Annotated in this window: 51 protein-coding genes and 1 tRNA gene (2 of these 52 running past the window's edge); 34 read left to right on the top strand and 18 right to left on the bottom strand. The window is 66.6% G+C overall.

Translation table 11 applies throughout. The features are described 5' to 3' along the window. From alaS to MIC98_RS11635, 4 genes are all read left to right on the top strand, one after another. A protein-coding gene (gene alaS / locus MIC98_RS11650; protein WP_239737287.1) for an alanine--tRNA ligase crosses the window boundary here: on the top strand, positions 1 to 902 show its 3' end. 1,750 nt of this gene lie to the left of the window's left edge; the window shows 902 of its 2,652 coding nt (coding positions 1,751-2,652); the start codon falls outside the window, past its left edge; it ends in the stop codon at positions 900 to 902. A gap of 137 nt (positions 903 to 1,039) precedes the next feature. Continuing rightward, a complete protein-coding gene (gene csrA / locus MIC98_RS11645) occupies positions 1,040 to 1,243 on the top strand; it encodes a carbon storage regulator CsrA (RefSeq protein ID WP_057640525.1) in 204 nt (67 codons plus the stop codon). Between the two features lie 77 nt (positions 1,244 to 1,320). Then, positions 1,321 to 1,413, top strand: a tRNA-Ser gene (locus tag MIC98_RS11640). A gap of 361 nt (positions 1,414 to 1,774) precedes the next feature. Next, positions 1,775 to 2,422: a response regulator gene (locus tag MIC98_RS11635; RefSeq protein WP_239738158.1), complete on the top strand. Its 648-nt coding sequence runs from the start codon at positions 1,775 to 1,777 to the stop codon at positions 2,420 to 2,422. Between the two features lie 102 nt (positions 2,423 to 2,524). Here the strand turns inward: MIC98_RS11635 and MIC98_RS11630 are convergent, their stop codons facing one another. Then, a complete protein-coding gene (locus MIC98_RS11630; RefSeq protein ID WP_239737286.1) occupies positions 2,525 to 5,560 on the bottom strand; it encodes an Rne/Rng family ribonuclease in 3,036 nt (1,011 codons plus the stop codon). Between the two features lie 404 nt (positions 5,561 to 5,964). On the opposite strand from MIC98_RS11630, the gene MIC98_RS11625 reads away from it, so the two are divergent. Then, entirely contained in the window at positions 5,965 to 6,948 is a 984-nt protein-coding gene (locus MIC98_RS11625; protein ID WP_239737285.1) for an RluA family pseudouridine synthase, read from the top strand. A 150-nt stretch (positions 6,949 to 7,098) separates the two neighbouring features. Here MIC98_RS11625 and zupT read toward each other — a convergent pair whose 3' ends face one another. Genes zupT through MIC98_RS11610 form a run of 3 tightly spaced genes read right to left on the bottom strand, consistent with a single transcriptional unit; the run spans position 7,099 to position 8,702 of the window. Further along, positions 7,099 to 7,902, bottom strand: coding sequence for a zinc transporter ZupT (zupT, locus tag MIC98_RS11620; RefSeq protein WP_057640528.1), 804 nt, complete (start codon positions 7,900 to 7,902; stop codon positions 7,099 to 7,101). Between the two features lie 34 nt (positions 7,903 to 7,936). Next, positions 7,937 to 8,353 carry an energy transducer TonB gene (locus MIC98_RS11615; protein ID WP_239737284.1) on the bottom strand — a complete coding sequence of 139 codons (417 nt, stop codon included), beginning with the start codon at positions 8,351 to 8,353 and terminating at the stop codon, positions 7,937 to 7,939. A 1-nt stretch (position 8,354) separates the two neighbouring features. Further along, the gene (locus tag MIC98_RS11610) at positions 8,355 to 8,702 is read right to left on the bottom strand and encodes a 4a-hydroxytetrahydrobiopterin dehydratase (protein ID WP_239737283.1); all 348 of its coding nucleotides are present in this window, start codon (positions 8,700 to 8,702) and stop codon (positions 8,355 to 8,357) included. Positions 8,703 to 8,793: 91 nt separating this feature from the next. Here MIC98_RS11610 and MIC98_RS11605 point away from each other — a divergent pair, with 91 nt between their 5' ends. Together MIC98_RS11605 and MIC98_RS11600 are read left to right on the top strand one after the other, a co-directional pair. After that, positions 8,794 to 9,393, top strand: coding sequence for an NfuA family Fe-S biogenesis protein (locus MIC98_RS11605; RefSeq protein ID WP_057640531.1), 600 nt, complete (start codon positions 8,794 to 8,796; stop codon positions 9,391 to 9,393). A 12-nt stretch (positions 9,394 to 9,405) separates the two neighbouring features. Then, on the top strand, positions 9,406 to 11,187 hold the full coding sequence (locus MIC98_RS11600; RefSeq protein WP_239737282.1) for a hypothetical protein: 1,782 nt from the start codon (positions 9,406 to 9,408) through the stop codon (positions 11,185 to 11,187). 187 nt (positions 11,188 to 11,374) lie between these two features. Here the strand turns inward: MIC98_RS11600 and MIC98_RS11595 are convergent, their stop codons facing one another. Continuing rightward, a complete protein-coding gene (locus MIC98_RS11595) occupies positions 11,375 to 11,824 on the bottom strand; it encodes a cytochrome c (protein ID WP_057640533.1) in 450 nt (149 codons plus the stop codon). A gap of 9 nt (positions 11,825 to 11,833) precedes the next feature. Beyond that, on the bottom strand, positions 11,834 to 12,196 hold the full coding sequence (locus tag MIC98_RS11590; RefSeq protein WP_057640534.1) for a c-type cytochrome: 363 nt from the start codon (positions 12,194 to 12,196) through the stop codon (positions 11,834 to 11,836). A gap of 205 nt (positions 12,197 to 12,401) precedes the next feature. Here MIC98_RS11590 and MIC98_RS11585 point away from each other — a divergent pair, with 205 nt between their 5' ends. From MIC98_RS11585 to MIC98_RS11575, 3 genes are read left to right on the top strand one after another with little or no spacing between them, the layout of a single operon-like run. Further along, complete coding sequence (locus MIC98_RS11585) at positions 12,402 to 13,529, top strand: efflux RND transporter periplasmic adaptor subunit (protein ID WP_239737281.1); 1,128 nt, start codon at positions 12,402 to 12,404, stop codon at positions 13,527 to 13,529. After that, complete coding sequence (locus MIC98_RS11580) at positions 13,526 to 17,005, top strand: efflux RND transporter permease subunit (protein WP_239737280.1); 3,480 nt, start codon at positions 13,526 to 13,528, stop codon at positions 17,003 to 17,005. The genes MIC98_RS11585 and MIC98_RS11580 overlap by 4 nt, the downstream gene beginning before the upstream one ends. 5 nt (positions 17,006 to 17,010) lie before the next feature. Then, on the top strand, positions 17,011 to 20,097 hold the full coding sequence (locus tag MIC98_RS11575; protein WP_239737279.1) for an efflux RND transporter permease subunit: 3,087 nt from the start codon (positions 17,011 to 17,013) through the stop codon (positions 20,095 to 20,097). 148 nt (positions 20,098 to 20,245) lie between these two features. On the opposite strand, the gene MIC98_RS11570 is transcribed toward MIC98_RS11575, so the two are convergent. The 6 genes from MIC98_RS11570 to ykgO form a co-directional block, all read right to left on the bottom strand. Continuing rightward, a complete protein-coding gene (locus MIC98_RS11570) occupies positions 20,246 to 21,466 on the bottom strand; it encodes a TraB/GumN family protein (protein WP_239737278.1) in 1,221 nt (406 codons plus the stop codon). 4 nt (positions 21,467 to 21,470) lie between these two features. After that, positions 21,471 to 22,001: a GNAT family N-acetyltransferase gene (locus MIC98_RS11565; protein ID WP_239737277.1), complete on the bottom strand. Its 531-nt coding sequence runs from the start codon at positions 21,999 to 22,001 to the stop codon at positions 21,471 to 21,473. A gap of 115 nt (positions 22,002 to 22,116) precedes the next feature. After that, positions 22,117 to 23,001 carry a carbon-nitrogen hydrolase gene (locus MIC98_RS11560; protein ID WP_239737276.1) on the bottom strand — a complete coding sequence of 295 codons (885 nt, stop codon included), beginning with the start codon at positions 22,999 to 23,001 and terminating at the stop codon, positions 22,117 to 22,119. Positions 23,002 to 23,104: 103 nt separating this feature from the next. Continuing rightward, entirely contained in the window at positions 23,105 to 24,139 is a 1,035-nt protein-coding gene (locus tag MIC98_RS11555; RefSeq protein WP_239737275.1) for an agmatine deiminase family protein, read from the bottom strand. Positions 24,140 to 24,217: 78 nt separating this feature from the next. After that, entirely contained in the window at positions 24,218 to 24,487 is a 270-nt protein-coding gene (locus tag MIC98_RS11550) for a hypothetical protein (RefSeq protein ID WP_239738156.1), read from the bottom strand. Between the two features lie 261 nt (positions 24,488 to 24,748). Further along, positions 24,749 to 24,874, bottom strand: a complete 126-nt coding sequence (gene ykgO / locus MIC98_RS11545; protein WP_017355593.1) for a type B 50S ribosomal protein L36 — start codon at positions 24,872 to 24,874, stop codon at positions 24,749 to 24,751. A gap of 209 nt (positions 24,875 to 25,083) precedes the next feature. Here ykgO and cmk point away from each other — a divergent pair, with 209 nt between their 5' ends. From cmk to galU, 8 genes are all read left to right on the top strand, one after another. Next, positions 25,084 to 25,761 (top strand): (d)CMP kinase, encoded by a 678-nt coding sequence (gene cmk, locus MIC98_RS11540; protein WP_239737274.1) that lies wholly within the window; start codon positions 25,084 to 25,086, stop codon positions 25,759 to 25,761. Positions 25,762 to 25,956: 195 nt separating this feature from the next. Continuing rightward, a complete protein-coding gene (gene rpsA, locus MIC98_RS11535) occupies positions 25,957 to 27,648 on the top strand; it encodes a 30S ribosomal protein S1 (RefSeq protein ID WP_057640544.1) in 1,692 nt (563 codons plus the stop codon). Positions 27,649 to 27,738: 90 nt separating this feature from the next. Further along, positions 27,739 to 28,044, top strand: a complete 306-nt coding sequence (locus MIC98_RS11530; protein ID WP_057640545.1) for an integration host factor subunit beta — start codon at positions 27,739 to 27,741, stop codon at positions 28,042 to 28,044. A 79-nt stretch (positions 28,045 to 28,123) separates the two neighbouring features. Next, positions 28,124 to 28,408 carry a lipopolysaccharide assembly protein LapA domain-containing protein gene (locus MIC98_RS11525; protein ID WP_057640546.1) on the top strand — a complete coding sequence of 95 codons (285 nt, stop codon included), beginning with the start codon at positions 28,124 to 28,126 and terminating at the stop codon, positions 28,406 to 28,408. A gap of 6 nt (positions 28,409 to 28,414) precedes the next feature. Continuing rightward, complete coding sequence (lapB, locus tag MIC98_RS11520; protein ID WP_239737273.1) at positions 28,415 to 29,593, top strand: lipopolysaccharide assembly protein LapB; 1,179 nt, start codon at positions 28,415 to 28,417, stop codon at positions 29,591 to 29,593. 21 nt (positions 29,594 to 29,614) lie between these two features. Next, the gene (locus MIC98_RS11515) at positions 29,615 to 30,571 is read left to right on the top strand and encodes a glycosyltransferase family 4 protein (RefSeq protein WP_239737272.1); all 957 of its coding nucleotides are present in this window, start codon (positions 29,615 to 29,617) and stop codon (positions 30,569 to 30,571) included. A 16-nt stretch (positions 30,572 to 30,587) separates the two neighbouring features. Continuing rightward, positions 30,588 to 32,498 carry a nucleoside-diphosphate sugar epimerase/dehydratase gene (locus MIC98_RS11510; RefSeq protein ID WP_239737271.1) on the top strand — a complete coding sequence of 637 codons (1,911 nt, stop codon included), beginning with the start codon at positions 30,588 to 30,590 and terminating at the stop codon, positions 32,496 to 32,498. Beyond that, a complete protein-coding gene (gene galU / locus MIC98_RS11505) occupies positions 32,498 to 33,376 on the top strand; it encodes a UTP--glucose-1-phosphate uridylyltransferase GalU (RefSeq protein ID WP_239737270.1) in 879 nt (292 codons plus the stop codon). Before MIC98_RS11510 ends, galU begins: the two co-directional genes overlap by 1 nt. Before the next feature lie 94 nt (positions 33,377 to 33,470). Here galU and MIC98_RS11500 read toward each other — a convergent pair whose 3' ends face one another. The 3 genes from MIC98_RS11500 to MIC98_RS11490 all read right to left on the bottom strand — a co-directional run bounded on the left by MIC98_RS11500 (position 33,471) and on the right by MIC98_RS11490 (position 37,810). Then, positions 33,471 to 34,679, bottom strand: coding sequence for an acetyl-CoA C-acyltransferase (locus MIC98_RS11500; protein ID WP_239737269.1), 1,209 nt, complete (start codon positions 34,677 to 34,679; stop codon positions 33,471 to 33,473). An 80-nt stretch (positions 34,680 to 34,759) separates the two neighbouring features. After that, a complete protein-coding gene (locus tag MIC98_RS11495; RefSeq protein WP_239737268.1) occupies positions 34,760 to 37,132 on the bottom strand; it encodes a 3-hydroxyacyl-CoA dehydrogenase/enoyl-CoA hydratase family protein in 2,373 nt (790 codons plus the stop codon). Between the two features lie 30 nt (positions 37,133 to 37,162). Beyond that, positions 37,163 to 37,810: a TetR family transcriptional regulator gene (locus tag MIC98_RS11490; RefSeq protein WP_239737267.1), complete on the bottom strand. Its 648-nt coding sequence runs from the start codon at positions 37,808 to 37,810 to the stop codon at positions 37,163 to 37,165. 217 nt (positions 37,811 to 38,027) lie between these two features. Between MIC98_RS11490 and ndk the strand changes: the two genes are divergently transcribed. The 12 genes from ndk to MIC98_RS11430 all read left to right on the top strand — a co-directional run bounded on the left by ndk (position 38,028) and on the right by MIC98_RS11430 (position 51,745). Further along, positions 38,028 to 38,453 (top strand): nucleoside-diphosphate kinase, encoded by a 426-nt coding sequence (gene ndk, locus MIC98_RS11485; protein WP_239737266.1) that lies wholly within the window; start codon positions 38,028 to 38,030, stop codon positions 38,451 to 38,453. Positions 38,454 to 38,473: 20 nt separating this feature from the next. After that, entirely contained in the window at positions 38,474 to 39,688 is a 1,215-nt protein-coding gene (gene rlmN / locus MIC98_RS11480) for a 23S rRNA (adenine(2503)-C(2))-methyltransferase RlmN (RefSeq protein WP_239737265.1), read from the top strand. Positions 39,689 to 39,695: 7 nt separating this feature from the next. Beyond that, positions 39,696 to 40,478, top strand: coding sequence for a type IV pilus biogenesis/stability protein PilW (gene pilW, locus MIC98_RS11475; RefSeq protein ID WP_239738154.1), 783 nt, complete (start codon positions 39,696 to 39,698; stop codon positions 40,476 to 40,478). Positions 40,479 to 40,502: 24 nt separating this feature from the next. After that, a complete protein-coding gene (locus tag MIC98_RS11470; protein WP_239737264.1) occupies positions 40,503 to 41,336 on the top strand; it encodes a RodZ domain-containing protein in 834 nt (277 codons plus the stop codon). Between the two features lie 54 nt (positions 41,337 to 41,390). Next, a complete protein-coding gene (locus MIC98_RS11465; RefSeq protein ID WP_239737263.1) occupies positions 41,391 to 42,032 on the top strand; it encodes a tetratricopeptide repeat protein in 642 nt (213 codons plus the stop codon). Beyond that, the gene (gene bamB / locus MIC98_RS11460) at positions 42,032 to 43,228 is read left to right on the top strand and encodes an outer membrane protein assembly factor BamB (RefSeq protein WP_239737262.1); all 1,197 of its coding nucleotides are present in this window, start codon (positions 42,032 to 42,034) and stop codon (positions 43,226 to 43,228) included. The genes MIC98_RS11465 and bamB overlap by 1 nt, the downstream gene beginning before the upstream one ends. Positions 43,229 to 43,241: 13 nt before the next feature. Beyond that, on the top strand, positions 43,242 to 44,642 hold the full coding sequence (der, locus tag MIC98_RS11455; protein WP_239737261.1) for a ribosome biogenesis GTPase Der: 1,401 nt from the start codon (positions 43,242 to 43,244) through the stop codon (positions 44,640 to 44,642). A gap of 150 nt (positions 44,643 to 44,792) precedes the next feature. Further along, complete coding sequence (gene moeB, locus MIC98_RS11450; RefSeq protein ID WP_239737260.1) at positions 44,793 to 45,932, top strand: molybdopterin-synthase adenylyltransferase MoeB; 1,140 nt, start codon at positions 44,793 to 44,795, stop codon at positions 45,930 to 45,932. Between the two features lie 71 nt (positions 45,933 to 46,003). Beyond that, positions 46,004 to 46,888, top strand: coding sequence for a bifunctional methylenetetrahydrofolate dehydrogenase/methenyltetrahydrofolate cyclohydrolase FolD (gene folD / locus MIC98_RS11445; RefSeq protein WP_239737259.1), 885 nt, complete (start codon positions 46,004 to 46,006; stop codon positions 46,886 to 46,888). Positions 46,889 to 47,008: 120 nt separating this feature from the next. After that, positions 47,009 to 48,469, top strand: coding sequence for an IMP dehydrogenase (guaB, locus tag MIC98_RS11440; RefSeq protein WP_239737258.1), 1,461 nt, complete (start codon positions 47,009 to 47,011; stop codon positions 48,467 to 48,469). A 105-nt stretch (positions 48,470 to 48,574) separates the two neighbouring features. Then, positions 48,575 to 50,140 (top strand): glutamine-hydrolyzing GMP synthase, encoded by a 1,566-nt coding sequence (gene guaA, locus MIC98_RS11435; protein WP_239737257.1) that lies wholly within the window; start codon positions 48,575 to 48,577, stop codon positions 50,138 to 50,140. 111 nt (positions 50,141 to 50,251) lie between these two features. Next, positions 50,252 to 51,745, top strand: a complete 1,494-nt coding sequence (locus tag MIC98_RS11430) for an IS91-like element ISVsa3 family transposase (RefSeq protein ID WP_001120888.1) — start codon at positions 50,252 to 50,254, stop codon at positions 51,743 to 51,745. A gap of 175 nt (positions 51,746 to 51,920) precedes the next feature. Here MIC98_RS11430 and MIC98_RS11425 read toward each other — a convergent pair whose 3' ends face one another. The 3 genes from MIC98_RS11425 to MIC98_RS11415 all read right to left on the bottom strand — a co-directional run bounded on the left by MIC98_RS11425 (position 51,921) and on the right by MIC98_RS11415 (position 54,262). Beyond that, complete coding sequence (locus MIC98_RS11425) at positions 51,921 to 52,223, bottom strand: phosphoglucosamine mutase (RefSeq protein ID WP_000251875.1); 303 nt, start codon at positions 52,221 to 52,223, stop codon at positions 51,921 to 51,923. An 86-nt stretch (positions 52,224 to 52,309) separates the two neighbouring features. Further along, positions 52,310 to 53,125, bottom strand: coding sequence for a sulfonamide-resistant dihydropteroate synthase Sul2 (sul2, locus tag MIC98_RS11420; protein WP_001043260.1), 816 nt, complete (start codon positions 53,123 to 53,125; stop codon positions 52,310 to 52,312). A 687-nt stretch (positions 53,126 to 53,812) separates the two neighbouring features. Further along, on the bottom strand, positions 53,813 to 54,262 hold the full coding sequence (locus MIC98_RS11415) for a MarR family transcriptional regulator (RefSeq protein WP_239737256.1): 450 nt from the start codon (positions 54,260 to 54,262) through the stop codon (positions 53,813 to 53,815). 92 nt (positions 54,263 to 54,354) lie between these two features. Here MIC98_RS11415 and MIC98_RS11410 point away from each other — a divergent pair, with 92 nt between their 5' ends. The 4 genes from MIC98_RS11410 to MIC98_RS11395 all read left to right on the top strand — a co-directional run. Continuing rightward, entirely contained in the window at positions 54,355 to 55,302 is a 948-nt protein-coding gene (locus MIC98_RS11410; RefSeq protein ID WP_239737255.1) for a zinc-binding alcohol dehydrogenase family protein, read from the top strand. Between the two features lie 35 nt (positions 55,303 to 55,337). Next, complete coding sequence (locus tag MIC98_RS11405) at positions 55,338 to 55,559, top strand: DUF4405 domain-containing protein (RefSeq protein ID WP_239737254.1); 222 nt, start codon at positions 55,338 to 55,340, stop codon at positions 55,557 to 55,559. Between the two features lie 78 nt (positions 55,560 to 55,637). After that, a complete protein-coding gene (locus tag MIC98_RS11400; RefSeq protein WP_239737253.1) occupies positions 55,638 to 55,841 on the top strand; it encodes a hypothetical protein in 204 nt (67 codons plus the stop codon). 94 nt (positions 55,842 to 55,935) lie between these two features. Continuing rightward, a protein-coding gene (locus MIC98_RS11395) for a lipocalin family protein (RefSeq protein WP_239737252.1) crosses the window boundary here: on the top strand, positions 55,936 to 56,066 show its beginning. Its footprint extends 847 nt past the window's final position; the window shows 131 of its 978 coding nt (coding positions 1-131); its start codon is at positions 55,936 to 55,938; its stop codon lies off the right edge, out of view.

Here is a 56,066-nt window from a genome sequence, read left to right as displayed (position 1 = left end):
TGCTGGGCACCCATGTGCAGCAGAAGGGCTCGCTGGTCGCGCCGGACCGCCTGCGCTTCGACTTCTCGCATTTCCAGCCGATCACGGCCGAGGAACTGGCGCTCGTCGAGCGCAAGGTCAACGAGCAGGTGCGCGCCAACAACGCCGCCGAAGTGCACCACATGGGCATGCAGGAAGCGCTGGACTTCGGCGCGATGGCGCTGTTCGGCGAGAAGTACGGCGAGCACGTGCGCGTGCTGAAGATGGGCGACTACTCCACCGAGCTGTGCGGCGGTACCCATGTCTCCCGTACCGGCGACATCGGCCTGTTCAAGATCACCTCCGAAGGCGGCGTGTCCTCCGGCGTGCGCCGCATCGAAGCGGTGACCGGGCAGGGCGCGCTGGACCACGTGGACGCGGAGGAGGCGCGCTTGGCCGAGGCCGCGCACTTGTTGGGCGGCGCCGCCAGCGACGTGGTCGACAAGATCCGCCAGCTCGGCGAGCGGCAGAAGAAGCTGGAGCGCGAACTGGAAGCGCTCAAGGCCAAGCTCGCCTCCGGCGCCACCGCGGACCTTGGTGCTTCGGCCGTCGCTATCAATGGCGTGAAGGTGCTGGCCGCGCGCCTGGAGGGCTTCGACGCCAAGGCCTTGCGCGAGGCGGTGGACCGCCTGAAGCAGCAGCTGGGCGACGCGGTGGTCCTGCTGGCCGGTACGCAGGACGGCAAGGCCTCGCTGGTGGCCGGCGTGAGCGGCGCGGCGCTGGGCAGGGTCAAGGCCGGGGAACTGCTGGCCCATGTCGCCGGTCAGACCGGTGGCAAGGGCGGTGGCCGTCCCGACATGGCGCAGGGCGGCGGCGAGGATGGCCCGAAGCTGGTCGCCGCGCTCGAAGGCGTGTCGGAATGGGTCAAGCCGCACCTGGCGTGAATGCAATGTACCGGCGCGCCTTGAAGCCATCGGCGTCCTGCCAGTAACATTGGCAATCTTTCCCTTTGTCGTGGGGCGCAGGCAACAGGCGCGCCGATGCCGGTGGGGAACCCCGCCGGTTAATGGAGATTCTCAAAATGTTGATCCTGACTCGCCGCGTAGGCGAAACCCTGATGATCGGTGATTCGGTCAGCGTCACCGTGCTTGGCGTCAAGGGCAACCAGGTGCGTATCGGCATCACCGCCCCGAAGGACGTGGCGGTGCACCGCGAGGAAATCTTCCAGCGCATCCAGCGCGGTGACGAACCCGCGGCGCCGGGAAGCAAAGAAACTTCCGAATAAGGGTTTACCTTTCACCCTGTTAAACGGTATTCTTCGCGCCCTGCTTCGCGGCGCGAGGCAGGGAAAAGAAAGAAAACGGAGTGATGCCCGAGAGGCCGAAGGGGCTCCCCTGCTAAGGGAGTATAGGGTCAAAAGCTCTATCGAGGGTTCGAATCCCTCTCACTCCGCCAGAACTGAAAGCGCCTGCGATCGATGATCCGCAGGCGCTTTTGTTTTTGGCATCGTGTATGGTCGTGCATGATTCGTTTGACCCCGGAGTGGGGCTGGGCCACCTCCGGGGTATCCCTAACTGCGGGTAGGGGATGCCCTGATGCAAGGGCATCGGCAATCCGCGCATTGTGCTCAGGGTCGGCCGCATGACATCCGTGCGATGGGGGAGGGGACGATCCCCCGCGTCAGCCGGCATTTTTCTGATTGATAATACACATGGCTTTCGCCATGACGGGCGCTGGCGCTGCCATCGCCCGCCTGCCCGGACACGGGGCGTGGCGAGTCACAACTGTCACCTGTTTGCCAGGGAGAGGAGTGCGCATGACCATCAGGGTATTTCTCATCGACGACCACGCGCTGGTGCGCACCGGCATCAAGATGATTCTTTCCGGTGAGACCGACATCGAGGTGGTGGGTGAGGCGGAAAACGGCGAGACGGGGCTGCCGCAGATACGGCGCCTGCAGCCGGACGTGGTGTTGTGCGACCTGCACCTGCCGGGGTTGAGCGGGCTGGAGATCACCGAACGCATCGTCAAGGGCGACCACGGCACCCGGGTCATCGTGGTCTCGGTGTCCGAGGATGGGCCGATGCCGCGGCGGCTGCTGGAAGCCGGGGCGTCGGGATACGTGGGCAAAGGCGGCGATGCGAAGGAACTGGTGCGCGCCATCCACGACGTGGCGCTGGGCCGTCGCTACCTGTCCAGCCACATTGCGCAGAATCTGGCGTTGTCGAACCTGGAGGGGAGCGACTCGCCGTTCGACGGGCTTTCGCCGCGCGAGCTGGAAGTGGCATTGCTGCTGATGCAGGGGCGGCGGCAGGAGGAGATTGCGCGCCGGCTCAGCCTCAGCGCCAAGACCGTGAACACGCACAAGGCGCGCCTGTTCCAGAAGACCGGGGTGCACGACAACATCGCGCTGGTGCGTCTGGCGGCGCAGTACGGCGTGATGGATCCGACCAAAGCGATTTGAACTTGAACCGAAGGCCTCCTGTCCTGCGTGTGGGAAACGGGAAGCTGGGAAACGAAAAAGCGGCCATCAGGCCGCTTTTCCGTTGTTGACGACAGCGCCTGCTCAGGCGCTGCGGGGTTGGTCGTCGTCCGTCTTGGCGTCGTCCACCGCAGCGGTTTCTTCCGCCGGCAGAGCAGTCGTTTCGTCGTCAGCTGCGTTGGCGTTCGCCGACTCGGTTTTCGTTGCCGGTGCTTCGGCGAAAAGCTGGCCGTTTTCCGGCGCGGCAGGTGCCGACGGAGTGGCTGCCTGTTCGTGGATGGGGTATTCCTCCACGACCGGCGGCGCTGCCACGACCGGATCGGCCGGTTCAGCCGCGACGGGGGCCACCGGTTCCTGGACTGCTTCCGGCACCGGTTGTGCAGCTACTTCCACTACCGGCGAAGTTTCGACCGTTGCTGTTTCCACGGTTTCGGGAGCGGCCGGGTGGCTGACCTCGACCGCCTCGACCGGCGATGTGACCGCTTCCGCGCTTGCCGCGGGCGCTTCTGCTGCGACGGGTTCGAGGACCAGGTCGGTGGTGGCAGGCTCCGCCTTCACCACGGGAGCCGGCGCAGCGGTTTCCTGCACGCGAGCAGGTGCCGGGGCATCGACCGTTGCAGCAGCGGTGACCGGCTCGTCGTCGAAATCGAACTCGGGCTGGGCCGTGGCCGGGCGGGTCGCGTTGGACTCGTTGGTTTCGGTAGCCGTGTCCTCGTCGCCGTCTTCGCCAGCATCGTCATTCTGGTTCGGGTTGTCGATGGCAGTGCTGCCGTCGGCATTGCCGCGACGACGGCGGCGGCCACCGCGACGGCCGCGGCGACGGCGGCTGCCTTCACCACCGGTTTCCTCGGCTGCTGCTGCGGGGGCGGTTGCATCGTCGATGACGGCGGGAGCGGCGGCCTGCTGTTCGGTTTGAACGGCTGCAACTGCTTCCACGGTCGCGGGGGCTTCCCTCGGCAACGTTTCGATGGCGGCCGTGGCTTCCGTTGCAACCACGGTGGCTGCGGCGGCGGCCGGCGCGATTACCGGACGGGCTGCTTCGGGCTGGGGCTGGCGAGCCGGTTTTTCGGTCACCTGCTGTGCGGGCTTTTCCTTCTCGACGGCCTGCTGCGGCTTCTGCTGCTGCGGCTTGGGTTGCTTCTGCTGCCGGGGCTGTTGCTGCTCGTTGTTGCGCGGTGGCTTGTTGGCCTGCTGCTGGCCCTGTTCATTGCGCTGCTTGGGCTGCTGGCCGGCGTTCTTCTGTTCCTGCGGATTGCCGTTGCCGTTCTGGCGGCGCTGCTCGTCACGGCGGTTGCCGCGCGGCTGCGAGTTGTTGCCATTGCGGCGCTGGCCACGGTCGTTGCGGTTGCCGCGGCCGTTGTCCTGGCGTTGCGGTTGGGCCGGCTTCGCAGCGGCGGGGGTGGTTTCGCCGCCGAAGACGCGCTTGAGCCAACCCATCACGCCGCCCGCGACGGGGGCGGCCAGAGTGGCAACCGGAGCCGGGGCGGGGGCCGTTTCGGCCACTTCGCGTACCGGGGCCGGCTGGCTGTGCTTGACGTGGGTGACGGCCGGCGCCGGCGGGATATTCAGCTGCGCCTTGGTCAAGGCGTGCACCGGCAGCCTGCGCGGGGTCCCGCGCTGGTAGCTGGGCTTGCCGGATTCCTCGCCCAGCTCGTTGTCGCGCAGGCGCGTGACTTCGTAGTGCGGGGTGTGCAACTGCTCGTCGGCGACGATGATGATCGGCGCGTCGTGGCGCTGCTCGATCTCGCGCAGCGCGCCACGCTTCTCGTTGAGCAGGAAGTTGGCGATCTCCACCGGGGCCTGCACCAGCACCTGCCCGGTGTTCTCCTTCATCGCGTGTTCCTCGGCGACGCGGATGATCGACAGCGACAGCGATTCGATGCTGCGCATGCGGCCCTGGCCGTCGCAGCGTGGGCACACGATCTGGCTGGATTCGCCCAGGCTCGGGCGCAGGCGCTGGCGGCTCATCTCCATCAGGCCGAAGCGCGAGATGCGGCCCAGCTGCACGCGGGCGCGGTCGTACTTGAGCGCGTTCTGCAGGCGGTTCTCGACTTCGCGCTGGTGCTTGTTGCTGGACATGTCGATGAAGTCGATCACCACCAGCCCGCCCAGGTCGCGCAGGCGCAGCTGGCGCGCCACTTCCTCGGCGGCCTCCAGGTTGGTCTGGAACGCGGTGTCCTCGATGTCGCTGCCCTTGGTGGCGCGCGCCGAGTTGACGTCCACCGCGGTCAGCGCCTCGGTCTGGTCGACCACGATCGAGCCGCCGGAAGGCAGGCGCACGTTGCGCTCGTAGATCGCCTCGATCTGCGATTCGATCTGGAAGCGGTTGAACAGCGGGATGTCGTCCTTGTAGTGCTTGAGCTTGCGCAGGGTCTGCGGCATCACCTGCTGCATGAACTCGCGCGCGGTCTCGTACAGCTCCTCGGTGTCGACCAGGATCTCGCCGATGTCGGCGCGCAGGTAGTCACGCAGGGCGCGCACGATCAGCCGCGATTCCTGGTAGATCAGGAACGGCGCCGGCTTGGCCAGCGCGGCCTCGGCGATGGAGCGCCAGACGCTGAGCAGGTAGTCCAGGTCCCACTGCAGTTCTTCGGCATCGCGGCCGACGCCGGCGGTGCGGATGATCACGCCCATGTCGTCGGGGATGTTCAGCTTGTCCAGCGCTTCCTTCAGCGCGGCGCGGTCTTCGCCCTCGATGCGGCGCGAGACGCCGCCGGCCGACGGCGAGTTCGGCATCAGCACCATGTAGCGGCCGGCCAGCGAGATGAAGGTGGTCAGGGCGGCGCCCTTGTTGCCGCGCTCGTCCTTGTCCACCTGGACGACGATTTCCTGCCCTTCGCGCAGCAGTTCGCGGATGCCGGCCTTGTTGTGGTCGACGCCGCTCTGGAAGTAGTCGCGGGAGATTTCCTTCAGCGGCAGGAAGCCGTGGCGGTCGGCGCCGTAGTCGACGAAGGCGGCTTCGAGGGAGGGTTCGAGCCGGGTGATGCGGCCCTTGTAGATGTTGGACTTCTTCTGTTCCTTGGACGGCTGTTCGATGTCGATGTCGTACAGGGTCTGGCCGTCCACGATGGCCACGCGCAGTTCTTCGGCCTGCGTGGCGTTGATCAGCATTCGCTTCATTGTGCGTTCCTCGCGCGCTGCTACCGCGCGGAACGCCGTGGCGTTTGGCCTCTGGACACGGCTCGCCGCCCATTCGCGCAGGCGCGGACAGGGCGGCTTGGGTTTCCAGCGCTGCGACACCACGGCAGGCCGCGGGAGCGCTTCTTGTTCAAGTTTTCAGGTGTTTCGGGACCGGCGGCGGCCCCAGCCAAGCTGGAGCGCCGCGCGGGGCATGTTCAGCGCGAATGCTTGTCAGGCACTCGGCGATGGCCGGGAACGCCGGTGAGCCGCTAACATGGCCGCCCCGGGGGCGGTGGCCGCGCACTGTGCCGGATCCGTCGGGAGCGGGGCTTCTGGCCCTGACCAACTTCCAACGAAATCAAACCCTTATATCGCCCGCCGAGTGTAGCAGAATAAACAGGCCGATGACCGACTCCGAACACCGCCGCAACCCGTCCGCGGCCAAATCCAGCGTGCGCCTGATCAAGGTTCCGGAAGACCGGGCCGGGCAGCGGCTGGACAACTTCCTGCTGGGCCAGCTCAAGGGCGCGCCGCGCAGCCTGGTCTACAAGCTGGTACGCAGCGGCCAGGTGCGGGTCAACGGCGGCCGTGCCAAGGCCGAGCGCAAGCTGGAAGCGGGCGAGGAGGTGCGGGTACCGCCGGTCAATCTCAGTGAAATCGGAGACAAGACGCCGCCACCGGCCGGCTTCCTGCAGCGCATGGAGCAGGCCATCGTGTTCGAGGACGCGCGGCTGCTGGTCATCAACAAGCCCTCCGGGGTCGCCAGCCACGGCGGCAGCGGCATCAGCCACGGTGCCATCGAAACCATGCGCGCGCTGCGCCCGAACCAGACGCTGGAGCTGGTGCACCGGCTGGACCGGGATACCTCCGGGCTGCTGGTGATGGCCAAGAAGCGCTCGGCGCTGAGCGAGCTGCAGGCGCTGCTGCGCGAAGACCATGGTGCCACCGGGGGGATCCGCAAGCGCTACCTGACCCTGCTGGCCGGGCGCATGCCCGATGGCGTGATGAGCGTGGATGCGCCCCTGCACGTCGGCCTGCGCCAGGGCGGCGAGCGCCATGTGCAGGTGAACGCCGCCGGCAAGCCGTCGCTGAGCCATTTCAGGGTGCTGGAGCGGCGCGGCGGCCATTCCTATTGCGAGGTACGGATCGAGACCGGGCGCACCCACCAGATCCGCGTGCATGCCCTGCACATCGGCCACCCGGTGGCCGGCGACGACAAGTACGGCGACCCGGCGGTCAACAAGCGCCTGCGCGAGCAGGCAGGGTTGAAGCGGCTGTTCCTGCATGCGGCATCACTGGAGTTCGCATTGGATGCCGGCAAGACGCCCTATGTATTGAATGCGCCGTTGGCACCGGAGCTGGCCGAGGTGCTGGACAGGCTGGGGTGAGGCAGGGAATGGGGAACAGGGAACGGGGAATGCTGGTGGACGGCAGCTTCTCGTTCATTGCGCAACGAAGGATTCAGCAGGGCGGTGAAGGAGAAGCAGCGGAAATGGTTCATTCCCCGTTCCCTGTTCCCCATTCCCGGCTTCATCACATCACCACTTGAACAGCACCAGGCTGATCGCCAGCGTCGCCATGCCGGACACCAGCCCGTAGACGGTTTCGTGGCCCTTGGCGTAGCGCTTGGCCGCCGGCAGCAGTTCGTCCAGGGCGAGGAACACCATCACCCCGGCGATCATGCCGAACACGATGCCGAAGGTGCTGTGCGACAGCACGCCGGACAGCGCGAAATAGCCGATCGCCGCACCCACCGGCTCGGCCAGCCCCGACAGCAGGCTGGCGCCGAAGGCATAGAACTTGTTGTTGGTGGCGAAATACACCGGCACCGCGATGGCGATGCCCTCGGGGATGTTGTGGATGGCGATGGCGAACGCCAGCGGCATGCCCACCGAGGGGCTTTCCAGCGTGGCGAAGAAGGTCGCCAGCCCTTCCGGGAAGTTGTGCGCGGTGATCGCCACCGCGGTCAGCAGGCCGACGCGGCGGATGTAGCTGCGGTTGTCGTCGCGGAACAGCGGGTCCTGCTTGTCCAGGCTTTCGTGCGGGTTGGGGATCAGGTGGTCGATGCCGACGATCAGCAGCACCCCGGCCAGGAACGACAGCGTGCCCCAGGTGAAGCCCAGCCGCTCGCCGTGCGCCAGCGCGAACGAGGCGATCGACTTGTTGAGGATTTCCGACAGCGACACGTACACCATCGCGCCGCCGGCGAAGGCCAGCCCGAACGCCAGCAGGCGCGGGTTGGGGCGGCGCGAGAACAGCACCATCAGGCTGCCGATGGCGGTGGCCAGGCCGGCGGCCAGGGTCAGCGCGAAGGCGACCCAGAGGTTTTCGGTGGAGATCACGAAGGCCGCTCGATGTGGGGGAAGAGGCGGTGCATCAACCGCCGCGGCGCATCCGTTCCTCGATGGCGAAGCACTCGTCGGGCTTGGGCTGCGGCGGGTTGAAGCTGACCGGCACCTGGATGGTGGTGGAAACCGGCTGGCCGTTGCGGGTGGCGGCCTTGAACTTCCATTCGCGCACGCGGGCGGCGGCCGCTTCGTCCAGCTGGCCGTTGCCGCTGCTGGCGACCAGCGAGACGTTGGTGGGCGCGCCTTCCGGCCCGACCACGACCTTCAGCACGCTCTTGCCGCCGACGCCGGCGCAGGCCAGCTCGGGCGGGTAGTCCGGCGGCGGCGTCTGCACCGCGGCGACTTCGGTGGGGGCGACGGCCGGCGCCGCGGGCTGCTCGGAGGACGTGCAGGCACCGAGCAGGGCGGCGAGGCAGAGGGAAGCGGACAGCAGGCGTGGCTTCATGTCATTGCTCCGTCAGCGCCGATGCCTTGGCGGCACAGATGAAATCGTTCTCGCTCAGGCCGCCCACGTCGTGGGTGGAAAAACGCACCACCGCGCGGTCGTAGTGCACGCCGAGGTCGGGGTGGTGGTCTTCGCGATGGGCGATCCACGCCAGCGCATTCACGAATGCGATGGTGCGGTGGTAGTCGTCGAAACGGAAGGTGCGCAACAGCGCCTGGCCGTTCTCGGCCAGCTCCCAGCCCGGCACCTGCGGCAGCAGTTCGGCCAGCCGGGCCTCGCCGAGGCGGTGTTCGCTGCCTTTGCGTGGCAGGCAGTGCGCCTGCGCCAGTGGAATCAGATCAGGGGCCACGACAACCTCCATCGAAGAAAGGACCGCAAGGGTGCCGCCGGTGGAAACAGCGTCCCGTCAGCGGCAACCAAGACCCGGCTAGAATACCCGCATGATCCAGATTTCAGATACCGCGCAGAGCCATTTCCGCAAGTTGATCGAACGCGAGGCGATACCGGGCATGGGCGTGCGCCTGAGCGCGGTGGAGCCGGGGACGCCGCGCGCCGATGCGCGCCTGGAGTTCGCCGAGCCGGCCGACCTGCAGGGCGACGAGTGGGCGGTGGACTGCGACGGTTTCACGCTGTACGTGGCGGCCGCCAGCGTGGCATGGCTGGACGGCGCCGAGATCGACTACGTCACCCAGGCCGCCGGCACCCGGCAGCTGACCATCAAGGCACCGAAGATCAAGGGCGAGGTGCCGGGCGAGGCGGCCTCGCTGGTCGAGCGCGTGCACTGGGTGGTGGAGAACGAGGTCAACCCGCAGCTGGCCTCGCATGGCGGCCACGTCGCGGTGCAGGAGGTTTCCGCCGATGGCGTGGTGCTGCTGCGCTTCGGCGGCGGTTGCCACGGTTGCGGCATGGCCGACGTGACCTTGAAGCAGGGCATCGAGAAGACCCTGCTGGCCCGCGTGCCCGGCGTGACCGCGGTGCGCGACGCCACCGACCACGACAGTGGTCACGCGCCCTACATCCCGCGCGGCAAGGCCGGCTGAGTCGCTTCCGGCATGCCGGTGCCATCGGTAGCCGAGTTGATCAACCTGCTGGCGGCGCGTGGCCGGGCCGTTAGGCTGCACGACCGTCGTACCGGCATGCCGTACAGCTGGAGCGGTTGGCTGCGCGATTGGGCGTCGCGGGCGAAGTCGGCCTTCGCGCCGGCTGAAATGATCGGCGTGGTGGCGGGAAGGACGCTGCCGCCTGAACGCAGGCCACCCGCGCGGGCCTTCTGGCAGGTGATGTTGCTGCTGCTCTGGCACGGCGGCGAATCGCCGCCGCGCGACCAGCGCGGCTTGCGCTGGTTTGCCGCTTTCTTCAGCGTCGCCTTGCATCTGGTGTTCGCGATATTGCTGGTGTGGGTGGCGCTGGTGCGCAGCAACGTGCCCGACGAGCGTGCCGATGAAGGCGAACGGGTGCAGGTCGAATACATCGGCCGTGGCACGGTGCAGGAAGAAGGTGGCGGCGCCCCGGCGGCGCCGGCCGGGACACAGGCACCCGCCGTGGCACGTGGCGACCGACCCGCAGGTGGAAGGCCGGCCCCGGTGCAACAGGAAGCGGGGCCGCTCGCGGAACCGGCCGTGCCGGTGGAGCAGGCCGTCGCCGCACGTGCGCAACCGGCGGAAACGCCGCCCGTGCCGATAGATGCCCCCGTGCCGGCGCCGGCTTCCGAACAACCGCTGCAAGCAACCGAGACCCCACGGCCGACCACGGATTTCGTGGTGCCGCCGCCCAGCCTGGTTGCTCCGGTTGTGCATGCGCCGGAGCCACGGGTGCGCGAGCGCAGCATCGAGACTGTGGTCGAACGCCCGCAGCCGGTGCAGGCGGTGCGCGCCCCGGTCATCGCATCGCCGCGGGTGGAGGCTCCGCAGGTACAGGTCCGCGAGCGGCAAATCGAAGTGGTGCCGCAGCAACAGGTGGCCTTGGCGCCGCTCGCCCCGCGCGATGCGCAGGTGCGGTTGCGCACGCCGGAACCGGGTGTGCGCGAGCGGCAGATCGAGATGGCGACCTCGCGGGAAGTGGAGATGGCGCCGGTGCGCCCGCGCGAAACGGAAGTGCGGCTGCAAGGGCCGGATGTGGCCGTGCGCGAGCGGCAGGTGCCGGGTGTGCAGGAAGCTCCGGCGGCGGCATCGTCGACGGCGGGTGAGGAAGCTGCGGCAACGGCCGAGCAGGGCCGGGCAGCGGCCGCGACTCCGGCTGCGGGCGCGGTGGAATCGAGCGCCGCGACCGCCCCCGTCCCCGCTGCGCGTCCGGGCACCAGTCCGGGGACCGGCCCCAGGCCGCAGGACCGGTCCGGTGGCTGGGCGACGCCGGCCCGTTCGGATGACTGGGGTGCTTCGCAACGCCAGGTGGCAGGAAATGCAGGTGGGCAGGCCGATGAGGGCTTGTTCAATGCGGACGGCAGCGTGCGCCTGGCCGATGATGGCGAGGGGCGCGGGCAGGACGCCACGCGCGGCGCGCCGGGGGGCGATTCGGACAGCTGGAGCCGCGAACGCATCGCCCAGGCCGGCACCTGGCTCAAGCGACCGCCGTACGACTACACCCCGACCTCGTTCGACAAGTACTGGGTGCCCAACGAATCGCTGTTGGCCGAATGGGTGCGCAAGGGCATCAAGAACATCGAGATCCCGATTCCGGGCACGAAGACGAAGATTTCCTGCGTGGTGTCGATGCTGCAATTCGGTGGCGGCTGCGGCCTGACCAACCCGGACATGCAGGAACAACCAGCCAGCGCCCGCCCGCCGCCGGATATTCCGTTCAAGAAGGAACTGCAGGAAGACAACGGCAGCCGTTGATGCAGGGGGTGCCGATGGCATGCCACTCACGGCAACCCCATGACACCTGCCGGGTCGCCAAGGGGAAGAAAAGCTTGTCGTAGATGCGGGGCTTGCCCCGCATGGGGTCCTGCCGGCAAAGCTTCATGCGGGGCAAGCCCCGCATCTACGGCATGCCGGCCCGGCGGACAGCCGGGTGAAGAGAGCCTTACTTCAGCCCGTGCAGGTCGCGCAGCTGGCTCGGGCGCGAGCCGAACCAGGCGGCCAGGTCGGCGATGTCCTGATCGCTGAGGTTGGCGGCCTGCGGGGACATCAGCATGTGCTCGCGGTCGCCGCTGCGGTAGGCCTGCAGCGCGTGGGCCAGGTAGTCGCCGTATTGGCCGCCCAGGCGCGGATAGGTGGCATCGATGGGCTGGTTGCCGTCGGCGCCGTGGCAGTCGATGCAGCTCTGGCCGGTGGCCTGGCCCTTGCTGTTGGCCAGTTGCTCGCCGATGGCGATGCGCCCCTGCGGCAGGCCGGCGGAAGAGCTGGAGCCGTGCTCGCCGCTGGCATGGCCGGGGTCGGTGGCGGAGTGGTCGGCGGATCCGGAACAGGCGGCCAAGGTGCAGGCCGCAAACAGGGCGATGGCAATACGCGTGGCGTGCGTGGCTTTCGACATGAGCGGCGCTTACTTGATGGTGGAGAGGTAGGCGGCGAGATCGGCGATGTCCTGCGTGCCGAAGCTCATCGATTGCGCCTGCATGGTCGGGTGCTTGCGCTTGCCCTCGCGGTATTCGGTCAGCGCCTGGGTCAGGTATTGTGCCGATTGGCCGCCGATCTTCGGCACCCGGTAGCTGGGGTAGGCGTTCTTGTAGCCGGTGATGCCGTGGCAGCCCTGGCAGGTGTAGGCCAGCACCCTGCCGGCTTCGGCGTTGCCGGTGGTGGCCGCCGGCGTGGCGGCGGGTTCGGGCTGCGGTTCGGCCTGCGCGGCGGCCCCGAAGGGCAGGGCGAGGGCCAGAGCAAGACAAGCGGCGAGCGGCTGCGGGCGCATGGTTTCCTTGTCCGGGATACGGGTCTGGTGGTTCCTTGGCTGAACCGTGGAACGGTCCGAGTATAGCTCCCGCATTCACCGTTACGGAACAGTTCATTGATGGTGCGGCGCGTCACGCAGGCATGACCTTTGGCGCATGGTGTTGGTGTGGGGTGGTGCAATACTTTCCTATAACACCTAACCCAAGCATCTACAGGGAACCGCGATGTCTCGACTCTTCTCCATGCCCGGCCGCACCGGAAGCTGCGCTGCCGCGCTCCTCGTCACGACCCTGTTGCTGGGCGGCTGCAAGGCCGGCGGCGAGGCGGCCAAGGCCGGGGCGCCGGACGGGCAGCAGGCCAGCGATGCGGTACCGGTCGAGGTGGCCAGGGCCACGCACCGCGCGATCGCCGCCAGCTACACCGGCACGGCCTCGCTGGAAGCGCGCGCCGAGTCGCAGGTGGTCGCCAAGACCTCCGGCGTGGCGCTGGCGGTGATGGTCGAGGAAGGACAGGTGGTGCAGGCCGGGCAGCCGCTGGTGCGGCTGGACCCGGACCGCGCGCGGCTGGCCGTGGCGCAGAGCGAGGCGCAGATGCGCAAGCTGGAAAACAGCTACCAGCGCGCGCAGAAGCTGGTGCAGCAGCAGCTGGTCAGCGCCGCCGACGTGGACCAGTTGCGCTTCGACCTGGAAAACGCCCGTGCGCAATACCGCATGGCGACGCTGGAACTGTCCTACACCACGGTGGTGGCGCCGATTTCCGGCGTGGTGGCCTCGCGCGACATCAAGCCGGGCAACTTCGTGCAGATCAACTCGCCGATCATCCGCATCGTCGACAGCGGCAAGCTGGAGGCCACGCTCAACGTGCCTGAACGCGAGATCGCCAAGCTCAAGCCGGGGCAGACGGTGGAACTGGCCGCCGACGCGCTGCCGGGCCGCAGCTTCACCGGTACGGTGGATCGGGTATCGCCGGTGGTGGACACCGGTACCGGCACGTTCCGCGTGGTGACCACGTTCTCCGGCGGGGAGGGCTTGCAGCCGGGCATGTTCGGCCGCCTGAGCATCAATTACGACCAGCGCGCCGATGCACTGGTCGTGCCGCGCGCGGCCTTGCTGGAAGACGGCGGCGAACCGGCGGTGTACGTGGCGCGCGACGGCAAGGCGCTGCGCAACGAGGTGAAGCTGGGCTACGACGATGCCGGCTGGGTCGAGGTGCGCGAAGGCCTGAAGCAGGGCGATGAAGTGGTCGTCGCCGGCAAGGCGGCGCTGCGCGAGGGTAGCGCAGTGCAGGTGATCGGCCAGGAGAAGGCGGTGGCCGCGGCCAAGGCACCGGCTGCGCAGGCGACCAAGCAATGAGTGCGCACGACCCGTCGGCTGCCGGCGGCCGCGGCTTCGACCTGATCGAATTCGCCACCCGCCGCCGCGTCACCATCGCGATGATGACGCTCACTTTGGTGTTGTTCGGCCTGATCTCGTTGTCGAGCCTGAAGGTCGAACTGCTACCGGACCTCAGCTACCCCACGCTGACCGTGCGCACCGATTACGAAGGCGCCGCGCCGGCGGAGATCGAGACGCTGATCTCGCAGCCGGCCGAGGAAGCGCTGGGCATCGTCAAGGGCCTGCGCAAGCTCAAGTCGATCTCGCGTACCGGGCAGAGCGACGTGGTGCTGGAGTTCGCCTGGGGCACGGACATGCAGCAGGCCGGGCTGGACGTGCGCGACAAGATGGAGACGCTGCAACTGCCGCTGGAGGCCAAGCCGCCGGTGCTGCTGCGCTTCAACCCGTCCACGCAGCCGATCATGCGGCTGGCGCTGTCGTCGAAGCAGGAGGGTGGCAGCGAGGCCGACGCGGTGCGCCGGCTGATGGAACTGCGCCGCTATGCCGACGACGACCTCAAGCGCAAGCTCGAACCGGTCAGCGGCGTGGCCGCGGTCAAGGTCGGTGGTGGCCTCGAGGACGAGGTCCAGGTGGACATCGACCAGCGCAAGCTGGCGCAGCTGGGGCTGTCGCTGGACACGGTGATCCAGCGCCTGGAGCAGGAGAACGTCAACCTGTCCGGTGGCCGCTTGGAGGAAGGCTCGCAGCGCTATCTGGTGCGTACGGTCAACCAGTTCGCCACGGTCGAGCAGATGCGCGAGATGCTGCTGACCACGGCCGGTGGCGGCGCGAGCGCCTCGTCCACCGGCGAGAACCGGCAACTGATGACCGCCATCCTCGGCAGCCGCGACCCGAACGTGATCGCCGCGCTGCGCAGCGACGGCGGCGGCGCCAACGTCGCCACGGTGCGGCTGAAGGACGTGGCCAACGTCTACCAGGGCTACAAGGAGCGCGAGGCGGTGATCCGCAGCGCCGGCCACGAGGCGGTGGAACTGGCGGTCTACAAGGAAGGCGACGCCAACACCGTGTCCACCGCCGACGCGCTGGAGGCGAAGCTGGAAACCATCCGCAAGCAGATGCCCAAGGACATCGAGATGACGGTGGTGGAGGACCAGTCGGTGTTCATCCGCCACGCGATCAAGGACGTGAAGATCGACGCGGTGATCGGCGGCCTGCTGTCGGTGCTGATCATCTTCCTGTTCCTGCGCGATGGCTGGAGCACCTTCGTCATCTCGCTGTCGCTGCCGATCTCGATCATCGCCACGTTCTTCTTCATGGGCCGGCTCGGCCTGAGCCTGAACGTGATGTCGCTGGGCGGCCTGGCGCTGGCCACCGGCCTGGTGGTGGACGACTCGATCGTGGTGCTCGAATCCATCGCCAAGGCGCGCGAGCGCGGCATGGGCATCCTGGAGGCGGCGATCAAGGGCACGCGCGAAGTGTTCATGGCGGTGGTCGCCTCGACGCTGACCACGATCGCGGTGTTCCTGCCGCTGGTGTTCGTCGAGGGCATCGCCGGGCAGCTGTTCCGCGACCAGGCGCTGACCGTGTCGATCGCCATCGCGGTGTCGCTGGTGGTGTCGATGACGCTGATCCCGATGCTGAGTTCGCTGAAGGGCCGCGCGCCACTGGATTTCCCGGCCGAGGAGCCGCGCCAGCCGTGGCGCCCGGCCAGCCGCTGGCAGAAGCCGTTGGCGTTCACCGGCCGTGGCCTCGGTGCGATGTTCCGCTACGGCTTTTTCGCCGCGGCGTGGATGGTGGTGCGCGTGTTCCGCGGCATCGCCGCGGTGGTCGGGCCGGTGATGCGCAAGGCCAGCGACATCGCGATGGCGCCGTATGGCCGCGCCGAGGCCGGTTACCTGCGGATGTTGCCGGCGGCGCTGAAACGGCCGTGGCCGGTGCTCGGCGGCGCCGCATTGGCGTTCGCGCTGACCCTGCTGGCGCTGCCGCTGCTGGGCGTGGACCTGATCCCGCAGCTGGCGCAGGACCGCTTCGAGATGACCGCCAAGCTGCCGCCGGGCACGCCGCTGGCGCAGACCGACGCGCTGGTGCGTGAGGTGCAGCGCCGGCATGCCGACGAAGCCGGCGTGCGCCTGCTGTACGGCGTTTCCGGCACCGGCACGCGGCTGGACGCCAGCCCGACCGAGAGCGGCGAGAACATCGGCAAGCTGTCGGTGGTGATGGACGACACCTCGCGCGAGCCGGAGCTGACCGAGAAGCTGCGGCAGACGATGAAGGCATGGCCGGCGGCGCAGGTGGACTTCGCGCGGCCGGAGCTGTTCGCGCTGTCGCCGCCGCTGGAGATCGAGATCGAGGGCAACACCCTCGACGCCATCCGTGTGGCCGGCAACAAGCTCGCCGGCATGCTGCGGCAGAACCCGCACTACGCCGACGTCAAGTCGACGGTGGAGCAGGGCTTCCCGGAAATCCAGATCCTGTTCGACCAGGACCGCGCCGCCGCGCTGGGCCTGACCACCCGGCAGATCGCCGATGCGGTGGTCAACAAGGTCAAGGGCAACGTGGCCACCCGCTACAGCTTCCGCGACCGCAAGATCGACGTGCTGGTGCGCGTGCAGGAATCGGAGCGCTCCTCGGTCGACGACATCCGCCGCCTGATCGTCAACCCCAGCGGCAACAAGCCGGTGGAGCTGGGCTCGGTCGCCGAGGTGGTCGCCACCACCGGCCCGAGCGAGATCCATCGCGCCGACCTGCGCCGGGTGGCGATCGTCTCGGCCAACCTGCGCGACATCGACCTGGGCAAGGCGATCACCGAGGTGCAGGGCATGGTCGCCGAAAACCCGCTGGGCACCGACGTCGGCATGCACATCGGCGGCCAGGGCCAGGAGCTGGGCGAATCGATCCGCTCGCTGCTGTTCGCCTTCGGGTTGGCGATCTTCCTGGTCTATCTGGTGATGGCCTCGCAGTTCGAGTCGCTGCTGCACCCGTTCGTGATCCTGTTCACCATCCCGCTGGCGCTGGTCGGCGCGGTGGCGGCGCTGTTGCTGGCGCGCTCGCCGGTGTCGGTGGTGGTGTTCATCGGCCTGATCCTGCTGGTCGGGCTGGTGGTGAAGAACGCCATCATCCTGATCGACAAGGTCAACCAACTGCGCGAGGAAGGCGTGGCCAAGCGCACCGCGCTGGTGGAGGGCGCGCGCTCGCGCCTGCGCCCGATCATGATGACCACGCTGTGCGCGGTGTTCGGCTTCCTGCCGCTGGCGCTGGCCTTCGGCCAGGGTGCCGAGGTGCGCTCGCCGATGGCGATCACCGTGATCGGCGGCCTGCTGGTCTCGACGATGCTGACCCTGCTGGTGATCCCGGTGGTGTACGACCTGCTGGACCGCAAGCCGGACGAGTACTACGCCGAGCGCGGCCGCCGCGCGCGGCAGCAGGCCGAACAGGTCGAGCAGGTGCTGGCGCACGAGCACGACGCGGTCGGCGACGGCGGATTGAAGGGCTGAAACGGATGAACATCACCGAGCTGTCCATCCGCCGCCCCGTCACCACCATCATGCTGTTCGTGTCGATGGTGGCGATCGGCCTGATCGCCGCGTTCCGGCTGCCGCTGGAGGCCGAGCCGGAGGCCACCATTCCGTTCTTCTTCGTGTCGCTGCCGTATCCCGGCTCGACCCCGGAAGAGGTGGAGCGCAACCTGCTGAGGCCGGTGGAAGAGGCCATCGCCACGATGCCCGGCATCAAGTCGATGAACGCGCGCGCCAATGCCGAGGGCGGGCAGATCCAGGTCGAGTTCAGCGACTGGGGCCGCGACATCGCGATGGCCGCATCGGAAGCGCGCGAGCGCATCGACGCGGTGCGCGACCAGCTGCCCGACGACTTCCGCCGCTACTACGTGCAGCGCTGGAGCACCAGCGACCAGGAAGCGATCAGCCTGCGCCTGAACAGCCAGGAAGACCTGACCGCGCGCGCGGACATGATCGAGCGCACCATCAAGCAGCGCCTGGAACGGCTGCCCGGCGTGGCGCGCGTGGAAGTGGAGGGCGTGGCCAAGCAGGAAGTGCTGGTGGCGCTGGACAAGGACCGGCTCAGCGCCCACGGCGTGGCGCTCAACGAACTGGTGCAGAAGCTGCAGGCGGCGAACTTCTCGGTCTCGGCCGGGCAGATCACCGAGGCCGGGCGGCGTCTGAGGGTGCAGCCGCGCGGCGAACTGCTGGAACTGCAGTCGCTGCGCGACCTGCCCATCGACCAGCGTGGCACGCGGCTGTCGGATATCGCCGAGGTCGGCCTGAAGCCGCAGCGCATGAGCTATGTGCGGCAGATGGAGGGCAAGCCCAGCGTCGGCGTGGACATCTACAAGGAGCGCGCGGCCAACCTGGTCGACCTGTCGCGCGCGGTGCGCGCCGAGGTCGAGGTGCTGAAGGACGACCCGGCGATGCGCGGCATCGGCATCGAGGTCACCGACGACCAGGGGCAGGCGGTGATCAGCTCGCTGCTGGCGCTGGCCGAGGCCGGCGCGATCGGCCTGCTGCTGTCGGTGATCGTGCTGTACGCCTTCCTGCGTCACTGGCCGTCGACGCTGATGGTGTCGCTGGCCATCCCGATCTGCTTCATCATGACCCTGGGCTTCATGTACTTCGCCGGCATCACCCTGAACATCATCTCGATGATGGGGTTGCTGCTGGCGGTGGGCATGCTGGTGGACAACGCCGTGGTGGTGGTGGAGAGCATCTACCAGGAGCGGGAAAAGTTTCCGAACCAGCCGTCGCTGGCTTCCATCATCGGCACCCGCCACGTGGCCATCGCGCTGTCGGCCGGCACCCTGTGCCACTGCGTGGTGTTCCTGCCGATGATGTTCGGCGAGAAGAACATCATCACCATCTACCTGTCGCAGCTGGCGGTGACCATCTCGGTGTCGCTGCTGGCGTCGTGGCTGGTGGCGGTGAGCCTGATCCCGATGCTGTCGGCGCGCATGCGCACGCCGCCGGCGCTGAAGTCGCCGTTCATCAGCCGCCTGCAGGAGCGTTATGCGCGCGCGCTGCGCTGGACCCTGCAGCACCGCGGCTGGGCGGTGGCCGGCATCCTCGCCATCTCGCTGGCCAGCCTGTTCCCGATGACCCACACCCAGGGTGGCGGCGACGAGAGCGACCCGAGCGAGATCAACATCTTCTACCAGTGGCGCGGCGCCTATTCCAAGGAGGAGATGGGCAGGGAAGTGGCGCGGGTGGAGGATTTCGTCAACGCCAAGCGTAAGGAATTCCACATCGAGCGGGTATACAGCCGCTACAGCGAGCAGGGCTGGGCGCAGACCCGCCTGTTCCTGGACATCGACGACCGCGAGCTGAGCAAGAAGATCGAGGAAGAGGTGCGCAAGGGACTGCCGCAGTCGGCGCGCGCCAAGATCGGCATCGGCTGGCCCGGCGGCATGGGCAGCGAAGGGCAGGGCATCCGCTTCAGCCTGGTCGGTGACTCGACCCAGACCCTGAGGGAACTGGCCGACGACATCGTGCCGATGCTGGCGCGCGACCCGAAGCTGCGCGACGTACGCGTGGACACCGGCGATGCCAACACCGAGCTTGCGGTGCGGGTGAACCGCGAGCGCGCCGCGGCCTACGGCTTTTCCGCGCAGCAGGTGGCGCAGTTCGTCGGCATGGCGCTGCGAGGCTCCTCGCTGCGCGACTTCCATCGCGAAGACGTCGAGATCCCGGTCAACGTGCGCTTCGCCGGCTCGGAGAACTATGGCGTCGAGGACCTGTCCTCGTTCATGGTGCGCACCGCCAGCGGCAAGGAAGTGCCGCTGCTGGCGATGGTGGACGTGAGCGTCAACCCGGCGGCCAACTCGATCCAGCGCCTGAACCGGCAGACCATGCTGCGGGTGGAGGCCGGGCTGGCCAAGGACGTGCCGATGGACGCGGCGCGCAAGTCCATCGAGACCGCGCTGGACAACGTGCAGTTCCCGCCGGGCTATGGCTACACCTTTGCCGGCGGCAGCTTCAACATCAACTTCGACGGCATGCAGCAGATGGTGAACAGCATCTTCATCGCGCTGATCCTGATGCTGGTGATCATGGCCGCGGTGTTCGAGTCGCTGCTGTTCCCGGCGGCGATCATGTCCTGCGTGCTGTTCTCGATCTTCGGCGTCTACTGGCTGTTCTGGTTGACCGGCACCGAGATGAACATCATGGCGGTGATCGGCATCCTGGTGCTAATGGGCGTGGTGGTGAACAATGGCATCGTGATGATCGAGCACATCAACAACCTGCGCCGGCGCGGCATGGCCCGCACCGATGCACTGGTGGAAGGCAGCCGCGAACGCCTGCGCCCGATCATGATGACGATGGGCACGGCGATCCTGGCGATGATTCCGATCGCGTTGAACACGCAGACCGCCGACGGCATGCCGCCGTACTACCCGATGGCCCGCGCCATCGCCGGCGGGCTGGCGTTCTCGACCGTGGTCAGCCTGCTGTTCCTGCCGACCATCTACGCGATCCTCGACGACCTGCGCACCGGCACCGCGCGGCTGGTGCGGCGCGCCCGCGGGTTGCCGGTGGCGGAGGTAGTGCCGGCCGCTGGCCGGCAACCACAGGGAAGTTGAGCAATGCGGGGCGCCGGCCAGCGGCAATGATGGAAGATGGATGATGGTGGTGGGTGCCGACCGTTGGTCGGCACTACCCCGATGGCGCCACCACAACCGGACCGAGAGTGCCGGCCAACGGTCGGCACCCACCCAATCAACTCCCCGGTCAGCCGGCGAGCTTGCCGTACACGGTGAAACCGGTCAGCCACAGGCCGAGCATGCTGCCGATGTTGGTCAGCATGAAGGTCAGCACGATGCGGGTGACGCGGTTGCGGTACCAGCCCTTGAAGGTCTGGGCGTCGTCGCGCAGTTGCAGGAAGTCGTTGTAGGCCGGCTTGCGCAGCCGCGTCTCCACCAGCGCGGCGAAGGCGCCGGTGGGGATGCTCAGGCGGAACGGCTTGAACGGTGCCACGGCAATGGCGGTGAGGATGCTCAGCGGGTGGCTGCCGGCCAGCAGCGCGCCCAGGCCCGCCAGCCCGCCGGTGTACAGCGCCCAGATCGCCAGCATGTGCGTGCCCATGTCCAGCCCGCCCTTCCAGAAGCCGATGCCGATGCCGGCCAGCACCACGGCGAGGATGGCCAGGGTGATCCAGGGGATGTTGCGCTTCTTCGGCACCGCTTCCAGCTGCGAACGCAGCGGGCCGGGCGCTTCGGTATCGGTTTCCAGGTAGCGGGCCAGGCCGGCGAGGTGGCCGGCGCCGACCACCGCCAGCACGTTGCGCTGCCCGGCGTCGTGCTCCTCGCGCAGGCGCGTGGCCATGTAGCGGTCGCGCTCGCCGATGATGGTTTCGTACAGCGCCGGGCTCTCACTGGCGAATTCGCCGAAGCTCGACTCGAGCATGTCGCCCTGCTTGAGCTTCTCGATTTCCTCCTCGCCGACGTCCTCCGACGAGAACAGGCCGGCGCCGAGGCCGGCGACCAGCTTCAGCTTGCCGAAGAAGCCCAGTTGCCGCGAGGCACGGCGGAAGGTCAGGCCAACATCGCGGTCGATCAGGTGCACCGGCAGGCCGTTCTCCTGCGCCAGCGCCACCGCGCGCTTGAGTTCGGCGCCGGGCTCGATGCCCAGTTGCTCGGCCAGCCGGCGCTGGTAGGCGGCCAGCGCCAGGTTGGCGGCGAACAGGGCCACGCGGCCCTTGCGGATCACCTCGACCAGGTCCAGGCGCGCCATCGCGTCGGGATCGGTCAGCGCCTGCAGCCGCTGCGGGTCGAGCTCGACCGCCACCGCGTCGAAGCGGCCGCTGCCGATGGCCTGTTCCACCGCCTGCACGCTGGCGACCGAGACGTGCGCGGTGCCGAGCAGGGTATAGGTCACGCCGTCGCGTTCGACGACGCGCACGGGCTGGCCGGCGAGCAGTTCGCCGCCGGTGTCGGGAAGGGTATCGGTCATTGCGTCATTCATTGGAAGGGGGGCTGCCGGTGCCATCGCCGAGCGCGCGCTGCATGAACACCGTGTCCAACCAGCGCTCGTGTTTCCACGCGATGCCGGGGAAGGTGCCGAGGTGGCGGAAGCCGAAGCGCTCGTGCAGCTTGATCGAAGCGGTATTGGCCGGTTCGCCGATCACCGCGATCATCTGCCGGAAGCCGCGCGCGACGCAGGCATCGATGAGTGCCTGCAGCAGCGCCGCGCCAACGCCACGCCCTTGCGCGGTGGCGGCGACGTAGACCGAGTTCTCCACTACCCAGTGGTAGGCGGCGCGGGAGCGGAAGCTGCCGGCGTAGGCATAGCCGACGACTTCGCCATCCAGTTCGGCGGCCAGGTACGGGTAGCCGCGCGCGCGTATGTCGTCCATGCGCCGCGCCATCTCGGCCTCGTCCGGTACCTCGTATTCGTAGGTGTTGACGAAGTCGGCCACTTCCACCGCGTAGATCGCGGCGATGGCGGGAATGTCGGCCGGGGTGGCGTCGCGGATCGTGGGGGTCATCTCGTCTGCTCGTTGTTCCTGTTGCAGGAGCGACGCAAGTCGCGACGGGGCATTCACCGGCAAAGCCCTGTCGCGACTTGCGTCGCTCCTACAACGACAAAGGGCATGTGGGCGGTCAGTCGATGTAGCGCTTGAGCAGGTCGCCGTAGGCGTCGATGCGGCGGTCGCGCAGGAACGGCCAGATGCGGCGCACGTGCTCGCTGCGCTGCAGGTCGACCTCGCAGACCAGCACGGTCGGCTCGGCGCCGGCTTCGGCGATGAACTCGCCCTGCGGGCCGAGCACGTGGCTGTTGCCCCAGAAGTCGATGCCCGACGCACCCAGCGGCGAGGCCTCATGGCCGACGCGGTTGCACGACAGCACCGGCAGGCCATTGGCCACGGCGTGGCCGCGATGGCTCAGCACCCAGGCGTCGCGCTGGCGGTTCTTCTCGTCCTGCACGTCGTCCGGGTCCCAGCCGATGGCGGTGGGGTAGAGCAGCAGCTCGGCGCCGGCCAGCGCCATCAGGCGCGCGGCTTCTGGGTACCACTGGTCCCAGCACACCAGCACGCCGAGGCGGCCGACCGAGGTGTCGATGGGCTTGAAACCGAGGTCGCCGGGGGTGAAGTAGAACTTCTCGTAGAAGCCCGGGTCGTCCGGGATGTGCATCTTGCGGTACTTGCCCAGCAGCGTGCCGTCCTTTTCGAACACCACCGCTGTGTTGTGGTACAGGCCGGCGGCGCGGCGCTCGAACAGCGAGCCGACGATCACCACACCGTGCTTTTTCGCCAGTGCGCCGAGGCGCTCGGTGCTGGGGCCGGGGATCGGCTCGGCCAGATCGAACTCGTCCACCGATTCGTGCTGGCAGAAGTACGGGCCGTTGTGCAGTTCCTGCAGCAGCACCAGCTTCGCGCCCTGCGCGGCGGCCTCGGCCACGCGCTGCTCGATGATGGCCAGATTGGACTCGGCGTCGCCGTGGTTGCGCTCCTGGATCAGCGCGACGGTCAGGGTCTTTGTGTTCATGCGGGCATTGTAAGCACGGAGGAGCAACCGCCCCTTAGTGAGGGGCGATTCGCGCCGAAGGCGTGGATGGGGATTGGAGGTGGGAAGCCGGGGCCTCTTGGCATCAGCCAAGAAGCCCATGAGGCAATTGCATGGTGATGCAGTGGAGCGAGCCGTTCTGCCAGATCAGCGGGCGGCACGGCACCTGCACGACTTCGCGGCCCGGGAACGCGCGGGCCAGCACGTCGCGCGCGGCATCGTCGGCCGGGTCGCCGTAGGCCGGCATCAGCACCGCGCCGTTGACGATCAGGAAGTTGGCATAGGAGGCGGCCAGGCGCCGGCCCCCGTCGAGCACCGGTTGCGCCCACGGCAGCGGGAACAGGCGATAGGGCTCGCCGCCGGCGGTACGCAGCGCCGCCAGTTCGGCGCCCATCGCCTGCAGTTCGGCGTAGTGCGAATCCTGCGGGTCGTCGCAATCCTGGTAGACGATGCTGTCCGGCGAGGCGAAGCGGGCCAGGGTATCCACGTGGGCGTCGGTATCGTCGCCTTCCAGATAACCGTGGTCCAGCCATAGCACGCGCTCCTGCCGCAGCCACTGCGCCATGTCGGCGCCGAGCGATGCGCGGTCGCGGTCGGGATGGCGTTCGTGCAGGCACTGCCATGTGGTCAGCAGGGTGCCGGCGCCGTCGGTATCGATCGCGCCGCCTTCCAGCGCGAACGGGATGCTGCGCACTTCGGTGTTGTTGAAGGTGCCGGCTTCATGCAGCACGCCGACCAACTGGTCGTCACGGCTGGCTTCGAACTTGCCGCCCCAGCCGGTGAAGCGGAAATCCAGTAGTTGGAAACCGCCGTCGCCGCGCTTGAGGGTGATCGGGCCGGAGTCGCGCAGCCAGGTGTCGTCGTACTGCGCGCCGACGAAGCGCACGCGCTCCATGTCGATGCGGTTGGAGCGCAGGCGCATCTCCGCGTAGGTCTCGATGTCGTCGTCGGCCACGCAGATCAGCACCGGCTGGAAGCGGGTGATGGCGGCCACCAGCGCGATGTAGGTTTCCTCGACCTCGGCCAGGCGCTCGGCCCAGTCGGTGGCGGCGTGCGGCCAGGCGATCAGGACGCCGGACTGGGGCTCCCATTCGGCGGGGAAACGGAGTGCATCGGTCATTGCAGGTCAATACTCGGTCGTGCCCGGGTCGTGTGGCCGGGCGTCATCTGGGTTCCCGCCGGGATGCGGGGCGTCGCGTCAGCGGATCGGGGGCTTGGGGCCCACTTCCTGCGGCCCGGCCTGGTTGGCGACCACGTCGATCACGCGCTGCTTCTCGAAATAGACGGTGAAGGCCGGGTAGACCCAGCGGTTGATGGTCGGCCACTGCTGCTTCTGGCCGCCGCGCGGCTGCAGCCGCTCCTGCGGCGCGCCGAAGCGGGCCTCGACCTGTTGCATGGACTGGCCGCGCGCGGGCAGGGCTTCGGCCGGCTTTTCCTGCGCGCGGTCGACCAGCAGGGTGTCGGCCATCGCCGCCGGAGCGGCAACGAAGGCGGCAATCAGGGTCAAGGCATGGATCGTCTGTTTCATGGTCACTACTCCCCGTAAGGACACAAGCTGCCGATTACACCAAAAATTCCGGCAAAAAAACGGCCGGGGCCGCCCAGGGCGCCACGCGCGATGGCCCACAAGCGATGGCCGTCACGAACGGCAGACGCAGAAAGCCGCCCGGAGGCGGCTTTCTGCGGGGGCGGAGCCGCGTGGGCTCCGGGTGCGGCTTGCGCCGCCGGCTCAGCGCTGGCGAGCCTTGAAGCGCGGGTTCGACTTGCAGATCACGAAGATCTTGCCGCGACGGCGCACGACCTTGCAGTCGCGGTGGCGGGACTTGGCCGACTTCAGGGAGGACAGGACTTTCATGGCATACCTCGGCAGATATCTTGGGAGTTCTTCTGGAGAGCGTTGCCGCGGGCATGCCAGATTGGCGCTCGGCAGGTTGACGCTCGTTCAAGCCCGCCATTCTACCGGGTATTTCCACGCTGGTTCAAGTGCTTGCATGGGATCCGGGCGGCGGGGCGGCCGGGCGGGGCGCTAGAATGCCCGATTCCCGAATCCACGGCAGGCCGCAGATGAGCCAACTCCCCTCCGTTCTCACCATCGACGGCCCGTCCGGCGCCGGCAAGGGTACCGTCAGCCGTATCGTCGCGCGCCGGCTCGGCTGGCACTACCTGGATTCGGGGGCGCTGTACCGGGCGGTGGGCGTGGCGGCCAGCTGGGCCGACATCGACACTTCGGATGCCTCGGCGCTGGTGCGCTGCACCTTCGACACCCGGATCCGCTTCGCCGAGCAGGGCGAGAGCCTGCGGGTGCTGGTCAACGACACCGACGCCACCGACGAACTGCGGCTGGAAACCACCGGCGCGCTGGCCTCGGCGATTGCCGCCATTCCCGAGGTGCGGGCGGCGCTGAAGGAGCGCCAACGCGCATTCAGGGTGCCGCCGGGGCTGGTCGCCGACGGCCGCGACATGGGCACGGTGATCTTCCCGGATGCCCCATTCAAGGTTTTCCTGACCGCCAGCGCCGAGGAGCGTGCGCACAGGCGCCATAAGCAGTTGAAGGAAAAAGGAGTTTCGGTTAACTTTGACGACCTCCTGCGCGAGATCATGGCCCGCGACGCCCGTGATGCACAGCGCGCAGTGGCGCCCCTGAGGCCGGCCGATGACGCCGTCCTCATCGACACCAGCGGTATCGGCATCGACGACGTCGTTGCCAGGGTGTTGGGCCTGGTTTCCGCCACGGAAGCTTGACCCGGGCAGTGTTGAGCGCGGCCAGCCCACCGGCCGCAGTCGTGCCAATGATGTTGCAACAGCCCCGCTGCGCAATGGTGCGTGGCGGGTATTTCCATTCACACGCGGCCGCCCGCACGGGGTCGCACAACAGGCTGGACGGCCCGGGTTCTTCGCAGCGCCCCGCCGTCCAATGTGTTCAACCGAGTAAATCCAATGACCGAATCATTTGCAGAACTGTTTGAAGCCAGCCAAGCCAACCTGGCCAAGCTGAAGCCGGGCGCCATCGTCGTCGGCACCGTCGTCGACGTCCGCGGCGACGTGGTGGTGATCAACGCCGGCCTGAAGTCCGAAGGCATCGTGCCGATCGAACAGTTCCGTAACGACGCTGGCGAGATCGACGTGGGCGTGGGCGACCAGGTGAAGGTTGCCTTGGACTCCATCGAGAACGGCTTCGGCGAAACCGTCCTGTCGCGCGAGAAGGCCAAGCGCGCGATGGTGTGGGACGAGCTGGAAGAAGCGTTGGAAAAGAACGAGACCATCACCGGCCGCATCAGCGGCAAGGTCAAGGGTGGTTTCACCGTGGACATCAAGGATGTCCGCGCCTTCCTGCCCGGTTCGCTGGTCGATGTGCGCCCGGTGCGCGACCCGGCCTACCTGGAAGGCAAGGAGCTGGAGTTCAAGCTCATCAAGCTCGACCGCAAGCGCAACAACGTGGTCGTTTCCCGCCGCGCCGTCGTCGAGAGCGAGCACTCGGAAGAGCGCGAGCAGCTGATGGACAAGCTGCAGGAAGGCGCGATCCTGAAGGGCGTGGTCAAGAACCTGACCGACTACGGCGCGTTCGTGGACCTGGGCGGCATCGACGGCCTGCTGCACATCACCGACATGGCCTGGAAGCGCGTGCGCCATCCGTCCGAAGTCGTGAACGTCGGCGACGAGTTGGACGTGCGCGTGCTGAAGTTCGACCGCGAGCGCAACCGCGTTTCGCTGGGCCTGAAGCAGCTGGGCGAGGATCCGTGGGACAACATCGCCCGCCGCTACCCGGCCAACAGCCGTGTGTTCGGCAAGGTCTCCAACGTCACCGATTACGGCGCGTTCGTCGAGATCGAGCCGGGCGTGGAAGGCCTGGTGCACGTGTCCGAGATGGACTGGACCAACAAGAACGTCAACCCGTCCAAGGTCGTGCAGGTCGGTGACGAAGTCGAAGTGATGGTGCTGGACGTCGACGAAGAGCGCCGCCGCATCTCGCTGGGCATGAAGCAGGTCGCTGCCAACCCGTGGGAAACCTTCGCCGCCATCCACAAGAAGGGCGACAAGGTTTCGGGCCAGATCAAGTCGATCACCGACTTCGGCATCTTCATCGGCCTGGACGGCGGCATCGACGGCCTGGTGCACCTGTCCGACATCAGCTGGAACACCACCGGCGAAGACATCGTGCGCAACTTCAAGAAGGGCGACACGCTGGATGCCGTGGTGCTGGCGGTCGATCCGGAGCGCGAGCGCATCTCACTGGGCGTCAAGCAGCTGGAGCAGGATCCGTTCGGCCAGTACATGGCCGCCAATCCGAAGGGCTCCAAGGTCGAGGGCACGGTCAAGGAAGTCGACGCCAAGGGCGCCGTGGTCGAACTGGCCGACGGCATCGAAGGCTACGTGTCGGCCCGCGACATCAGCTACGACCGCGTGGACGATGCCTCGCAGCACCTGAAGGTCGGCGACAAGATCGAAGCCAAGTTCGTGGGCATGGACCGCAAGGGCCGCACCCTGCAGCTGTCGATCAAGGCCAAGGACGAAGCCGAAACCGCCGAGGCGCTGGCCGAGTTCAACAAGACCTCGACCGAAGCCGCCACGGGCACCACCAGCCTCGGCGCGCTGCTGCGTGCGCAGTTGAACGGCAACAAGTCCGAGTAATCGGCCAGGTTTTGCCGCAGTTGTGAACTGGACGGCCCGGACACCAGTCCGGGCCGTTTCAGGGCATGAAATTTCCGTGACGGGTTCGCGATGACCAAATCCGAGTTGATCGAAATCCTTGCGCACCGCCAGGGGCACCTGAAGGCCGACGACGTCGACCTGGCCGTGAAGTCGTTGCTGGAAATGATGGGCGGGGCGCTGGCTGCCGGTGACCGCATCGAGATCCGTGGTTTCGGCAGTTTCTCCCTGCATTACCGGCCGCCGCGGCTGGGCCGCAACCCGAAGACGGGCGATTCGGTGGCATTGCCGGGCAAGCACGTGCCGCATTTCAAGCCGGGCAAGGAACTGCGCGAGCGCGTCAACGACGTCGTGCCGCAGGAAGGCGAGTCCGCCTGATCCGATCGCAATCCGCTGCTGCGGATTGGCGCCGGGGCCGCTAAGCTAGTGGCTTGGTGAACAGGGAGCAGGCCGCCGCATGAAGGCTGTCCGATTGTTGCTGCTGCTGGCCGTCCTGGTCGGCGGCCTGGTGATAGGTTCGCTGAACTCGCAACCTGTCGAAATCAGCCTGGCGTTCTGGTCGCTGAAGACCACGTCGGGCATCGCGATCATCGCCTCGTTGCTGCTCGGCGCCTTGCTGGGCGGTGGCATGGTGGTGGCCGGGCTGGTGGTCCCGCTCTATGCCAGATTGCGGCGCGCCAACAAGGCGGCCGCCGTGCCCGCGCAGCCGGCGCAGGCTCCCTCTCCTTTCGACGGACGCTGACCGACGATGGCCTTCATCAGTGAATGGTTCTGGTTCTTCCTGTTCCTGCCGATCGCGGCGCTGTGCGGCTGGGTGATCGGCCGGCGCGGCGGGCAGCGGCACAGCGAAAGCCAGGTCAGCCGCCTGTCGAGCACCTACTTCCGTGGCCTGAACTACCTGCTCAACGAGCAGCCGGACAAGGCCATCGAGCTGTTCCTGCACATTGCCGAACTGGACAAGGAAACATTCGAGACCCAGCTCGCGCTCGGCCACCTGTTCCGCCGCCGTGGCGAGGTGGACCGGGCCATCCGCCTGCACCAGGGGCTGGCGAACCGCAACGACCTGTCCGATGCGCAGCGCGTGCAGGCGCTGCTGGCGCTGGGCGAGGATTACATGAAGTCGGGCCTGCTCGACCGCGCCGAGACGGTCTTCACAGACCTTGCGCGCATCGACGAACGCGCGCCGCAGGCGCTCAAGCACCTGATCGGCATCTACCAGGCCGAGCGCGACTGGGAAAAGGCAATCGAGAACGCCACCCGCTACGAGCAGGTCACCGACGAGCCGATGGGCAAACTGGTCGGCCAGTTCGAATGCGAACTGGCCGAGCGCTATCGCGCCGCCGGACGCCTGGACGATGCGCGCGCGGCCATCGAGCGTGCCAACGTCGCCGATGCGATGAGCGTGCGCGCGGGCATCATCGAAGGTCGGCTGGAAAGCGATTTCGGCAACGACGAGGCCGCGGTGCGTGCCTTCGAGCGCGCCGCGCGCAATGACCCGGATTACCTGCCGGAAATCCTGCCGCAGTTGCTGAAGAACTACCGCAACGTCGGCGACCTGACCGGTGCGCGAGCCTTCCTTGCGGAGATGACCGAACACTATCGCGGCATCGCCCCGGTACTGGGGCTTGCACGGTTGATGGAGGAGCAGGAGGGGACCGGACCGGCCCGTGCCTACTTGGGCCGGCAGCTGAAGGACCGGCCCTCCGTGCGTGGTGAATCGGCGTTGATCGACCTGACCCTGGCCGAAGGCGCCGATCCGGTGGCGACGTTGCAGGACCTGAAGCACATCACCGACCAGTTGCTGGTGCGCAACCCGGCGTATCGCTGCACCCGCTGCGGGTTCGGCGCGCGTACCCACCATTGGCAATGCCCGAGCTGCAAGGAGTGGGGCACGGTCAAGCCGCTGTTGAACTACGCGGTGCTCTGATCCGTGTGGCCGGCATGGGCGATGGGGTTGGCGGCGGTATTCCTGCTTGCCGCGCTGCTGACTTGGGCGGCACGCGGGTATGCGCTGCGCCGGAACCTGTTCGACCAGCCCGGTGAGCGCCGCAGCCACCAGGTCGCCACGCCGCGTGGCGGCGGCATCGCGATCGTGATTTCGCAGATGGTGGCCTATGCGGTCATCGGCGTCGTCCGCGATGAGCTTGCGGTGGCTCTGGCGCTGTTCTCGACGGGGCTGCTGCTGGTTGCCGGCATCGGCTGGTGGGACGATCACCGGCCGCTGTCCGCCAGGCTCCGGTTGTGCGTGCATGTAGTGGCGGGCGCACTGCTGGGCCTGCTGGTCTGGCAGGCGAGCGGGGATGCGTTCAAGGCGGTTTTCAGCACGCTGCTGGCGATCGGGCTGATCAACGTATGGAACTTCATGGATGGCATCAACGGGTTGGCGACGACGCAGGCGATCCTTGCCGCCATCGCCTTCGCACTGTTGCTGCCCATGCCGCATGCCGGCATCGCCTTGTTGCTGGCGGCGGGTTGCCTGGGGTTCCTGCCTTTCAACTTCCCCAAGGCCCGGATTTTCATGGGCGACGTCGGCAGCGGCGCGCTGGGCTATCTGCTGGCCGGCCTTGTCGCCCTGGGCATCACCGTCACCGACATTGCCTGGCCGATCTGGCTGGTGCCGCTGACCGCGTTCCTGGTCGATTCCGGGTTCACCCTGCTCGCGCGCATGCGCAGGGGGGAGCGCTGGATGGAGGCCCATACGCAACATCTGTATCAAGCATATGTAAAGCGTGGTCGCAGTCACGCCGCCGTGACGCTTGATTACGCACTGTTCAGTGTTGCTGGACTTACACTTTGCGCCGCTTCGGGAGAGCTGCCTCCGGTGTGGGGGAGCATGGTGGCCTTGGCATGGGCCGCCATCGGGTTCTGCATCTGGTACACGCTGCGGAACAGGATCGTTCGATAAAACAGGGAATTCAGAGATGTCATTCTGGCGCCAACGGCAGGCAGGAAATATTCCACGCATCGCGGTGATGCTGCATGACCTCTTCATGGTCTGGGCATGCTGGCGCCTGCTGCATGCCGCCCGGTATGCATTGCTGGACGACGTACCATCCAATCCTCTTTTCGATTTCAATGTGGCCGTGGTGCTCCTCGCCCAGGCTCTGGCTTTCCGTTACGTGGGCCTTTACCGGGGGCTTTGGCGCTTCGCCAGCGTTGCCGACCTGGTCAGCATCTTCAAGGCCAGCTTTATCGGCGTGATCGCCATCGTGCTGGTGCTTAGCTACAAGCGCCTCGATGGCGTTCCAGTGTCAGTGTTGATCGCCTATCCCTTTGCACTGGCGATCCTGCTGGGTGGGCCGCGCCTGCTGTACCGCAGTTGGAAGGATTACCTGGCGGTCCAGTCCGACGCGAGCGCCAGGCGCGTGCTGGTGCTTGGAGCGGGTCATGCGGCCGAATCGCTGGTCAAGGACCTGCGGCGCTCCGGCGATTACGAGGCGGTGGGCCTGCTCGATGACTCCCCGCACCTGCAGGGTGCCAAGCTGCAGGGCATCCCGATTCTGGGGACGCTCGACGACGTGGCCAGCGTGGCGCGGGAAACCGCCGCGAAGCTGCTGGTGATCGCCATCCCGACGCTGGATGCGACCGGCATGCAGCGCGTGATTGCCCTATGCGAAAGCACCGGTTTGCCGTTCCGGACGGTGCCGAGGCTGAACGACCTGATGGAAGGCAGTTCGCTTCCGGGGCAACTGAAGGAAGTGGCGATCGAGGATCTGCTCGGTCGCCAGCCGATACAGCCGGATTGGGAACTGGTCCGCGGCTGGTTGCGCGGTCGTACGGTGCTGGTGACCGGAGCCGGCGGCTCCATAGGTTCCGAACTCTGCCGTCAGTGCGCGCGCCATGGCGTGGCCCGCATCGTGCTGCTGGAGATCAGCGAATTCCTCATGCTCAACATCCGCGGCGAGCTGTGCCGCAATTTCCCGCACCTGCAGGTCGAATGCGTGCTGGGCGATTGTGGCGATCCGACGCTGGTACGGCATGCGTTGTCGGAGCACCGGCCGGATACGGTATTCCATGCCGCTGCCTACAAGCAGGTGCCGCTGCTGGAGGGGAACCTGCGCGAGGCGGTGCGCAACAACACCCTGGCGACCGATTGCATGGCCCGTGCCTGCCTGGAGCATGAGGTGGACAACTTCGTGTTCATCTCCACCGACAAGGCGGTGGACCCGGCCAGCGCGCTGGGGGCGAGCAAGCGCTATGCGGAGCTGATCTGCCAGAGCCTCAACCAGAAGAAGGGGACCCGGTACGTGACCGTCCGTTTCGGCAATGTGCTGGGCTCGGTCGGCAGCGTCGTGCCGCTGTTCCGCGAGCAGATCCGCAGGGGCGGGCCGGTGACCGTGACCGATCCGGAGGTCAGCCGCTATTTCATGACGATCCCCGAGGCCTGCCTGCTGATCCTGCAGGCGGCGGCTTCCTCTTCGCGCGGCGCGATCTACATGCTCGACATGGGCGAGCCGATCCTCATCCGGGATCTGGCCCGGCAGATGATCCGGCTGGCCGGCAAGCAGCCGGATACCGACATCGCCATCGTCTATACCGGTCTGCGGCCGGGCGAGAAGCTGCACGAGAGCCTCTTCTATTCGGATGAGAACAGCCGGCCGACCTCGCACCCCAAGGTGCTGGAGGCGGGAATCCGCGAGTTCTCGGCCGAGCAGGTGCTCGGCAACATCACGCGGTTGCGGGAGGCGGTGGCGACCTACGACATGGCCGCTATGCTGGAGATCCTGTCGGTGACCGTCCCCGAATATTCTCCGCTGCAGGAAGCGGTGGGCACGCCTCTGGCAGGAGCCAACATCGTCCCGTTCCCTTCCAAGGAAGCAGGTAGAAACTGATGTCACGACGTATCCGCAAGGCGGTATTCCCGGTGGCTGGCCTGGGTACCCGTTTCCTGCCGGCGACCAAGACGGTACCCAAGGAAATGCTGCCGATCATCGACCGGCCGCTGATCCAGTACGCGGTCGACGAAGCCATCGAGGCCGGTTGCGACACCCTGGTATTCATCACCAACCGCTACAAGCATGCGGTGGCCGATTATTTCGACAAGGCCTACGAGCTGGAGCAGAAGCTCGAGCGTGCGGGCAAGGTGGAGCAACTGGAGCAGATCCGTCACGTGCTGCCCAAGGGCGTGCGCGCAGTGTTCGTGACCCAGACCGAGGCCTTGGGCCTTGGGCACGCGGTACTGTGCGCCAAGCCCATCGTGGGCGATGAACCCTTCGCGGTGCTGCTGCCGGATGACCTGATCTGGAACCGCGGCGCGGGTGCGCTCAAGCAGATGGCCGACCTCAACGAAGCCAGCGGCGCCAGCGTCATCGCGGTGGAGGATGTGCCGCATGAAAAGACCGGCAGCTACGGCATCGTCGCCACCGACAAGTTCGATGGGCGCAAGGGCCATATCACCCAGATCGTTGAGAAGCCGAAGCCGGAGGACGCGCCCAGTGACCTGGCCGTGGTCGGCCGTTACGTGCTGAGTCCGAAGATTTTCGAGCTGCTGGAGGCGACCGGTACCGGCGCGGGCGGTGAAATCCAGCTGACCGATGCCATCGCCCGCTTGCTCGAAAGCGAGCCGGTGGACGCCTATCGCTTCGAGGGGACCCGTTTCGACTGCGGTACCCATCTGGGTCTGGTCGAAGCCACCATCCGTTTTGCACTGGAAAACGAGAAATTGGCTGCACCGGCGCGCGAGGTGATGCGAAAGATGCTGGCCGAGTAGGACAGCATGCAGTGCAGGCGCCCGTTCCGGAGCGCCGGACCAGAAAAGGGCAGCCTCGCGGCTGCCCTTTTCGCTTGCAACATGGCGCGCGGGATCAGAGCGCTTCGAACACGCCCGCCGCACCCATGCCGGTGCCGATGCACATCGTCACCATGCCGTACTTCTGCTGGCGACGGCGCAGGCCATGCACCAGCGTGGCGGTGCGGATCGCACCGGTCGCGCCGAGCGGGTGGCCCAGCGCGATCGCACCGCCCAGCGGGTTGACCTTGGACGCGTCCAGCCCGCAATCACGGATCACTGCCAGCGACTGCGCGGCGAAGGCTTCGTTGAGTTCGATCCAGTCCAGCTGGTCCTGGGTCAGGCCGGCCTGCTTGAGCGCCTTCGGGATCGCGGCGATCGGGCCGATGCCCATCACTTCCGGGCGCACGCCGGCGACCGAGAAGCTGACGAAGCGGGCCAGCGGGGTCAGGCCGTAGTCCTTGACCGCCTGCTCGGAAGCCAGCAGTACCGCGCCGGCGCCGTCGCTCATCTGCGAGGAATTGCCGGCGGTGACGCTGCCGCCGAACTGGCCGTTGCGGAACACCGGACGCAGCTTGGCCAGGCCCTCGGCGGAGGAATCCGGGCGTGGGCCTTCGTCGGTATCGGCGATCTTGTTGCGGGTGATGATGCGCTGGCCGTCGGCCAGGTCAGGCAGGTGCGAAACGATCTCGTAGGGGCTGATCTCGTCCTTGAACTCACCGGCGGCGATCGCGGCGATGGCTTTCTGGTGCGAGGCCAACGCGAAGGCATCCTGCTCCTCGCGCGAGACCTTCCATTCCTCGGCGACCTTCTCGGCGGTGATGCCCATGCCGTAGGCGATGGCAACGTGGTCGTTGTCGAACACGCTCGGCGCCATCGCGATCTTGTTGCCCATCATCGGCACCATCGACATCGACTCGGTGCCGCCGGCCAGCATCAGGTCGGCGTTGCCGAGACGGATCTGGTCGGCCGCCATCGCCACCGCCTGCAGGCCGGAGGAACAGAAGCGGTTCACCGTCTGCGCGGCGATGGTGTTGGGCAGGCCGGCCAGCAGCACGCCGATGCGCGCCACGTTCATGCCCTGCTCGGCCTCGGGCATCGCGCAGCCGATGATGGCGTCGTCGATGCGGTTGACGTCGATGCCCGGCGCCTGCGCGACCACGTTCTTCAGCACGTGGGCGAGCATGTCGTCGGGGCGGGTGTTGCGGAACATGCCCTTGGGCGCCTTGCCGACCGGGGTGCGGGTAGCGGCGACGATGTAGGCGTCCTGGATTTGCTTGGTCATTGCGGTGATCTCTTGGAAAGGGGAATAGGCGGGAGCGGGGAAGCGCGGCGAACCGGGTTGGCCGCCGCGCCGACGCCCACTCAGTTCCGCAGCGGCTTGCCGGTCTTGAGCATGTGCGCGATGCGGGCCTGGGTCTTTTCCTGTTGCGCCAGTTCGACGAAGTGCTTGCGTTCCAGCGTCAGCAGCCACTCTTCATCGACCACCGCGTTGCGATCGACCTTGCCGCCGCACAGCACGGTGGCAATGCGCTCGGCGATCTCGTAGTCGTAGTCGCTGATGAAACGGCCTTCCAGCATGTTGACCAGCATCATCTTGAAGGTGGCGATGCCGACGTCGCCGGCCACGCGGATGCGGCGTGCCGGCATCGGCGGACGGTAGCCGCCTTCGGCCAGCGCGGTGACCTCGGCCTTGGCGATGTGCAGCAGCTCATAGCTGTTGAACACGACCTTGTCGGTGCCGCGCATCAGGCCCAGTTCCTTGGCGTTGACCGCCGAGTTGGACACCTTGGCCATCGCCACGGTCTCGAAGGTCTTCTTCAGTTCGGCGAACACGTCGCCGTCGGCACCGGCCGCCTGCGAAGCGCGCACCGCCAGTTCCTTCAAACCGCCGCCCGCCGGCAGCAGGCCGACGCCGGCTTCGACCAGGCCGATGTAGCTTTCCAGCGCCGCCACCGACTTGGCCGCGTGCATCTGGAACTCGCAGCCGCCGCCCAGCGCCAGCCCGCGCACCGCCGTGACCACCGGCACCAGCGCGTACTTGATGCGCTGGCTGGTGCGCTGGAAGTTGGCGACCATCGCCTCGAACTCGGCAATCTTGCCGGCCTGCAACGCGCCCAGCGCGCCGGACAGGTCGGCACCGGCGGAGAACGGTTCCTTGTGCTGCCAGATCACCACGCCCTTGAACTGCTTTTCGGCCAAGCCGATGGCGTGCTGGATGCCGTCCAACACCTGGTCGGAGACGGTGTTCATCTTGGTCTTGAAGCTGATGACGCCGATGCCGTCACCGTCCGTCCACAGGCGGATGCCGTCGTTTTCATAGACGGTTTCGCCCTGCGGGAACTGTTCGCCCAACAGCGGGTCGGGGAAGCGCTGGCGCTGATAGACCGGCAGCGCCGAGCGCGGCAGCTTGGCGTTGCGCGACGGGCTGTAGCTGCCTTCGGCGGCGTGTACGCCGTCGCGGCCATCGAACACCCAATCCGGCAGCGGCGCGCTGCTCATGCTCTTGCCGGCGACGATGTCGTCGGCAATCCACTGCGCCACCTGCTTCCAACCGGCAGCCTGCCAGGTTTCAAACGGGCCAAGGCTCCAGCCGTAACCCCAGCGGATTGCCAGATCCACGTCGCGCGCGGTCTCGGCGATGTCGGCCAGATGGTAGGCGCTGTAGTGGAACAGGTCGCGGAACGTCGCCCACAGGAACTGCGCCTGCGGGTGCTGGCTTTCGCGCAGCTTGGCGAACTTTTCGGCGGGGTTCTTGATTTTCAGGATTTCGACCACTTCCGGCGCGGCGGCGCGGTCGGCCGGGCGATAGTCCTGCTTCTCGACATCCAGCACCACGATGTCCTTGCCGACCTTGCGGAAGATGCCCGCGCCGGTCTTCTGGCCCAGTGCGCCCTTGGCGATCAGCGCTTCCAGCCACTTCGGCGACTTGAAATAGGCGTGCCACGGGTCGTCGGGCAGAGTGTCGGCCATCGTCTTGATGACGTGCGCCATCGTGTCCAGGCCGACCACGTCGGAGGTGCGGTAGGTAGCCGACTTCGGGCGGCCGACCAGCGGGCCGGTCAGGCCATCGACTTCATCGAAGCCCAGGCCGAACTGCGCGGTGTGATGGATGGTCGAGAGGATCGAGAACACGCCAATGCGGTTGCCGATGAAGTTCGGGGTGTCCTTGGCATACACCACGCCCTTGCCGAGATAGGTGGTCAGGAAAGTTTCCAGCCCTTCCAGCACCGCCTTGTCGGTGGTGGTGGCCGGAATCAGCTCGGCCAGGTGCATGTAGCGCGGCGGGTTGAAGAAGTGCACGCCGCAGAAGCGGTGACGCAGTTGCTCGGGCAGCACGTCGGCCAGCTTGTTGATGCCCAGGCCCGAGGTGTTGGAGGCCAGCACCGCGTGTTCGTTCACGAACGGGGCGATCTTCTTGTACAGGTCCTGCTTCCAGTCCATGCGCTCGGCGATGGCCTCGATGATCAGGTCGCAGTCCTTCAACTGCTCCAGCCCGGTCTCGTAATTGGCCGGGGTGATGGCCTCGGCCAGCGCCTTGGAGGCGAGCGGGGCAGGACTGAGCTTGCCGAGGTTGGCGATCGCCTTGAGCACGATGCCGTCGGCGGGGCCGTCCTTGGCGGGCAGGTCGAACAGCACGGTATCGACGCCGGCATTGGTCAGGTGGGCGGCGATCTGCGCGCCCATGACGCCGGCACCCAGCACGGCGGCGCGGCGGATTGGCAGTGAATTGGTCATGGTGTTGGCCTTTGTTGGTACCGGGTGGAATCAGGGGGAGGGCGGGGTGTCCAGCGCGCTGGCGCGGAAGCCGGCCTCGGCGAAATGGATCAGTTCCTGCGCGGCCTTGCTGCGGTGGGCGGCCTCGCTGATGCCGTGCGGGCGCTTTATCAGCCCGAAATCGGCCATCGCGTAGGTCAGCGCGCCGGCGAGGAAATCCAGCCGCCAATACAGCTCTTCCTTGCTCAGGCCGGGCACGCAGGCGCCGATGGCCTTGCCGAACTCGCGCAGCACGTGGCCATAGTGGTCGGACAGGAACTTGCGCAGGTTGTCGTTCTTCTCGGCGTAGGCACGGGCGATCACCCGCACGAAGGCGCCGCCGCTCTGGCGGTCCTGTGCCATCGCCAGCGCCGGCTCGACGAAGGCGGCCAGCACCGCGCGCAGGTCGCCGGGGTGGGCGCTGCGGGCCTGTTCCAGTTGGCTCAGGCGGGCGGCGGTCATTTCGTCCATGCGCCGGCGGAATACCTCGTTGACGAGGTTTTCCTTGCTGCCGAAGTGGTAATTGACCGCGGCGATGTTGACGTCGGCGTGGCTGGTCACCTGCCGCAGTGAGGTGCCGGCAAAGCCATATTGCGCGAACAGTTCCTCGGCCGCGCCGAGGATGCGGTCCTTGGTGGAGAAGCTGGCGGGTTTGCCCATGTCCGGCCCGATCAATCAAACGATTGTTTGGATGCTACGCCCGGTTTGGTCTGCCGGTCATGTTGCTGTGCAGCATGATTCATCCACCAGCGTGCAAAAACCCGGGGCGAGCGGTTAGAATCAGCTACCGCAATTCATGCCAAGCCCGCGTCCTCACGCGGGTTTTTCCTGTTTCCTTTCCAACGGGCCACACTGGCCCAACACCCGGAGAATCCTCATGGCGCTGGAGCGCACCCTTTCGATCATCAAGCCCGATGCCGTCGCCAAGAACGTGATCGGCGAGATCTACGCCCGCTTCGAGAAGGCCGGCTTGAAGGTCGTGGCCGCCAAGTACAAGCAGCTCTCGCGCCGCGAGGCCGAAGGCTTCTACGCCGTGCACCGCGAGCGTCCGTTCTTCAACGCGCTGGTCGAGTTCATGATCTCCGGCCCGGTGATGATCCAGGCGCTGGAAGGCGAGAACGCCGTGCTGGCCCACCGCGAGCTGCTGGGCGCGACCAACCCGAAGGAAGCCGCGCCGGGCACCATCCGCGCCGACTTCGCCGAGTCGATCGACGCCAACGCCGCCCACGGTTCGGATTCGGTCGAGAACGCCGCCATCGAGGTGGCCTACTTCTTCGCCGCCACCGAAGTGGTCTCGCGCTGAACTGAGTGAAGGTTGAAGCCGTGAACGAGGTCGTCCAGCCACCTATCGCCCCGCTGCCCAAGGCAGCGCCGACGGCTGGCAGGCAGAACCTGCTCGACCTCGATCGCGCGGGCCTGGAAAAGTTCTTCGTCGAAACCCTCGGCGAGCAGAAGTTCCGCGCCCACCAGGTGATGAAGTGGATCCACCACCGCTACGTCACCGATTTCGACCAGATGACCGACCTCGGCAAGTCGCTGCGCGCCAAGCTGCAGCAGCATGCCGAGGTCGTCGTCCCCGGCGTCGTGTTCGACAAACCCTCCGCCGATGGCACCCACAAGTGGCTGCTGGCGATGGGCGTGGACGGCAAGAACGCGGTCGAAACCGTCTACATCCCCGACAAGGGCCGCGGCACGCTGTGCGTGTCCTCGCAGGTCGGCTGCGGCCTGAACTGCACCTTCTGTTCCACCGCCACCCAGGGCTTCAACCGCAACCTCACCACCGCCGAGATCATCGGCCAGGTGTGGGTGACGGCGCGCCACTTGGGCAACGTGCCGCACCAGCAGCGCCGCCTCACCAACGTGGTGATGATGGGCATGGGCGAGCCGCTGATGAATTTCGACAACGTCGTGCGTGCGATGAGCATCATGCGCGACGACCTCGGCTACGGGCTGGCGAACAAGCGCGTCACCCTGTCCACCTCCGGCCTGGTGCCGATGATCGACCGGCTCTCGGTCGAGAGCGACGTGTCGCTGGCCGTGTCGCTGCACGCGCCGACCGACGAGCTGCGCGAAACCCTCGTGCCGCTGAACAAGAAGTACCCGATCGCCGAACTGATGGCCTCCTGCGCGCGCTACCTGCGCGGCAACAGGAAGCGCGATTCGGTGACCTTCGAATACACCCTGATGAAGGGCATCAACGACCAGCCCGAGCACGCCCGCCAGCTGGCACGGCTGATGCGCCAGTTCGACAACGCGGTGCAGGCGCGCGACTCGGGCAAGGTCAACCTGATCCCGTTCAACCCGTTCCCCGGCACCCGCTACGAGCGCTCGGACGAGGAACAGATCCGCGCCTTCCAGAAGATCCTGCTCGATTCGCAGGTGCTGACGATGGTGCGGCGTACCCGCGGCGACGACATCGACGCGGCCTGCGGCCAGCTCAAGGGCCAGGTGATGGACCGCACCCGCCGCCAGGCCGAGTTCAACCGCCTGCTGCAGGAGCAGGACGCGCTGCAGGCGCAGAGGAACGCGCTTGGCTGAGCGGCTGCTGGCGCTGTTGGCCCTGACGCTGCTGGTCTCCGGCTGCGGCCACGGCGATGGCGTCAAGGCGAGCCGGATTTCGTGGGACGACCAGGCCATGCTGCACCATGAAGTGCGCGATGACCGGCAGGTCCGCAAGCGTGAGCAATATCAGGAAATCCTGCGGTTGGCCGGCGACCGCTTTGGCCGTGACGATCTGGATGCCGCGCTCAAGTACGCGCGCTCGGCGCAGCGGCGCGAGCCCGACCGGCCCGATGCCTACACCTTGCAAGCGGTGATCCAGGCGCGGCTGGGCAAGGCCGAGGAAGCCGGCGCGCTGTATCGCAAGGCCGCCGAATTGGCCCCCGGGCAGGGCGATGTGCTGAACAATTACGGCGCATGGCTGTGCGGCAACGGCCATCCGGCCGAGGCGCTGATCTGGTTCGACCGCGCGCTGGCCGACTCCGGCTATGCCGACCGCGCCGATGCGCTGGCCAATGCCGGCGGCTGCGCGCTCGATGCCGGGCAGCGCGAGCGCGCAGAGTCGGACCTGCGCCAGGCCTTGGCCCTGGCCCCCGGCAATGCCTATGCGCTGGCCTCGATGGCGCGCAACGAATTCCTGCATGGCCGCTATTTCGAGGCGCGCGCCTTCTGCCAGCGGCGGCTTGCGGCTGCACCGGCCACGGCTTCCGTGTTACAACTTGCGATCGAGATTGAGGAACGGCTGGGCGATGGGAGCGCCGCAAGCCGATATCAACAGCGGTTGCGCGAGGAGTTTCCCGAAAGCGCGACCCCGAATCCCCAGGGCTGATGCATTGTGAGCAATGATCCGGGTATGAAGGTTTTGGCGGTGGGCTGCGGGGAGCAGCTTCGCCAGGCGCGTGAAGCAGCAGGTTTGACGGTGGCGGACGTGGCAGGGCGCCTGCACATGCCGGTGCAGGTGGTCGCGACGCTGGAGGCCGAGCAGTGGGAGCGGCTCGGTGCCCCGGTATTCGTGCGCGGGCAATTGCGCAGTTACGCGAAATTGCTGGGCGTGGAGCTTGATGGCCTGCTGGAGCAGGCGCGCATCGCGCCGGTCGAACCGCCCAAGCTGGTCAGTCACACCCATACCCCGCGGCTGCGGCGGATGGCCGAGAACCTCGGCCGCCGCGCGGTCTACGTGGTGATCACCGCGGTGCTGGCGGTCCCTGCATGGTATGCCTTCCAGGGCAAGTTCGGCGATTCCGCGCCGAATACCGCATCGCTGGACGTGGTTCCGGACCCCGCATCGCTGGCCGCCACGCAACCGGCCGTGGCACCCGATGAACCGGCAGCACGCCCGCGCCCCGCGGCGGAACGCACGCCATACATCGCCTCCATCGCGCCGGTTGCCCGGCCGTCGGCCGAGGCGGCGCCGGCGGCCAGCGCCATGACCTTGGATTTCAGGGGCGAAAGCTGGGTGGAAGTGTCCGCGCCGGACGGCGCCGTCATCGAGAAGGCCCTGGTCCGTGCCGGCGAGAAGCGCAGTTATGCTGCCGGTCAGGTTGGCCGCATGGTGGTGGGCAACGCTTCGGAAGTGGAGCTGCGCCGAAATGGCGGCAGCGTCGACCTGACGACGTATACGCGCGGTAATAATGTGGCCCGCTTTACGGTATCCTCTGACGGTTCCGTGGCGCCGGTTTCGCATTGAGGCAAGGCGCAGCCCACCACACAAGGCTCCCAGCAGGCGGAGCGAGAGTTACGCATGGCGATTAATGACCTGCTCGACGAGCATGAACAAAGCGAACGTGTCCGCACCTGGCTGCGCCAGAACGGCGCAGGCATTCTTGGCGGGGTAGTCCTCGCGCTGGCCCTGATCGGTGGCTGGCAGTGGTGGCAGAAGCAGCAGTTGGGCAAGCTGGCCGAGGCCAACAGCCGCTACGAGGCGGTGTCGCGCAGCCTGCAGTCGAAGGACCTGGACGAGGCGGCCAGGGAAGTGGCGGCGCTGGAAGGCGGCAAGGCTGGCATCTATGCCGATCTAGCGGCGTTGGAGCTGGCCAAGGCACAGGTCGAGGCCGGCAAGTACGACGATGCGATCAAGACCCTGCGCGGCCTGAAGGTCGAAGGCGAGTTCAAGACGCTGATCGACCAGCGCATCGCCCGCCTGCTGGTCGAAACCGGCAAGCCGGAAGAGGCCTTGTCGCTGCTCGGCGACACCGAGGACAGCGCCGGCCTGGAAATCCGTGGCGATGCACTGGTGGCGCAGGACAAGCGCGAGCAGGCACGCGACCTCTACAAACAGTCTCTGGGCAAGCTCGACGTTGCCGCGCCGCAACGCCGCCTGCTGGAAATCAAGCTGATGGACGTCGGCGGCAGCGTCGCCGATCCCGCAGCGGAGAACATCTGATGAAACTCAAGCATGTTGCGGGCATCGCGCTGGTCGCGATGGCGCTCAGTGGCTGTTCGACGGTGAAGGGCTGGTTCGCCGGCAAGGACGCCGAGGCCAAGAAGGCGCTGGAGCCGGCCGAACTGGTCAAGTTCGATGCCACGCTCAAGGTCGAACGCATCTGGTCGGTCAACATCGGCAAGGGCGAAGGCCGCATCGGCGTGCGCCAGGTGCCGGCGGTGGCCGACGGCCGCGTCTATGCGGCGGCGGTGGAAGGCGGCGTGCATGCGCTGGACCTGCAGACCGGCAAGGAAATCTGGGAGTACAAGCCGGCCAAGGAAAAGAAGAAGGCCAAACTGCACCTGTCCGGCGGCCCCGGCGTCGGCGACGGCGTGGTGGTGATCGGTACGCTGGATGGCCAGGTGATCGCGCTCAATGCCGCCGATGGCAGCGAGAAGTGGCGAGCCAAGGTACCGGGCGAAGTGATCACCGCTCCGGCGGTGTCGCAGGGCTTGGTGTTCGTGCGCAGCAATGACGGTCGCGTCACCGCGCTCGATGCCGCCAGCGGCGAGCAGCGCTGGTTCAACGCGCAGGAGCTGCCGTCGCTGACCGTGCGCGGCAACGCGCCAGTGGCGGTCGGGCCGGGCGTGCTGTTCGTCGGCAACGACGATGGCACGCTCAGCGCGCTGGCGATGCAGGATGGCCGCCCGCTGTGGGAGCAGATGATCGGTGCCCCGGAAGGCCGTACCGAGCTGGAGCGCATGGCCGACGTGGACGGCGCGCCGGTGCTGGAAGGCAACAACCTGTACGTCACCAGCTTCAAGAACGAGACGATGGCCATCGAAGGCCCGACCGGGCGGCCGCTGTGGTCGCGCGATCACGGTGGCGCCGGCGGCGTGGCGGTATCGTCCGGCAACGTGGTGGTGACCGACGGCCAGGGCACGGTCTACGGGCTGGACAAGACCACCGGCGCGGCGATGTGGTCGCAGCAGGCGCTGGCGCGGCGCTCGGTGACCGGGCCGGTGATCCAGGGCGACTACGTCGTGGTCGGCGATTACAAGGGATACCTGCACTGGCTGCGGCTGGGCGATGGCGCGCTGGCCGCCCGCGAACGCGGCGGACGCGACCGGGTGATCGCGCAGCCGGTGGTCGCCGACGGCGTGCTGCTGGTGCAGAACGTGGACGGCAAGCTGGCCGCCTACCGGCTGGCAAACTGAGGAGTACCAAGCGATGCTGCCTTTGGTCGCCCTGGTCGGACGGCCGAATGTCGGCAAGTCCACCATTTTCAATGCGCTCACGCGCACCCGCGACGCGCTGGTCCACGACCAGCCCGGCGTCACCCGTGACCGCAACTACGGCGTGTGCCGGCTCGACGAGGACAACCATTTCCTCGTCGTCGACACCGGTGGCATCGCCGAGGAAGAAGAAGGCCTGGCCGGTGCCACCGCGCGCCAGGCCCGCGCCGCGGCGGCCGAAGCCGACCTGATCGTGTTCGTGGTCGATGCCCGCGACGGCACCTCGGCATTGGACGATGAAATCCTGTCGTGGCTGCGCAAGCTGTCGCGGCCGACGTTGCTGCTGATCAACAAGATCGACGGTACCGACGAGGATGCGGTGCGCTCGGAATTCGCGCGCTATGGTTTCGGCGAAATGCTGACGGTTTCGGCCGCGCACCGGCAGGGGCTGGACGACCTGCTGGAGGAAATCGTCGCGGGCCTGCCGGAAGAAGGCTCGGCCGAGACGCTGGACGACGACCCGGAGCGCATCCGCATCGCCTTCGTCGGCCGCCCCAACGTCGGCAAGTCCACGCTGGTCAACCGCCTGCTCGGCGAGGAGCGCATGATCGCCTCCGAGGTGCCGGGCACCACCCGCGACTCGATCGCGGTGGACCTGGAGCGCGACGACCGCCTGTACCGCCTGATCGACACCGCCGGCCTGCGCCGCAAGTCGAAGGTGGACGAGGTGGTCGAGAAGTTCAGCGTGGTCAAGACGCTGCGCTCGATCGAACAGTGCCAGGTCGCGGTGCTGATGCTGGACGCCAGCGAGGGCGTCACCGACCAGGACGCCAGTGTGCTCGGCGCGGTGCTCGATGCCGGCCGCGCGCTGGTCATCGCGATCAACAAGTGGGATGGGCTGACCGACTACCAGCGCGAGCAGGCCGAGACCCTGCTGTCGCTGAAGCTCGGCTTCGTGCCGTGGGCCGAGGTGGTGCGTATTTCCGCCAAGCATGGCTCGGGACTGCGCGAGCTGTTCCGCGCCATCCACCGCGCGCATGCCTCGGCCACGCATGAATTCGGCACCAGCGAAGTGAACAAGGCGCTGGAGATCGCCTGCGAGAGCAACCCGCCGCCGAGCATCCGCGGCCACGTCTCCAAGCTGCGCTACGTGCATCCGGGCGGCAGCAACCCGCCGACCTTCATCGTGCATGGCACGCGCTTGAAGGAATTGCCGGATTCGTACAAGCGCTATCTGGAGAACTTCTTCCGCAAGCGCTTCAAGCTGGTCGGCACGCCGGTGACCTTCCTGTTCCGCGAAGGCACCAACCCCTACGAGGGCAAGAAGAACGTGCTGACCGAGCGGCAGATCGCGCGCAAGCGGCGCTTGATGAAGCATGTGAAAGGCAAGAAGTGATGCAGGGGCGGCCGGAAGGCCGCCCTTTTCGTCATGGCTGATGCGCAATGGATAGTGCCGGCCGTTGGCCGGCAACTGCGGTATGCCAGGCAACGCGAGGTTGCCGGCCAGCGGCCGGCACTACCGGGCCGCTTCGGCGATAATCCGGGCATGAGCATTCGCGAGATTTCCCCCGCCCAGGCCCGTGAGTGCGCGGCTGCGGGGGCGCTGTTGATCGACGTGCGCGAGGCGCACGAGCGCGCGAGTGGCATGGCCGAGGGCGCGCAGGGGATTGCCGGGGACGAGCTGTTGGCCGACCCGCAGGCATGGCTGCCCGCGCCGGACGCGGAGATCGTGCTGATCTGCCAGGGCGGCAAGCGTTCGCTCGATGCAGCGCAGGCATTGGCGGACGCCGGCTACACGAATCTGGCCTCGGTTGCCGGGGGCACGGTGGCGTGGCGCAGCGATGGCCTGCCGCTGGCGCAACCCGGACTCGATGTCGGTGAGCGCGATTTCTACGACCGCTATTCGCGCCACCTGCTGCTGCCGCAGGTGGGCGAGGCCGGGCAGCGGCGCCTGCGGCAATCGCGCGTGCTGGTGCTGGGCGCCGGCGGGCTCGGCGCGCCGGCGGCGTTCTACCTGGCCGCGGCCGGGGTGGGGCACCTGCGCATCGTCGATCACGACGTGGTCGAGCGCAGCAACCTGCACCGGCAGATCATCCATGCCGAAGCCGCCGTCGGCATGGCCAAGGTCGAGTCGGCGCGCGAGCGGCTGCTGGCGCTGAACCCGCATGTCGAGGTGGAAGCCATCCGCCAGCGGGTGACCTCCGACAACGTCGATGCGCTGATGGACGGCGTGGACGTGGTGCTGGACGGCTCGGACAATTTCCCGCTGCGCTACCTGCTCAACGATGCCTGCATCAAGCACGCCAGGCCGCTGGTGTACGCGGCGATCGAACGCTTCGACGGCCAGGTGAGCGTGTTCGACGCCGGCCGCCGGCGCGGCGAGGCACCGTGCTATCGCTGCCTGTTCCCGGAACCGCCGCCGCCGCAGTTCGCGCCCAACTGCGCCGAAGCCGGCGTGCTCGGCGTGCTGCCGGGACTGGCCGGGGTGATGCAGGCTACCGAGGTGCTCAAGCTGCTGCTGGAGATCGGCGAGCCGCTGGCCGGCCGCCTGCTGCGCTTCGATGCGCTGGGCATGCGTTTCCGCGAAACCCGCGTGCGTCCCGATCCCGGCTGCCCGCTATGCGCGCCCGGCAGGCCGTTTCCCGGCTACATCGACTATGCCGCGTTCTGCGCGCATGGTGGCTGAAGGCCGGGCAGGGTGCCGCGCCGCGCCGAATCGGGGACAATAGCCGACCCCCGATCCCGCCACCCACGCCCATGACCGCTCCCGCCGAAGCCCTTGCGCCGACCTCCCGCATCCTCGATGGCCGCCGCATCGCCGAGGCGTTGCTCGACGACCTGAAGCTGCGCGTGGACGCCCGCATCGCGGCTGGCGGTTCGCGCCCCGGGCTGGCGGTGGTGCTGGTCGGCGGCGACCCGGCCTCGGCGGTGTACGTGCGCAACAAGCGCCGCGCGGCCGAGAAGGTCGGCATCGAGGCCTTCGACCATGACCTGCCCGAAGGCACCACCGAAGCCGAGCTGCTGGCGCTGATCGACCGGCTCAACGCCGACCCGAAGATCCACGGCATCCTGATCCAGCTGCCGCTGCCGGGCATTCCCGACGCCAACCGGCTGATCCAGCGCATCGACCCGCGCAAGGACGTCGATGGCTTCCACCCGCAGAACGTCGGCCACCTGGCGCTGCGCGAGTTCGGCCTGCGCCCGTGCACGCCGCGTGGCATCGTCACCCTGCTGGCGCATACCGACCAGCCAGTGCGTGGGCGCAACGCCACCATCGTCGGCGTCAGCAACCACGTCGGCCGGCCGATGGGGCTGGAACTGATGATCGCCGGCTGCACGGTGACCAGCTGCCACAGGTTCACCCCCAAGGACGTGCTGGAGCAGGCGGTGCGCAACGCCGACATCCTGGTGGTGGCGGTGGGCATTCCGCAGCTGATCCCGGGCGAGTGGGTCAAGCCGGGCGCGGTGGTGATCGACGTCGGCATCAACCGGCTGGACGACGGCCGGCTGGTCGGCGACGTCGGTTTCGAGGCCGCCGCGCAGCGTGCCAGCTGGATCACCCCGGTGCCCGGCGGCGTCGGCCCGATGACCGTGGCCACGCTGATGCAGAACACCATCGAGGCGGCCGAGGCCGTGGCCTGAACGACGGCGTTGCGGCGGGCCCGCCGCAACGCTGTTTTGCGGGCAGCGCGCTGCCGGCCCCTGCCATCGGCACCGGATAAAGGGTAAAATGCCGCGCTTCCCCACATCTCGGGTATGCCGATGCTGCGCATCCAGGCTGAAGCTCTCACCTACGACGACGTCTCGCTCGTCCCCGCCCATTCCACGGTCCTGCCCAAGGATGTCGACCTCGGCACGCACCTGACCCGCGACCTGCGGTTGAAGTTGCCGATCGTCTCGGCGGCGATGGATACCGTCACCGAATCGCGGCTGGCCATCGCGATGGCCCAGCTCGGCGGCATCGGCATCATCCACAAGAACAACACCGTCGAGCAGCAGGCGACGGAAGTGGCCCGGGTCAAGAAGTTCGAGTCAGGGGTGATCCGTGACCCGATCACCGTCGGCCCGGAAACCAGCATCCGCGACGTGCTGGCGCTGACCCGCGCGCACAACATCTCCGGCGTGCCGGTGGTGGGCGGCGACGGCCAGCTGGCCGGCATCGTCACCCACCGCGACATGCGCTTCGAGACCGAGCTGGACGACCCGGTCCGCCACATCATGACCAAGAAGGACCGGCTGGTCACGGTGAAGGAGGGCGCGGCCTCGGACGAAGTGCTGCACCTGCTGCACAAGAACCGCATCGAGAAGGTGCTGGTGGTCAACGACGCGTTCGAGCTGCGCGGCCTGATCACGGTCAAGGACATCCAGAAGAAGAGCGACAACCCCAACGCCGCCAAGGATGCCGCTACCCGCCTGCTGGTCGGCGCGGCCGTCGGCGTCGGTGGCGATACCGACCGCCGCGTCGAGGCGCTGGTCGCCGCCGGCGTGGACGTGCTGGTGGTGGACACCGCGCACGGCCATTCGCAGGGTGTGCTGGACCGCGTGCGCTGGGTCAAGAAGAACTTCCCGAACGTGCAGGTCATCGGCGGCAACATCTGCACTGGCGATGCGGCGCTGGCGCTGCTCGACTGCGGCGCCGACGCGGTCAAGGTCGGCATCGGCCCCGGCTCGATCTGCACCACCCGCGTGGTCGCCGGCGTTGGCGTGCCGCAGGTCACCGCCATCGACCTGGTGGCCGAGGCGCTGCAGGACCGCATCCCGCTGATCGCCGACGGCGGCATCCGCTATTCGGGCGACATCGGCAAGGCGCTGGCCGCCGGCGCATCGACGGTGATGATCGGTGGCCTGCTCGCCGGCACCGAGGAATCGCCGGGCGAAACCGAGCTGTACCAAGGTCGTTCGTACAAGAGCTACCGCGGCATGGGCTCGCTGGCGGCGATGGAGAAGGGCTCCAAGGACCGCTACTTCCAAGATGCGGCCAGCGCCGACAAGCTGGTGCCCGAGGGCATCGAAGGCCGCGTGCCATACCGCGGCCCGGTCGGCGGCATCATCCACCAGTTGATCGGTGGCCTGCGCGCGACGATGGGCTATGTCGGCTGCGGCACCATCGAGCAGATGCGCACCCAGCCGAAGTTCGTGAAGATCAGCGGCGCCGGCCAGCGCGAGAGCCACGTCCACGACGTGCAGATCATGAAGGAACCGCCGAACTACCGCGCCGGCTGACGCGGACGAGCGAAGAGGAACGAGGAACCCGTGTCCCGTTCCTCTTTCTCCGTATGCGGCCCGCGCTTTCCCGATTTTCGTTTTCACCGATCCATTCCAGCGCCCATGACCAACATCCACAGCGACAAGATCCTCATCCTCGATTTCGGCGCGCAGTACACCCAGCTGATCGCGCGCCGCATCCGCGAGTTCGGCGTGTATTGCGAAATCTGGGCGTGGGATCACGATCCGGCGGAAATCGCCGCGTTCGGTGCCAAGGGCATCATCCTGTCGGGCGGCCCGGAATCGACCACCGAGGCCGGCTGCCCGGCCGCGCCGCAGCAAGTGTTCGACAGCGGCCTGCCGCTGCTGGGCATCTGCTATGGCCTGCAGACGATGGCCAAGCAGCTGGGCGGCGCGACCGAAGCTGCCGATCAGCGCGAGTTCGGTCATGCCGAAGTGAAGCTGCTGGCCGACGATGCGCTGCTCGGCGGCTTGTCCGACCACAATGGCGAGCCGCGCCTTGACGTGTGGATGAGCCATGGCGACCACGTCGCGCAGGTGCCGCCGGGCTTCGTCATCACCGCGGCTACCGACCGCATCCCGGTGGCGGCGATGGCCAACGAGGACAAGCGCTGGTACGGCGTGCAGTTCCACCCGGAAGTCACCCATACCAAGCAGGGCGCGGCACTGCTCAAGCGCTTCGTCACCGAGATCTGCGGCTGCGCCACGCTGTGGACCGCGGCCAACATCATCGACGACCAGGTTGCGCGCGTGCGCGAGCAGGTCGGCGGCGACGAGGTGATCCTCGGCCTGTCCGGTGGCGTCGATTCGTCGGTGGTCGCCGCGCTGCTGCACAAGGCCATCGGTTCGCAGCTGACCTGCGTGTTCGTCGATACCGGCCTGCTGCGCTGGCAGGAAGGCGACCAGGTCATGAAGATGATGGCCGACAACATGGGCGTCAAGGTCGTGCGGGTGAACGCCGCCGACCGCTATTTCAAGGCGCTGGAAGGCGTGGCTGACCCGGAAGCCAAGCGCAAGATCATCGGCAACCTGTTCGTCGAGATCTTCGATGAAGAATCGAACAAGTTGAGCAACGCAAAGTGGCTGGCGCAGGGCACGATCTATCCGGATGTGATCGAATCGGCCGGCAGCAAGACCGGCAAGGCGCACGTCATCAAGAGCCACCACAACGTCGGCGGCCTGCCGGAAGACATGAAGCTGGGCCTGGTCGAACCACTGCGCGAACTGTTCAAGGACGAAGTGCGCCGCCTCGGCGTCGAACTCGGCCTGCCGCGCGCGATGGTCTATCGCCACCCGTTCCCCGGCCCCGGCCTGGGCGTGCGCATCCTCGGCGAAGTGAAGCGCGAATACGCCGAACTGCTGGCCCGCGCCGACGCCATCTTCATCGAGGAACTGCGTGCGGCCGACCTGTACGACAAGACTTCGCAGGCCTTTGCGGTGTTCCTGCCGGTGAAATCGGTGGGCGTGGTTGGCGACGCCCGCGCCTACGAATGGGTGATCGCACTGCGCGCGGTGGAAACCATCGACTTCATGACCGCGCACTGGGCGCACCTGCCGTACGACTTCCTCGGCAAAGTCAGCAACCGCATCATCAACGAACTGCGTGGTGTCTCGCGCGTCGTCTATGACATCAGCGGCAAGCCGCCGGCGACGATTGAGTGGGAGTGACGGGCACTGGCTGGCAATGTCTAGCAACGGCAGGCATTTCGGCTGAGGGTAAAAGAACTTTCCGCTAAGCGATAGACTGTATGTAAACACAGTATTGCAAGGACGCGGAACATGCCTCATGTGGCGGCCAGGACGGCCAGCCGGGATCGGGATACTGGTCGTTACCAGAGCCACCGACCCGAGCAAACCCTTCTCTATCAGATCGTTGACGAGTATTACCCGGCATTCGCTGCGCTTATGGCAGAGCAGGGAAAGGAATTGCCGGGCTATGTGCAACGGGAATTTGAAGAATTTCTCCAATGCGGGCGGCTGGAGCATGGCTTTCTACGGGTTCGCTGCGAGTCTTGCCACGCCGAGCACCTGGTCGCTTTCAGCTGTAAGCGTCGCGGTTTCTGCCCGAGCTGTGGGGCGCGGCGGATGGCCGAAAGTGCCGCCTTGCTGGTTGATGAAGTACTGCCTGAACAACCCATGCGTCAGTGGGTGTTGAGCTTCCCGTTTCAGCTGCGTTTCCTGTTTGCCAGCCGGCCCGAGATCATGGGGTGGGTGCTGGGCATCGTTTACCGCGTCATTGCCACGCACCTGGTCAAGAAAGCGGGCCATACCCACCAAGTGGCCAAGACGGGCGCGGTCACCCTGATCCAGCGTTTTGGATCGGCGCTCAATCTGAATGTTCACTTCCACATGCTGTTTCTCGACGGTGTGTATGTCGAGCAATCCCACGGCTCAGCGCGTTTCCGCTGGGTCAAGGCGCCGACCAGCCCAGAGCTCACCCAGCTGACGCACACCATCGCCCACCGGGTGGGTCGCTATCTGGAACGGCAAGGCCTGCTGGAACGGGATGTCGAAAACAGCTATCTGGCCTCGGATGCGGTGGATGACGACCCGATGACACCCCTGCTGGGGCACTCGATCACTTACCGTATCGCTGTCGGTTCACAGGCGGGGCGAAAGGTGTTCACTTTGCAAACTCTGCCGACCAGTGGTGATCCGTTCGGTGACGGGATTGGCAAGGTAGCCGGGTCCAGCCTGCACGCCGGCGTGGCGGCCAGGGCCGATGAACGCAAGAAGCTCGAACGGCTGTGCCGGTACATCAGCCGCCCGGCGGTATCCGAGAAGCGGCTGTCGTTAACACGAGGCGGCAACGTGCGCTACCAGCTCAAGACGCCGTACCGGGACGGCACCACGCACGTCATTTTCGAACCATTGGATTTCATTGCAAGGCTGGCCGCCCTGGTACCGAAGCCCAGAGTCAACCTAACCCGCTTCCACGGGGTGTTCGCACCCAACAGTCGGCACCGGGCGTTGGTCACGCCGGCAAAACGGGGCAGGGGCAACAAGGTCAGGGTGGCTGATGAACCGGCAACACCAGCACAACGGCGAGCGTCGATGACATGGGCGCAACGGCTCAAGCGTGTTTTCAATATCGACATCGAGACCTGCAGCGGCTGCGGCGGCGCCATGAAAGTCATCGCCTGCATTGAAGACCCTATAGTGATCAAGCAGATCCTTGATCACCTGAAGCACAAAGCCGAAACCAGCGGGACCAGGGCGTTACCCGAAAGCCGGGCGCCACCGGCTGAGCTGCTCCTGGGTCTGTTTGACTGACGAGCCTGAAGGCCAACGATACCAATCAAAATGCTGCGTTCACAGCGCCGCGGCAGGGATCCGCCGTGCTGGTTGTCGGAAAAGGAGCCGCTAGTGGGAAAGAGGAGGGTAAATTTTCAGCGTTGCTGGCTCCCCGTCAGCCGGATTGGGTTGCATCGCAGGGGTGTCGAAAGAGTCAACTGCGGTCCAAAGCTGTTGGACTTGGGTGAAAAGGGCGTTTATTCTTCCTATACGTTGTCGGCAGCGGGCCAAAAAGGAATACGTCCATGCCCATCGAGGTGAAACCGGCTGTGAGCGCGGGTTCAAGCATATAGCCCGACAGGCGCGTATCCTTGCCGATCACGACACGATGGCGGTGGTCACCGCGACGAAAGACACGGCCAGCCGCCATGCCGACGCGCAAGGCGGTTTCCGCCGTCATCGCGCCTTCGTTGGCTTTGCCACGAATACCGTCTGTGCCGAAATATTTGCGCACCATAAGGTCGATTATCCTGTCGTCGGGTCGCCCTCAAAGGGGACATGCCTGCTGAACCGCGAATATAGAGAAATATCCCGAATGTGCAGTTAACGAATTCTTGCGGTTTCTTTCAGCGCCGCCAATACCGCCAGCCCGTCGCGCAAGGGGCGCGGCTCGTGTGTGCGGATGAAGTCAGCTCCACCTGCGGCGGCGGCAAGCTCTGCAGCGAGTGTCGCGGCCCCGACATCCCCCGGACCACGGCCTGTGAGCGCGCGCAGAAAGGATTTGCGCGAAACAGACAGAAGCACCGGCAAATCGAAGCGCAGCCGCAATTCATCGAACCGCGCCAGCACCGAGAGCGAGGTTTCGGGAGCAGCCCCCAGAAAAAACCCCATGCCGGGATCAAGGACAAGGCGGTTGCGTTTGATACCGGCACCCGTCAGCGCCGCGATGCGCGCGTCAAAGAACGCCGCAATGTGATCCATGATGTCGCCAGCGGGTGCCTCGCGCCGATCTGCCTGCCCGTCTTGCACCGAATGCATAACGACGAGTTTGGCAGATGATTTCGCCAATTGCGGATAGAACGCAGCGTCTGGAAAACCGCGAATATCATTGAGATAGGCCACACCACGCGACAAGGCATAGGCTTGCGTCGCGGGTTGATAACTGTCGAGCGAGACGGGAATGCCATCTGCCTTGAGCGCGTCCAGCACCGGCGCGATACGCGCGATTTCTGTGTCGGACGAAACAGGCGCGGCGTCGGGATTGCTGGATGCCGGACCGAGGTCGATCACATCTGCCCCCTCGGCCATCAGCTTACGCGCCTGCGCAATGGCTGCGTCTGGCGCCAGATACCGGCCTCCATCGGAGAAACTGTCCGAGGTTATGTTGACGATGCCGAAAATGATGAGCGATTTATTCATGGGGGCTTCTATAATAATAATAATCGAGCATGAGTCTCATACGGATGCTCGGGTCGAAAGGGAATCCCCAGGCGAGTAACCTGTTTGCGGTGATCCATTAGCTGCAGGAGCAGAAGAGCATACATCTGGAAGCAAAGCCAGGAAAGCGGCCTATGGAGCTGTGCGGCAGCGCTCAGTAGGCAATTTTTCAAAATATTGTTAAGCCTTTTCTGAGCATGGTATTTTTCATGGTATTACCAATTAGCAGGAAAATAAGCCATTGAATATAAAAGATAAAAATGTCTTGTTTACAATAGAGTGGGAGTGAAATCAGGTCCTTCGGGGACTATCGCCAGCTATCGAAAAACTGCCATAACGTATTGATTTGGGAAGAAATACGTCACAACAGCTATCGGTGGCTATCGCCGGCCAGCGGGACAGGATGGCGGTAGAACTGGCGGTAAGAATCGGAGGCCGGATTAAGACCTTCCCGTTCACTATCCAGACCAAAGCCGTCTTTGACGGTAAAAGTCTTCTCAGGAAAGCTGGTTTTAGGGTTCACCCCCGTTTTCACGGACACTTACGAGAAGGCCGATCGAGGCCTGAGGAGTGTTCATGTCGAAGCGAAGGAAGTTCAGCTTCGTTGAATAGCAATCTGCGTCGTGCAGATCGCGCCGAGGCCGACTCCACCCGGCAATCGCCCGGCCTTCAACTCTTCCGGCTCTCCAGCATGCGCTGAAGCAGTTCCTGAAGCTGCCGCTGATCCGACGCACTGAGCTGTTCGGTAAGCGGCGCCAATGCCTGCTGTGTCTGTGCATGCAGGCGTTTGACGAGCTTTGCCCCCTCGCTCGTCAGAAAAACGTCCGTCGCCCGGCCGTCTTCCGCGTTGGGCGCGCGCGCCACCAACCCCTTTTTCTCCGCTCTGGCAATGAGTCCAGACATCGTCTGCCGCTCCAGCCCGAGGTAGTCGGCTAGTTCGGCCATGCGTGGACGCCGATCCAGCAGGATGCCCAGGACGCGGATCAGCGTGAGGGACAGGTCGTTCTCGGCGCCGATCTTGTTGAGCACGGCCATCGTGACAAAGGCGGCCGGCACGAGCGCATCGGCCAGTCCTTCGCCGGGTGGGGGGGGCTGTTTCATGGATTTTTGCTTCTTCATCTTGGCTCTATCTTGACATGGTTCGTACTACGAATCAATAATAGATCGTAATACGAACTTTGTGGGCTGTGCGCCCATCCCAGGAGAGCCCCTTGAAAGCAGCCGTCGTCACCTCGTTCAACCAACCGCCGCACTACGGCGACTTCCCCGATCCCACGCCCAATGGGCCTGAAGAAATGCTCGTCGAAGTGCTCGCCGTCGGCCTGCACCACCTCACTCGCGGAAGAGCTTCAGGCGTGCACTACTCCAGCACCGGCGGGTTTCCGCTCGTAGCGGGTGTGGATGGCGTCGGGCGCGACGCCGACGGCAAGCTGCGCTACTTCGCGCAGAGTCCCGGCCAGATCGGCACGATGGCCGACAAGACCGTGATCGAACTCGACCACAGCATCGAGTTGCCGAGCGACAGCGACCCGGTCACCGTCGCCGGTGCGATGAATCCCGCAATGGCGTCCTGGCTCGCGCTGCGTTGCCGAGTGCCTTTTCAGCGTGGACAGAAGGTGCTCATCCTCGGTGCCACCGGAAGCTCGGGAAGCATGGCCGTGCAGATCGCTCGGCATCTTGGCGCCTCGCAGGTCATCGCGGCGGGCCGCGACGAGCAGAGGCTCGCAAAACTGCCGGCACTCGGCGCCACAGAGATCGTGACGCTGAAGGATGCCCAACTGGGGGGGGGGGCCGTCGCGTGTGAAGTCGATGTCGTACTCGATTTCCTCTGGGGCGAAAGTTCGGTGCGTGTCATGGAAACCGTGCTGAGGCAGCGCACGGATCGCAGCCGACCCCTCACCTGGATTCACGTCGGCTCGATGGCTGGTGAAGTCGCCGCCATTCCCGGCGCCTTCTTGCGCTCCGCCAATCTCCAGATCGTGGGCAGCGGGCATGGCTCGGTGTCCGGTCGCGACATCCTCATGGAGCTGCCCGCGCTGGTGAAAGAGATCGCGCGCGGCACGTTCCGCATCGACGTGAAGGCAACACCGCTTCGCGATGTGGAGCAGGTGTGGTCCGAGGCTTCCCATACCGGCGAGCGCATCGTCTTCACGCCATGACGAACAGCCAGCGATCGACTCGGCAGGGAACTGAGATGAAAACAGCCAAACCCTTCACGCTGCGCACTTGGTCCACGCCACTGACCATCGGCTCCTTCATCCTGATGGCCGTCACCGGCGTCCTGATGTTCTTCGACGTGGTGCCGGGATACCTCGCTTTCGCGCACGAATGGTTCTCGTGGTTCTTCCTTGTCGGTGCAGGCGGCCACATCGCGGTGAATTTCCGTCCGCTTGTGAGGCATCTCCAATCGAACTGAGGGAGAGCCAACGTTGCCATCTTCACGATCATTCTTGTCGTCTCGACGTTCTCTTTCGGGCGCATCACGGCCCCGCAGTTGAAGTGGCCCATCTCCAACGCGCTCATCGAGGCTCCGCTGTCCGCGCTCGCTGACGTGACGCGCACAGACCCGGCGGAGCTTCTTGCGAAGCTCAAAGCGCACGGCGTCACCGCGACACCCGACCAGAACATCAAGGAACTGGCGGACGCGCATGACATGGACGAGTTCCACATCCTGGGCCTCGTGATCCTTCGCGAGTGATTGGCGCATTCGGAACGCTCCACAACAACTGCGTCTGTCGCGCACCACCACGCTTGGCGTGAGGTGTCCAGAACCGAACCCTGGAAGCAAGCACATGAACATCCCTCTGCTGACCAAGAACCTGGCGACACCTCCGATGGGGGCTGCCCCGGCCCTCGACATCACGGCGGACCTGGCACACAAGCGCGGCTATACGCTCAACTCGTGGTTCGTGATCGGCCACTT

Origin of the sequence: Stenotrophomonas sp. NLF4-10 (assembly GCF_022359915.1) — a bacterium.
In the GTDB taxonomy this organism is placed as follows: Bacteria; Pseudomonadota; Gammaproteobacteria; order Xanthomonadales; family Xanthomonadaceae; genus Stenotrophomonas; species Stenotrophomonas daejeonensis.
The sequence above is the reverse complement of the archived record's forward strand: the minus strand, read 5'-3'. Positions and strand labels throughout refer to the sequence as shown.

What these genes read in the sequence shown, in the direction of transcription:
- csrA (WP_057640525.1), top strand. Translation starts at nt 1,040, where the DNA reads ATGTTGATCCTGACTCGCCGCGTAGGCGAAACCCTGATGATCGGTGAT.
- MIC98_RS11635 (WP_239738158.1), top strand. Translation starts at nt 1,775, where the DNA reads ATGACCATCAGGGTATTTCTCATCGACGACCACGCGCTGGTGCGCACC.
- MIC98_RS11630 (WP_239737286.1), bottom strand. Translation starts at nt 5,560, where the DNA reads ATGAAGCGAATGCTGATCAACGCCACGCAGGCCGAAGAACTGCGCGTG.
- MIC98_RS11625 (WP_239737285.1), top strand. Translation starts at nt 5,965, where the DNA reads ATGACCGACTCCGAACACCGCCGCAACCCGTCCGCGGCCAAATCCAGC.
- MIC98_RS11615 (WP_239737284.1), bottom strand. Translation starts at nt 8,353, where the DNA reads ATGAAGCCACGCCTGCTGTCCGCTTCCCTCTGCCTCGCCGCCCTGCTC.
- MIC98_RS11605 (WP_057640531.1), top strand. Translation starts at nt 8,794, where the DNA reads ATGATCCAGATTTCAGATACCGCGCAGAGCCATTTCCGCAAGTTGATC.
- MIC98_RS11600 (WP_239737282.1), top strand. Translation starts at nt 9,406, where the DNA reads ATGCCGGTGCCATCGGTAGCCGAGTTGATCAACCTGCTGGCGGCGCGT.
- MIC98_RS11595 (WP_057640533.1), bottom strand. Translation starts at nt 11,824, where the DNA reads ATGTCGAAAGCCACGCACGCCACGCGTATTGCCATCGCCCTGTTTGCG.
- MIC98_RS11590 (WP_057640534.1), bottom strand. Translation starts at nt 12,196, where the DNA reads ATGCGCCCGCAGCCGCTCGCCGCTTGTCTTGCTCTGGCCCTCGCCCTG.
- MIC98_RS11585 (WP_239737281.1), top strand. Translation starts at nt 12,402, where the DNA reads ATGTCTCGACTCTTCTCCATGCCCGGCCGCACCGGAAGCTGCGCTGCC.
- MIC98_RS11580 (WP_239737280.1), top strand. Translation starts at nt 13,526, where the DNA reads ATGAGTGCGCACGACCCGTCGGCTGCCGGCGGCCGCGGCTTCGACCTG.
- MIC98_RS11575 (WP_239737279.1), top strand. Translation starts at nt 17,011, where the DNA reads ATGAACATCACCGAGCTGTCCATCCGCCGCCCCGTCACCACCATCATG.
- MIC98_RS11570 (WP_239737278.1), bottom strand. Translation starts at nt 21,466, where the DNA reads ATGACCGATACCCTTCCCGACACCGGCGGCGAACTGCTCGCCGGCCAG.
- MIC98_RS11565 (WP_239737277.1), bottom strand. Translation starts at nt 22,001, where the DNA reads ATGACCCCCACGATCCGCGACGCCACCCCGGCCGACATTCCCGCCATC.
- MIC98_RS11560 (WP_239737276.1), bottom strand. Translation starts at nt 23,001, where the DNA reads ATGAACACAAAGACCCTGACCGTCGCGCTGATCCAGGAGCGCAACCAC.
- MIC98_RS11555 (WP_239737275.1), bottom strand. Translation starts at nt 24,139, where the DNA reads ATGACCGATGCACTCCGTTTCCCCGCCGAATGGGAGCCCCAGTCCGGC.
- MIC98_RS11550 (WP_239738156.1), bottom strand. Translation starts at nt 24,487, where the DNA reads ATGGCCGACACCCTGCTGGTCGACCGCGCGCAGGAAAAGCCGGCCGAA.
- ykgO (WP_017355593.1), bottom strand. Translation starts at nt 24,874, where the DNA reads ATGAAAGTCCTGTCCTCCCTGAAGTCGGCCAAGTCCCGCCACCGCGAC.
- cmk (WP_239737274.1), top strand. Translation starts at nt 25,084, where the DNA reads ATGAGCCAACTCCCCTCCGTTCTCACCATCGACGGCCCGTCCGGCGCC.
- rpsA (WP_057640544.1), top strand. Translation starts at nt 25,957, where the DNA reads ATGACCGAATCATTTGCAGAACTGTTTGAAGCCAGCCAAGCCAACCTG.
- MIC98_RS11530 (WP_057640545.1), top strand. Translation starts at nt 27,739, where the DNA reads ATGACCAAATCCGAGTTGATCGAAATCCTTGCGCACCGCCAGGGGCAC.
- MIC98_RS11525 (WP_057640546.1), top strand. Translation starts at nt 28,124, where the DNA reads ATGAAGGCTGTCCGATTGTTGCTGCTGCTGGCCGTCCTGGTCGGCGGC.
- lapB (WP_239737273.1), top strand. Translation starts at nt 28,415, where the DNA reads ATGGCCTTCATCAGTGAATGGTTCTGGTTCTTCCTGTTCCTGCCGATC.
- MIC98_RS11515 (WP_239737272.1), top strand. Translation starts at nt 29,615, where the DNA reads ATGGGGTTGGCGGCGGTATTCCTGCTTGCCGCGCTGCTGACTTGGGCG.
- MIC98_RS11510 (WP_239737271.1), top strand. Translation starts at nt 30,588, where the DNA reads ATGTCATTCTGGCGCCAACGGCAGGCAGGAAATATTCCACGCATCGCG.
- galU (WP_239737270.1), top strand. Translation starts at nt 32,498, where the DNA reads ATGTCACGACGTATCCGCAAGGCGGTATTCCCGGTGGCTGGCCTGGGT.
- MIC98_RS11500 (WP_239737269.1), bottom strand. Translation starts at nt 34,679, where the DNA reads ATGACCAAGCAAATCCAGGACGCCTACATCGTCGCCGCTACCCGCACC.
- MIC98_RS11495 (WP_239737268.1), bottom strand. Translation starts at nt 37,132, where the DNA reads ATGACCAATTCACTGCCAATCCGCCGCGCCGCCGTGCTGGGTGCCGGC.
- MIC98_RS11490 (WP_239737267.1), bottom strand. Translation starts at nt 37,810, where the DNA reads ATGGGCAAACCCGCCAGCTTCTCCACCAAGGACCGCATCCTCGGCGCG.
- ndk (WP_239737266.1), top strand. Translation starts at nt 38,028, where the DNA reads ATGGCGCTGGAGCGCACCCTTTCGATCATCAAGCCCGATGCCGTCGCC.
- MIC98_RS11470 (WP_239737264.1), top strand. Translation starts at nt 40,503, where the DNA reads ATGAAGGTTTTGGCGGTGGGCTGCGGGGAGCAGCTTCGCCAGGCGCGT.
- MIC98_RS11465 (WP_239737263.1), top strand. Translation starts at nt 41,391, where the DNA reads ATGGCGATTAATGACCTGCTCGACGAGCATGAACAAAGCGAACGTGTC.
- bamB (WP_239737262.1), top strand. Translation starts at nt 42,032, where the DNA reads ATGAAACTCAAGCATGTTGCGGGCATCGCGCTGGTCGCGATGGCGCTC.
- der (WP_239737261.1), top strand. Translation starts at nt 43,242, where the DNA reads ATGCTGCCTTTGGTCGCCCTGGTCGGACGGCCGAATGTCGGCAAGTCC.
- moeB (WP_239737260.1), top strand. Translation starts at nt 44,793, where the DNA reads ATGAGCATTCGCGAGATTTCCCCCGCCCAGGCCCGTGAGTGCGCGGCT.
- folD (WP_239737259.1), top strand. Translation starts at nt 46,004, where the DNA reads ATGACCGCTCCCGCCGAAGCCCTTGCGCCGACCTCCCGCATCCTCGAT.
- guaB (WP_239737258.1), top strand. Translation starts at nt 47,009, where the DNA reads ATGCTGCGCATCCAGGCTGAAGCTCTCACCTACGACGACGTCTCGCTC.
- guaA (WP_239737257.1), top strand. Translation starts at nt 48,575, where the DNA reads ATGACCAACATCCACAGCGACAAGATCCTCATCCTCGATTTCGGCGCG.
- MIC98_RS11430 (WP_001120888.1), top strand. Translation starts at nt 50,252, where the DNA reads ATGCCTCATGTGGCGGCCAGGACGGCCAGCCGGGATCGGGATACTGGT.
- MIC98_RS11425 (WP_000251875.1), bottom strand. Translation starts at nt 52,223, where the DNA reads ATGGTGCGCAAATATTTCGGCACAGACGGTATTCGTGGCAAAGCCAAC.
- sul2 (WP_001043260.1), bottom strand. Translation starts at nt 53,125, where the DNA reads ATGAATAAATCGCTCATCATTTTCGGCATCGTCAACATAACCTCGGAC.
- MIC98_RS11415 (WP_239737256.1), bottom strand. Translation starts at nt 54,262, where the DNA reads ATGAAGAAGCAAAAATCCATGAAACAGCCCCCCCCACCCGGCGAAGGA.
- MIC98_RS11405 (WP_239737254.1), top strand. Translation starts at nt 55,338, where the DNA reads ATGAAAACAGCCAAACCCTTCACGCTGCGCACTTGGTCCACGCCACTG.